Below are 46,266 nucleotides of genomic sequence, written 5' to 3' on the forward strand. Positions count from 1 at the left end.
AGGGCGGCGGCGGGCCGCGACGGCGACCGACGACCCGCGACTCAGACCGAAAGCACGGGCTGGCTGGCGTACAGGAGGACGTACTCGGCGGCCTTGGCGAGCACTTCGCCGGGGTCGCCCGAGACCGGCTCTCGGGGCACGACGATGAAGTCCGCGTCGAGTTCTTCTGCGGTGTCGAGGACGACGCTCCCCGGGTGGCGGAGCTTGCTCGTCCGCGAGAAGCCGTAGGCGACCGAGGTGGTGACGGGAACGTCGGCGGTCTCGGCGAGGGCCGACACCGTGTCGGTGACGGCCTTGCTGTCCTCGGCGACGGCGTCCTCGTCGACGACGCCCTGCTCTATGGCGCGGACGACGTCCTCGCCGAGGACGTGGACGGCGTGGACCGCGGCGTCGTACTCGGCCGCGACGGCGGCGGCGTACTCCGCCGCGCGCGTCGCCTCCTCGCTTTGGTCGACCGGCACGAGAACGAGGTCGATAGAGAGCGGGCGCGGTGACATGTCCCCACCTGCGTCGGGGGACGACAAAAAACTCACCCCACGGTCCCGCCGGCCGGCCGCCCCAGACTGGTTTTATGCCGCCGCGCCGTGAACCCGGAGGCATGTTCGACACCATCGTCATCGCCACCGACGGTTCGGCGAGCGTTCGCCGGGCGGTCCGCGTCGCCGTCGACCTCGCAGAGCGGTTCGACGCGTCGGTTCACGCGCTGTACGTCATCGACGCCGGCGACGTGGAGACCGCGCCGGAGCGACTGCGCGAGGAGATGCGCGACGCGCTCACCGAGCGCGGCGAGGAGGCGCTCGCCGAGGTGGAGGCCGCGACCGACCGCGAGGTGACCGTCGCGGTACGAGAGGGCCGCCCCGCGGCCGAGATTTCGAGCTACGCCCGCGAGGTGGACGCCGACGCCGTCGCCATGGGCACCCGCGGCCGACACGGCGAGAACCGCTTTCTCATCGGGAGCGTCGCCGAGCGCGTCGTCCGGACCTGCCCGGTGCCGGTGTTGACGGTCCGCCAGTTGGAAGCGGGGACGACGGACTCCTTACTGAGCGACGAAGCGGCCTGAGCGGAGCAACGGGTCGGTCGCCGGCCCGGGCGTCCGACGCGGTCGCCGCCGACGGAATCGGGAGGAGTTTTCCCCGTCGCGTCCGAGTTCGGCGTATGGAAGACGAGCTTATCGACAGTTCTCGGCTCTCGCTCCCCCGCAAGTCCGTGCTCCCCGGAGCCGGATTCTTCTACCCCGACGAGTTCGACGAGGAACGCGCCGAAGAGCGCGCGAAAGAGAAACTCGAAGACGCGTCGGTCGCGGTCGTCACCGACACCGACGCCGACGGCCTCGGCTGCGTCGCCCTCCTCCGAGAGGCGTACGACGCCGCCCTCGACGTGGCCGACTTCGAAGAACGCATCGAGGAGCGACTCACAGACGACGAGGACGACGAAGAAGACGAAGACGACGAAGACGACCGTCCGAAATCGCCGGTCGCGCTGATGGGGTCGAGCCCGTACTCGCTGGAAGACGACCTCCAGCGCGTCGCCGACTACGCCCCCGAGGGCGTCGAGGTGTACGTCTGCGACCTCTGTCCGGACAAGTTCGAGTACGTCGAAGATGAACTCGCCGCGCTCGTCGAGACGGCGGGCGAGATTCACTGGTACGACCACCACCAGTGGAAGCCGGAGGTCGTCGAGGCGGTCCGCGAGGTCGGCGTCGACCTCGTCGTGGGCGAGTCCGACGAGGAGTGTTCGACCGACGTGACGCTCCGCGAACTCGACTACGAGTTCGACGAGCGGTTTTCGGACCTCGCGGACGTCACCCGCGACCACGACCTCTGGCTGAACGAAGACGAGCGGAGTCAGGACCTCGCGGACTACGCCTACTGGACCTCGAAAGAGGAGTACGTCGCCGTCGTCGGCGCGTACGGCGCTGACCTCCCGCCGGTCGTCGAGGAGTACATCGCCCGCCGCCGCGTCGAAAAGGAGAACCTCATCCAGGCCGCCGTCGACCGCGCCGAACTGAAGACCGTCGGCGACTGGACGGTCGGCGTCACCTACGGCCGGTGTTCGCAAAACGAGGTCGCAGACGCCCTCCGCGAGGCGGGCGCGGACGCGGCGGTCGTCGTCAAGCCCGCAGGGAGCGCCTCCATCCGCGGCTCCGACGACTTCGAGCGGTGTCACGAGGTCGCCGACCTCGTCAACGGCGGCGGCCACCCGAAGGCCGCCGGCTGTAAGCCGGACATCTACGACGACATGCTCGACTACGCCCACCACTGGACGACGCAGGGCGCGACGACGAAGCGCGTCATCCTCCGGGCGTTCGAGCAGGTCGCCGCCGCGGTCGAGAAGGAAGAAGCGGAAGCAGAAGCCGCGGCCGACGCGGACGACGACGAAGGCGTCGAGACCGAGCGCTAACGGCGGAAGCGAACTCGAAACGCAGCGTCGAAAAACGGGAGCCGATTACGCGTCGCCGACGACCCAGCGGTCGGAGTACGTCGTGCCGCAGGTACACTTGGCGTAGGCGTGGACCACGTCGCCGTCCTCGTAGATGCCGCCGACCTCCTCGTTTTGCGCCTCGGCGAACGAGAAGATGAACTTCACCTCGTGGTTCTCCTCGGCGGCCGCGTCGGGGCAGGTGCCGCCGCTGAGGTCGTCGTCGATGTCGCCGTCGTTGCCCATGGCGGTCTGGGCGAACTCCATGGCGTCCATGCCCGTGCCGGCCGCGAAGGCCCGGCGGCCGTCGTCCCCGGGGACGACGAGCACGTAGCCGTTGTCGACTTCGACGCCCATGTTCGGGAGTTTGCCCTGGCTGTCGAGGTACTCGTGGGTGAGATAGAGCGCCACGTCGTCGAGGCGCTCGCCTGCGAGGTACTCCGTTACCTTGCTCATACCCCGCCTAGTGCGGTCGGCGCGTAAAAGCGGCGTGTCTCGGAGCGCGACCGGTCACTCGTCGGACAGGCCGAACTGCTCGGCGATGTTCGAAAGCGAGTCGTTCGGGCGCTCGGTGATGCGGTACACCTGTCGGACCCCCGGAACCCGGAGGCCGTACTGGTAGCCGTCGTCCAGTTCGTCGAGTTCGACGGCGTCGCCGTCGGACCGGTCGTGTTCGCGGCACCACTCGACGAACCGATTCTCGCCGTTGTTCGGGGTGCGCGCGAGGCGCTTGTTGTCGTACGCGCCGCGAATCACGAGCCCCGAGGCGTCGGCCGAGAGGCGGGCGTGATAGGCGGTGCCGTCGAGGTGGAGACGGACGAAATCGCCGTCTTCGGCGAGCACGTCGTCGGGGACGCGCAGACAGGGGCGGCGGGTCCCGCCGCTGCGGGCGACGTTCGCGCGGAACGTCTGGACCGACGAGTGATCGGAGGGCAGTTGCTCTGGCACGGGAGAGAGAGGAGTGAGACGGCGTTATTCGTCCGCTTCTTCGTCGTCGCCCTCGCCGAAGGCGGCGGCGACGTCGCCCTCGCCGGCGACGACTTTCGCGTTGATCTGGACGGTCTCGCCGGAGACCTCGCGGCCGCGGACGGTGACGCGCTTGCGCTCGCCGTCGCGGGACGGCTTGTAGCCGATGCCGTCTTCGGCGAGGATTTCCTTGAGCGCGCCGCCGGGCACGTCGGGGTGCATCGGTCGGCCGGCCTTGTCCGAACCGCCCGTCAGTTCGATGGTGAAGCCGTCGAGACCGACGGCCGCGCCGTCGACCTCGTCACCGAGGTCGCGGCCGAGGAATCGGTTTGCGTCCTGTCCTTCGACGTCGACTTGGTAGGTCGCACCGGTGTCGGGGTCGGCGACGACGACCATGAATTCTGCCATGCGCGGATGAAAACGGTCGCGGATAAAAAGTACGTCGAAAGCGCGTCTCGGGACCGAACCCGCCGAATCGGAGCGAAACCGCCGAATTCGGCGGTGTCAGCGAGAACGGAGTGTGCTGGCAAGAGTTAACATCCGACACGACGTACACCGTAGCATGAGCAAGGATATCGCCACGCGTGAGCCTGCAGACCTCGTCAGAGCCGAATCGAGGGCGCTGGTCGGCCCCGAGCCGACAGAGCTCGTCGAACGACGCCCGACGGAGTTGGTCGAACGCCGGACCGACGCGCTCGTCGAGCGCCGGACGGAGACGTTAGTCGAGGCCGAACCGACGACGCTCGTCGAGCGCTCGTGGTACGAGTGTACCACCTGCGGCTACCGCTCGGGACACGGCGTCTACGAGCGTGTCTGCCCGCAGTGCGGCGGGTCGCTGAAGAACATCGGCGTGGCTCAGGAGTGAGCCTCAGGCGACGAACGCGGTCTCGCCTCCGTCGTCGGCTTCGGCCTCGGCCTCCTCGATAGACTCCCAGAGCGAACACCAGTCTTCGGGGTCGATGTAGCCCTCGACTTTCGCGCAGGCACCGAAACCGTCGCCGTTCTTGTCGGGGACGTACTCCGCGCAGTTGCCGCAGTTCCGCCCCGCTTCCGTGAGTCCCGCCTCGACGGCGTCGTCGGCCTCTTGGAACCTGACGTCCTCCTTGGCGAACAGGTCGTCGGGGTTCCGCCGCTCGTTCGCCTGCGAGAGCGCGGTCCGGTACGGTTCGGGAACCGGGCCGTGTTCGAACTCCTCCTCGGAGACGCCCTCCGGGCGCTCCTCGTCGTGGTCGTCGTCGGCCGCTTCGGTCGTCGTTGTCGCCTCCGCCTCGGTCTCTGTCTCCCGTTCGCCGCCGCCACCGCCGAGACACCCGGCGATTCCCACCGCTGCACCACTCCCCGCCAGTTCGAGGAACCGTCGCCTCGTTCGGCCGAATCGCGCCATAGCCGGAGCTACGTCACCACGCGGTTTTAGTAAGCGTAGAGTTACCACGTGTCGTGGTATCTTAATCGTCTCAACTCCCGCGCAGACCGCATCAGAAAACGGCGCAGAGAGGGCTCAGAACCCGTCTTCCCACCGGAACGTCCCGTTCCGCTGGACGACCTCGCCGTCGATTTCGATGCGCGAGTCCTCGCTCATGTCGGTTATCATGTCCGTGTGGACCGCGGACTGGTTGCCGTCTTCGCCCTCGGGGAGGCACGCGCCGTAGGCCCGGCCGACCGCGAGGTGGACGGTGTCGCCCATCTTCTCGTCGAAGAGGATGCTGTCGGTAAAGCGGTCGATGCCGCGGTTCATGCCGATGCCGAGTTCGCCGAGTCGGCGCGCGCCCTCGTCGGTGTCGAGGATGCCGGCGAGCGCGTCCTCGCCCGCGCCCGCGGAGAAGTCCACGACCTCGCCGTCCTCGAACGTCAGGTGGACGTTCTCGACGCGCTGGCCCTCCAGCGTCATCGGCACGTCGAAGAACACCTCGCCCTCGACGGCGTCCTCGACGGGCGCGGTGAACACCTCGCCCGACGGGAGGTTGTGGGAGTCGTAGGCGACGGAGGCCGCGGAGTTGACGGCGGTCCGTCCCTCGATTGACATCGTGAGGTCAGTGTCGGCCTTGACGATGCGGACCTCCGACCCGGCGTCGAGCACGTCTTTCATGTTCGCCATCTCGTGGGCGAGTTCCGACCAGTCGCGGAGAATCGCGTCGTAGACGAAGTCGGCGTACTCCGCGAACGACATGCCCGCCTGCTGGGCCGCCGCGCGGGTGGGGTGGACCGTCGAGACCCAGTCGGTGTCCATGCGCGCCTCTTTGACCTCGCTCGTGGCGCGGCCGTAGGCCTGTCGCGTCTCGGTCGGCACGTCGGCGGTCGCCGCCGTGTTGCGGGTGCCGCCGAGGAAGAGCACCGAGTCGGCGGCCTCGTAGAGGGCGAGTTCGTGTTCGGGGAGTTCGAAGTCGCCGTCGTGCGCGCGGAGGTACGCCCGCTGGACCTCCTCGGAGGCGTACGTCGTGACGACGTTCGCGCCGCGCTCGCCGAGGGCGTCGGCGACGGCGACCGCGAGGTCGTGAGCCCCCTCGCCGACGGAGACGATCACGTCGTCGCCGGCGTCGATTCGCGCGCTCCAGTCGACGAGCACCGCGGCGTGCTCGTGGATGCGTTCGTCCATACGCGACCCTCGCGCGGGGCGGTAAAAACGTCGGCGTCTGCGGGCGTGAGGCCGCCCGACCGCGACTCCGACGCGGGCGATTGCAGCGAGCGAACCGAGCGTTACAGAACCCTTATCGTCCGATATCTGCCAACCTCACCCGTGACTTCCATCGCACTCGCCACCTCCGAGGACCTCCCCGGACTCGTCGACGACGACGCCCCGTTCCTCGCGGCGCTCCGGGAGCGCGGCGTGACCGCCGAGCCGGTCGTCTGGTCCGACGAGTCGGTCGACTGGAGCGACTTCGACGCCGTGGTCGTCCGGTCGATTTGGGATTACTACCGCCACCCGAAGGCGTACGCCGCGTGGGTCGACCGCCTGTCAGACGCCGACTGCGCGGTGTGGAACCCGACGGCGACGCTCGACTGGAACAGCCACAAGTTCTACCTGCGTGACCTCGCCGACGCCGGCGTCTCGACGCTCCCGACCGAGTACGTCGAACGCGGCGGCGACGTGTCGCTCGAAGCCGTCTTCGAGACGCGGGGGTGGGATGAACTCGTCGTCAAGCCCGCCGTGAGCGCGGGCGCGTTCGAGACGAGGCAGTTGCGTCGCGCGGCGGCCGTCGACGCCCAGCCGTGGGTGGACGGCCTCGTCGCGGAGAAAGACGTGCTGGTGCAGGAGTTCGCGCCGGACATCGAAGACGGCGAGTGGTCGCTCGTCTTCTTCGGCGACGAGTTCAGCCACGCGGTGGTCAAGCGCCCCGAGCCCGGCGACTACCGCGTCCAAGAGAAACACGGCGGGAGCGTCCACGTCGAGGAGCCGAGCGAGGCGCTGCTCGACAACGCCCGGCGCGTCGTCGACGCCGTCTCGGCCCGCCTCGGTGGCGACCCGCCGCTGTACGCCCGCGTCGACGGCATCGAGCGCGGCGACGACTTCCTCCTCCTCGAAGTCGAACTCATCGAGCCCGAGCTGTTCTTCCGCACCGACGACGCCGCCGGCGACCGATTGGCCGAGGCGCTGTTGGCGCGGCTCTGAGCGGGCGGTCCCGACGGCGGAGGTTCGGTCTCGGCAGGGGGCCGCGCACGCGCCAAACCACAACCACTACCACCCCCCGCGGACGATGCCGACGCATGCAACTAGGCGTCATCGGCCTCGGACGGATGGGGCGCATCGTGGTCGACCGAGTGCTCGATGCCGGGCACGAGGTCGTGGCCTTCGACCTCTCGGCGGAAGCCGTCGCGGCGGCCGCCGACGCGGGTGCCGAACCCGCGGACAGCGTCGCCGACCTCGCCGACCGACTCGGCGACGACAAGCGAATCTGGCTCATGGTCCCCGCGGGCGACGCGGTGGACGCGACGCTCGACGACCTCGACCCGCATCTCGACGGGGACGACGTGGTCGTCGACGGCGGCAACTCCCACTTCGAGGAGTCAGTGCGGCGCGCCGAGGCGTGCTCGGCGGCCTACCTCGACTGCGGGACCTCCGGCGGTCCGGCCGGTGCCGAACTCGGCTTCTCGCTCATGGTCGGCGGCCCCGAGTGGGCCTACGACGAGCTAACCCCCGTCTTCGACGCCGTGGCGACCGGCCCCGCCGGCCACGGTCACATGGGCGAGTCGGGGTCCGGCCACTACGTGAAGATGGTCCACAACGGCGTCGAGTACGCGCTGATGCAGGCGTACGGCGAGGGATTCGAACTGCTCGCCGAGGGCCGCTACGACCTCGACCTCGAATCGGTCGCCAAGACGTGGAACAACGGCGCGGTCATCCGCTCGTGGCTCCTCGAACTCTGCGAGGAGGCGTTCCGCGAGGAGGGAAGCGACCTCGGCGACGTGGACGACCACGTCGCGGGCGGCTCGACCGGTACGTGGACGGTCCAAGAGGCGCTCGAACAGGAGGTTCCGGTCCCGCTCATCTACCAGTCGCTCGCCGAGCGGTTCGGCTCCCGCGCCGACGACCGCTTCTCCCGCCGCCTCGCCAACCGGCTCCGCTACGGCTTCGGCCGCCACGAGGTCGCGCGGAAAGACGACTGAGGGAACGACGCGTCGGCTTCGGCACAGCGGCCGGGTCCCCTCGATACTGTGGGAACCCCCGCGAGACCCGCGTGTCGTCGGCGAAATCGACCGCCCGCGGGTGCCGCCACAATCACAATTTCCTTAACCCCTCCCTCCATATCCGCCGGTATGGCAGTCATCAGTCTGGTGGGTGTCGGGGCCGGTATGGTCCTGGTACTCCTCGTCGTCGCCCTGCACTACTCGAAGGGCACCGGCTGGGAGCCGACCGCCGACATCACACAGGAGGTCCTCGAACGCCGCGCGGCGACCGTCGCAGAGACCGACTTCCCCGAGCCGATGAACCGCTCTATCGGCGGCGGCGGCGTCGCCGCTGTCGGGGCCGGTGAAGAGGGGGCCGAACTCGAAGGCGAGGAGGCGGAAGAAGAACAGAGCCCCGCCGATATGCCCGAAGACGAAGTCGAGTACTTCGAAGTCGAGTTCGTCAAGCAGGGCGAGACCATCGAACTGGCGAGCAACGAGACGGTGCTCGACCAGGGCGAAGACGCCGGGATGGACCTCCCGTACGCGTGCCGACAGGGCCAGTGTGTCTCCTGTTCCGCGAAGATTACCGACGGCCCCGCCGACGAGTACGTGACGCACTTCAAACAGGAAACCCTCTCCGACGAGGAGATGGACAACGGCTACACGCTCACCTGCGTCGCCTACCCGAAAGCCGACTTCACCATCGAGACCGGCGAAGCGCCGTAACGCGCCGAATCGCAACCACCCACCGTTTCTCGCGACGCCGTCCACCCTCCGAGCCGCGCCCGTCCCGTTCGTGCCCGCCTGTCGGCTCCCGGGTTGGGGGTGTCACTCCCCCTCACCGCCCGCTCGACCGACGACGCTAATCGACGGTTTCAAACGGTCTCCGCGAGTCTCACCTGTTCAGTGTCCCTCCCCGAAGGCGGTTCCCTCACCGAAGGCGACCTCAAACGCCCGATGTTCGAACTGGCGTGGCCGATTATCGTCACCGAACTCCTCCAGGTGGCGTACAACCTCGCCGACACCGTCTGGCTCGGCCGACTCTCGACCGACGCCGTCGCCGCAATCAGCCTCGCGTTTCCGCTCATCTTCCTGCTTATCTCCGTCGGCGGCGGCTTCACCGTCGCCGGCAGCACGCTCGTCGCCCAGTACACCGGCGCGAAAAGCGAGGGCTCCGCCGGGACCGTCGCCGGACAGACGCTCACGTTCATCACCGTCATCGCCGTCGTCGTCGGCGTCATCGGCTTTTTCGCCACCGACGCGATGCTCGGCGTCCTCCCGAGCTCCGCGGCGACCGCCGGGCAGGTCATCCCCCTCGCCGGCGACTACATGCGCGTGTTCTTCCTCGGCCTGCCGTTCCTCTTCGGCTTCTTCGTCTTCTCCGCGCTCATGCGCGGCTACGGCAACACCCGCGCCCCGATGGTCGTGATGTTCATCAGCGTCCTCATCAACGTCGTCATCGACCCCGTGTTCATCTTCGGCTTCGACGCCAACCCGCTGTTTTCGATGCTCGGGCTGGAAGGCCTGCAGGCGAGCCTGTTCGCCGCCACGGGCTTTCGTGGCTTCGACGTCGCCGGCGCGGCCTACGCGACGGTCCTCTCGCGCGCCGTCGCCACCGTCATCGGCATCTACGTCATCTTCGGGACGAGCGCCGGCCCCGACGTGCAACTGGCCGACTTCCGCCCGCAGTTCGAGTACATCAAACAGATCGTCGATATCGGCGTCCCGAGCGCCATCGAGCAGTCCGCCACCGCCCTCGGCTTCATCACGCTCACCGCGATGGTCGTCACGTTCACCCCCGAAGTCGTCGCGGCGTTCGGCCTCGGCAACCGCCTCACGTCGCTGGTGTTCCTCCCGGCGCTCGGCCTCGGACGGGCGACGAACACCATCGTCGGCCAGAACCTCGGCGCGAAGAAACCGGAGCGCGCCGAGAGCGCCGTCTGGCTCGCCGCCAAGGTCGGCGCGAGCGTCATGCTCGTCACCGGTGTCCTCGCGTACGTCTTCGCCGAACCCGTCGTCGCGTTCTTCCTCCAGACCGGGACGGCCTCGGCCGCCCAAACCATCGACCTCGGCGTCGAGTACATCCGCATCCGCGCGTTCGAATTCGGCTTCATCGGCGTCCTCCAGGTCGTCCTCGGCGCGTACCGCGGCGCGGGAAACACGAAGACTGCTCTCGGATTCTCGCTGTTCGCGCTCTGGTTAGGCCGCGTGCCCATCGTGTTCCTGCTTTCGTTCCAGTTCGGCTTCGCCGAGACGGGCATCTGGCTCGGGATGGCCGTCGGGCAGATTCTCGGCGCGATTGCGGCCACGGCGTGGTTCACCCGAGGCACGTGGAAACACAGCGTCGTCGACGCCGACGCAGCCGGCACGTAATCGGCCGCCGGCGCGGGTTCCACAACGGTTTTACGTCGGTGCCGTGTAGCTCTCTCCGCTGAGGGCCCGTAGCTCAGTGGACAGAGTGCTTGGTTCCGGACCAAGATGTCGCGGGTTCAAATCCCGTCGGGTCCGTACAGTTCTGGAACGCTTTAGAACCAAAGAGCAAGCGCTGTAGCCGCTGATTTGGTATATTTCTCCGCCAGTCGATTTCGTCACGTACCGTGACGGACTCGCACTTGAGAGGCCTAGTCCACCAGCATGAATCTAAAATACATAAATTTCGTACTTCACGTATGCCCACCCTCTCCGACCGTGGTGACGCCCCATCAATCGACGACGACGCTCCACAGTCGTTCGACGATTTCGACGGGTTGCTGGCAGCCACGACCCTGCTCCAGAATCCCCGTCTCGCCCGTGAACACGTGTATCTCTGCTACTACGGGCCAGCAACCATCCAGGACCTCATCGACGAACTGGACCTCGCTCGGGCAACGGCCTACGACGACGTCGAACGACTCGAACGACTCGGCGTCGTCGACCGCGACGAGAGCACGCGACCCCACCAACTCACCGCGGACCCGTTCGCCTTCGTCGACGGCCGCGAAGTCGCAATCACACCGACGCTGCTCCACGCAGTCGCTCTCACAGAGTTCGACGACGACGCCGAGTATTTCCAAATCGGTACGGCGTCGGGCGACTCGTGAGAGCAGTCCGAGCAGCAGCCGAGTACTACGCCGGGAAGCTCACTCAGCGAATGGCGGCCAAAGAGATGGACGTCAAACCAGTCGAGGGAATGGCCATCATCTATGCAGTCCGGCCCGTCTTGGAGGCTGGCCGAGAACACGACCCGTACTTCGAACAGCTAATCTCGTCTGACCCTGACGAATTGGAGTTCGATGGGGAATAGCGACCTCCACTCAGACGACTTCGTCCTCGCCGACACGAATCTCTTCGTCGCCGTGGGTGGACCAGAGAATTCGAAGTTCCAGAAACTTCGGAAGTTCGTCGCGCGACATCAGATAACGTTGCAGGTTCCCCAGCGTGTCGTCGAAGAACTGAGCACGATGCACGTCGGTGACCGGGTAGAAACAGCCATCGAGGAAGGGTGGGCGACCAAAATTAACCCACCATCGCCGACCGATTCTGATGCAGTCGCGGCGATGGATTACGTCCGAAGAGAGATTGCCCGAAAGTCCAGCAAGAACGAACACGAATAGAGAAAGCAGATACTGTATTCGCTGGGTTAGCAATCGAATTTCTTCGAAGTGGCCATCCACGAATCGTCGTTCTCACTGACGACAAGATTGCAGCGGCAGCAATAGAAGCTGCAGTCGAACAACAAGGGAACGGCGAATCGATTCTCGTGCTTCGTCGAAGCGACATCATAGACGACGGTGGCGGCGTCCGAGTTATTTGAGATTGGTTTGAACCAAATCGCAAGACAACGCGTCGAACGGTCGCTCACACACCGGAGGTGTCGCCTCGCTCGTCCGCCGACCGAAAGCCCGATTGGGGTCGTCCGCGCCACACGCGCCCCCGACGAGCCCCGCCAGCCCCACGGAAATCTGTCGACCACCAAGTATGTAAACGGAGAGCAAATCGCTGAGAAAACCCACGATATTGAGGTTTTGAGTGCGGTATTCCCCCGAGAGAGAATCAACGTTGATAAACGAGCGGCAATTCATTTCACCCCGAAGTCGAAGTGGAGGGGTATGGGAACGCCGACAGCGGACAGGCAGCGTCGTCGCGGCGGTGTGGGACGGTGGCGACGGGGGCTTCGAGACGCACTGAGATACGTCCCGCAGGGGGACTCGATTCCGAACGAGTCGTGGCGGGCGCGGCACCGAAACATCCTCGTCTTCCTCGTGGCGCACGCGCCGCTTTTGTACGTCCTCGGGAACTTCACCGGGTCGGAGCCGTACGTCACGGGTGCGAGGTTCACCGCCGCGCCCGCCGAGCACGTCTTGGTCGGCGTCGGAGCGGTCGCGGTGCTGGCGCTTTTCGCGTGGCTTCCGTGGCTCCCGCGGCGGTTACGAAGCGGGTTCGCGTCGACCGGGTTGCTGACGTGTTCGGCCCTGCTCGTCTACTTTTCGGGCGGCTACATCGAAGCGCACTTCCACTTTTTCGTCATCGTGGCCGTCCTCGCGGTGTACGAGGACTGGGTCCCGTTCGTCGTCGGCATCCTGTACGTCGCCATCCAGCACGGCGTCTTCGGCATGGCCCACCCGGAAGCGGTGTACAACCACCCGGACGCCATCGCGAACCCGATGGGGTGGGGACTCGTCCACGCGGTGTTCCTCCTCGCGCTCGCGGCGGCGTTGGTCACGAACTGGTTCTCCGTCGAGCGCTCTCGGGAGGAGACCAGACAGAAGATGCGGAGCCTCGAAAACAGCGAGGAGGCGAAGGCCGAAGTCGAGCGCCTCAACGAGCAGTTGGTGGTGCAGGCCGACGAACTCGCCGCGGCTATGGACGCCGTCTCGGAGGGGGACTTCACCGCGAATCCGCCCGAGGGCTCGGATATCGAGGCCATCGAGGCCATCAGCGACGCCTTCGTGGCGATGAAGCGCGACCTGTCGTCGACCATCGTCGACCTCCGGTCGTTCGCGGCGACCGTCGAGCGGACGACGCGGTCGGTCCACGACGACGCCGAGACGCTCGAACGGGCGCAACGACAGCTCGCGGCCGACGTACGGGCGTTCGCCACGGACGTGCGCGAGCAGGCCGGCGACCTCGAATCCACGACCGACGAACTGAGCAGCCTCTCGGCGACGATCGAGGAAATCGCCGCGAACGCCGATCAGGTCGCGGACGAGGCCAGCGACGCGGCGGCGGCCGCCGACGAGGGCACGGGCACCGCGGCGGGAGCCATCGAGGCGATAGAGAACGTCGAACGGAGCGTCGGCGAACTCGCGTCGCTGGTCGAGTCGCTCGACGACCGGATGGACGACGTCTCGAAGAGCACCGACCTCATCGAGTCCATCGCCGAGCAGACGAACACGCTCGCGCTCAACGCGAACATCGAGGCCGCCCGCGCCTCGGACGGCAGCGAGGGGTTCGCCGTCGTCGCCGAGGAGGTGAAGTCCCTCGCCGACGAGACGCAGAACCACTCGTCGGCCATCGAACGGACGATATCCGAGACGGTCGACGACGTGGCGCGCGTGCAGGCGGAGATGAAACAGACGAAGGCCCAACTCGAAACGGGGCGGGCGACGACGAGCGACGCCGCCGAGGCGTTCGCGGCGGTCTCGGACATCGTCGAGAGCGTCGATATGTCGGTCGACGAGGTCGCCACGGCGACCGACGACGGCGCGCGGACGACCGAGGAGGTCGTCGATGCGATTATCGGCATCGCCGACCACTCGCGGGACATCGCGGAACAGAGCGACGCGCTGGCGAGCCAAGCCGAGTCCCGGGCGGCGACGATCTCGGAGATTCGGGCGCAACTCGACGAACTCAGGGGCCAGACCGGCGGCCTGCAGGAACGGCTCGACACGTTCGACTGCGACGTTCCCGCCGACGACTGAATCGGGTCGGGTCGAGCCGGGGAGCGTCGAACCCGGCCGAACACTCAGGGGAGCGGTCGCTCGGGGAGCGAGAGAACGCGGGCGAAAAAGTCGGCCGCAGCGGCGAACGCGACCGCCGAGGCAACGATTCCGCGCGCCTCAACCGCGACCGCGACCGAACGCGGCGGACGGCGCGGTTATTCGAGGTCGAAGCGGTCGTGGCTCATGACCTTGTGCCACGTCTCGACGAAGTCCTCGACGAACTCTTCTTCGCCGTCGTCGCCGCCGTACACTTCCGCGATGGCGCGAAGCCGGGAGTTCGAGCCGAAGACGAGGTCGAAGCGAGTGGCCTCCCACTCGACGTCGCCCGTCTCGCGGTCGCGCACCTCGTACAGGTGCTCGTCGTCCGAGACCGGCTCCCACTCGTAGTCCATGTCGAGCAGGTTCACGAAGAAGTCGTTCGTGAGCGTCTCGGGCTCGTCGGTGAGGACGCCGAGGTCGGAGTCCTGATAGTTCGCGCCCAGCGCGCGCATCCCGCCGACGAGCACGGTCATCTCTGACGGCGACAGGTCGAGCAGGTCGGCCTTGTCGACGAGGAGGTCCTCGGGGCGCTCCTCGACGTCGTCCGCGATGTAGTTCCGGAAGCCGTCGGCGTCCGGCTTGAGCATCTCGAACGACTCGACGTCGGTCTGTTCCTGCGACGCGTCGGTCCGACCGGGCTCGAACGGGACCTCCACGTCGTAGCCGGCGTCGGCCGCCGCCTGCTCGACGGCCGCAGCGCCGCCCAGCACGATGAGGTCCGCGAGCGAGACGCGGGTATCGTCGGACTGTGCGGCGTTGAACGACTCCTGAATCGCTTCGAGGGTGCCGAGCACGTCATCGAGCTGGTCGGGCTCGTTGACCTCCCAGCTACGCTGGGGTTCGAGCCGGATGCGCGCGCCGTTCGCGCCGCCGCGCTTGTCGCTGTCGCGGTACGTCGACGCCGCGGCCCACGCCGTCTTGACCAGCTGAGAGACAGAAAGGTCCGAGTCGAGAAGCTCGGCTTTGAGCTCCGCGACGTCCTCGTCGTCGATGCGGTCGTAGTCGGCGTCCGGGATGGGGTCCTGCCACAGCATCGCCTCGTCCGGGACCTCGGGACCGACGAGCCGGGACGGCGGGCCCATGTCGCGGTGGAGGAGTTTGTACCACGCCTTGGCGAACGACTCCTGGAACTCCGCGGGGTCCTCGCGGAACTCTTCGAGCACCGCGCGGAAGTCGGGGTCCTTCTTCAGCGCGATGTCGGTCGTGAGCATCATCGGGTCGACGAACTGGTCGGGGAGGTGCGCGTCCGGAGCCGCGTCCGGAATCTTGTCCGCGGGCGACTCGTCGGCCGGCCGCCACTGCCACGCGCCGCCGGGGCCCTTGTGGGCCTCCCACTCGTAGTCGAGCAGGTTGGCGACGTAGCCCATGTCCCACTGGGTCGGCGCGCTGGTCCACGGCCCCTCGATGCCGCTGGTGATGGTGTCGGGACCCTTCCCGGAGCCGTGGTTGTTCTTCCAGCCGAGACCCTGTTCCTCGATGGGAGCCGCCTCGGGCTCCGCTTCGAGGTTGTCGCCGGAGTCCGCGCCGTGGACCTTCCCGAACGTGTGGCCGCCGGCGATGAGCGCGACGGTCTCCTTGTCGTTCATCGCCATGCCGCTGAACGTCTCGCGGATGTTCTTGGCGGAACCTTCGAGGTCGGGTTCGCCGTTGGGACCCTCGGGGTTCACGTAGATGAGGCCCATCACGGTGTTCCCGAGCGGCTCCTTGAGGTTGCCGTCCTCGTCGAAGCGGTCGGGGGAGGTCGTCTCCCACTCCTCTTCCGGACCCCAACTGGGGGCCTTGTCGCCCGCGTAGTCGTCGGCGCGGCCGCCGGCGAAGCCGAACGTCTCGAAGCCCATCGATTCGAGGGCGACGTTGCCGGCGAGGACGATGAGGTCGCCCCACGAGAGCTGGTTACCGTACTTCTGCTTGACGGGCCAGAGGAGTCGGCGCGCCTTGTCGAGGTTCACGTTGTCCGGCCAACTGCTGATCGGCGGGAGGCGCTGGTGACCGCCCGACGCGCCGCCGCGGCCGTCGTGGGCGCGGTACGTCCCGGCGCTGTGCCACGCCATCCGGATGAAAAGCGGTCCGTAGTGACCGTAGTCGGCCGGCCACCAGTCCTTCGAGTCGGTCAAGACCTCCTCGATGTCCGCTTTCAGTTGCTCGTAGTCGAGGTTCTGGAACGCCTCGGCGTAGTCGAACTCCTCTCCCATCGGGTCGATCTGTTGTGCGTTCTGGTCGAGGATTTCGAGGTCTAACTGGTCTGGCCACCAGTCATGGTCGGCACCATTCATACGCAAACGCTTGTCGCTTTTGGGTGATAAAATTGACTGATTTTGAATTAAGTCTTGGTTATAGCCAAAGCAATCTTTTTACTTTATGAATAATACTCGTTGAGGGCGCACACGAGGGGGAGTGCGACGTCGAGTTCGAGTATCTGACCGGGACGGCGACGCTCCCGGCCGCTCGTTGGAGTCGCGGCTTGCGGCGGGCCGGCACCGAGCGACGCGACTGTATCTCACGGGTCTCAGGTCGACCTCCGAAAACGTCGCGTTCGACCGCCACGCCGCCGTAGTGTGCCATCGGCGACCAGCGAGGCGGGCTACCGGCCGACGCGCTGTCGGCATCGCCGAGCGAACCTGTCGGTCGGCGGCGACGCCGTCAGCGCCTCAGTCGGAGTCTTGGGTGGGGAGCAACCCTTGAGACAGCAACCGGCGCGAGATGACGATGAGGCCGTTTTGGAACCCGCTCCCGAAAATCGCGTGCTCTTCGCCGGTGTCGGGGACGAGCGTGCTGACGAGAATCGACGAGCGGTCGACGAGCAAGAGCCGCCCGATGACGAGGTTCTCGCCGTCGTCGCCGCGGAGCCATTCGAGACCGGAGACGAACGTCGTCGCGTTCGGGACGGCCGCCCGCATCCGCTGTTGTAGCGGTTCGGTCGCCGCCCCGATGAGCACGTCCACGTCCTCGTCGGTGGTGTTGAGATCCTCGACGAACCGGTCGGTCAGAAGCGAGTCGTCACCGAGCACGAGCACGATCTCGTCATCCGCGTCGTCGATGAGCTTGTGCGTCCGGTTTGCGATGGCGTCGGCCCCGGTCATCGCCCAGACGTTCTGAACCGAACTCTGTTCGTCCGAGTCGATTCGCTCGGTCCGCTCCAGCGCGTTCGTGAGCCGGTCGATGCGGCTCTGATACTGCGCGCGGAGCGTCTCGGTCGCCTCCGCGAGCGGCACGGCACGGAACCGTTGCGGGCTTGAGTGCTGAATCTCGACGAGTCCCTGCGCCTCAAGCACCCGAATCGCGTCGTAGACGCGGGTCCGCGGTACGTCGGTGATCTCGCGGAGCTTCTTCGCCGTGCCCGTCGAGACGCGAGTGAGACCGACGAAACACTTTGCCTCGTACTCCTTGAGCCCGAGCTGCTGAAGCACGTCGATAGCGTCTTCTTGTGAATCTTCCGTACTCATAGTCCCAACCTGCACGCCGAGTCGTCCCGACTCCTCACGAAAAGTTGTCTCGGCGAACGGATAACAATTGTTACTCTTCGAGTGAATCAGATATGGGGTGGGCACGTTTACTATCCTGATCCGGTCTAGAAACGCAGATTTGGCGCATTTTACGAACCCGAGCCTGTGAGTTTCAGAGTGACAGTTTGGAATATCTATGTATTCCTATGGGACGAACCGTCAATGCGTCTTTCACTAATTCACTCAGTTAATCACAAACTACTATATTGTACCGAGACGAACACCGGTTGCGGCACACAGCGAAGTACTGTGTCCCAACCACAATCGACACGTGCCGCCTCAGCCACTCACAGTGGCTGGGTTTCGGAGAGAACGAGGCACCCACTATGAGTACTGATTCGGCCGACAACTCCCGTTCTGTCGCAATCGAACAACTGGAACAGTTCGGCCTCAGCGCGTACGCCGCGCGAACGTTTGTCGCGCTCACCGGGCTCGGTATCGGCACGGCAGCGGACATAAGCGAGGTCTCCGAGGTCCCTCGGACGCGGGTGTACGACGCGGTCGACGAACTGCGCGAACGGGGGCTCGTCGACGTCCAGCAGTCTTCGCCGAAGAAGTTCTGGGCGGTGTCGGCGGAGACGACGTGCCAGAAGTTCGAACGGGAGATGAGACAGCGGACGTCCCTGCTGATGGCGTCGCTCCAAGAGCTCGGGACGGCACAGCGCAAACAGGAACAACGCGGCGTCTGGACGGTCGACGGACAGTCAGCCGTGACGGACCGCGTCCTCGAATTCATCGGCGGCGCGGACGACGAACTCGTCTACATGACCGTCGAGGAACTGCTCACCGAGGACATCGTGGAGGCGCTGAGCGAGGCGGCACGCCGGGGAGTTACGATTCGGCTCGCGGGCGTCTCGCCGGACGTTCAGGACACGCTTCACGAAGAGATTCCCGACGCGGAGCTGTTCGACACGCTCTGGGTGTGGTCGGACACGCCCGCGGGCCGCCTCATGATGGTCGACGGAACGCAAACGCTCGTGAGCGTGCTCGTCAACGGCAGAGACGCGGTCCCGTCTGACTCCCGTTCGGAGACGGCGATCTGGGGCGCTGGCGAGACGAACAGCCTCGTCGCGGTGCTCCGAGCGATATTCACGTGGCGACTCGAAAACGACGACCTCGACGACTGAGACGGGTACCGGCCGACTCGTCGAGCGGTTCGAAACGCGGAGCAGAAGCGTTCGAAGTCGGAACCTCGTTACTGCGGCTCGGTACAATCGACCGACGACCGTCGAGAAAATCGCTCGCGCGTGTGACCCCGAGCGCGGCGCGAGCGGCGCGGAATGCCATCGGGGCGGGTCCGGCAACCTACTGCCGTGGTGGACGCGGCGGCGCGATCGCGGTCGTCGCCACCGCGCCCATCGCCACGACAGGGTCGACGACGGGTATCGGAACGTCGGCCCGCACGTCGGGTATCGCGCCCGACGAGGAGATGCCGGTACAGCTCGGCGCGACGACGTCGCAGCCGGCGTCGACGAGGCGGTCGACCGCGGCGCGAATCGCCGCCCGCCCGTCGTCGGTCGTGAGGTGGTTCGTCGTCGCCGCGCCCTCGACGACTTCCTCGGCCGCGAGCCGGTCGCCGAGCAGGTCGCGGATGCTCGACCCGGCCCCGTTTTCGAGGCCGAGCGTCCCGACCCGCTCGCCGCGGGCGGACGCGACGGCGGCCACGCTCGCGCCCGCGCCGACGACCGGGACGTCGAGCGCCTCGCCGAGCGCCTCCACGCCGGGGTCGAGCGCGCAACTGACGCAGAGCGCGTCGACCTCGGTCGCCATCTCGCGGCCGAGCGCCTCGATGTACGGGAGGGCGTCGACCTCGGCGGCCGCGTTCGGAATCCCGTCGGGGTGGTCGGGAATGCACCGCGACAGGGTCGAGACGTGCGGGTAGTGTCGCTCGACGAGTCGCCCGTGGCGGGCGACCTCCTCGGGGTCGTCCAGCGTGAGCACGCGGAGGACGCCGAGTTCGACCATCAGGCGGCACCCCCGCTGTTCCGGTCGGCGTCCGGGTCCGGCGCGTCCGAATCCGCGTCCAACTCGTCCGCGTCAGCCGGTTCGTCGATGCCGCGGGCCGCGAAGAAGCCCTGCTGTCGGAGCGCGTCGAGCAGTTCGCCCTCGCGGCGGTTCATGAAGCCGTTCGGCCCCCAGTAGCGTTCGAGCGTCTCCTGCCACTCGCGGCGGTCGTCGCCGTAGACGCTGTCGCCGTACATCTCGTTCATCGCGTCGTAGCAGGCGTCGAGTTGCGCCGCGGTGGGGTCGCGGTAGCCGCCCTCGTGGAGCACCGTATCGAGCGGGACCCGCGGGGCGTTCTCGGCCGCCTCGCCGTGGCGCGGAGCGCCGAGACAGAGCCCGAAAATCGGCAGGACGCCCGCGGGGAGGTCGGCCGTCGCGGCGACGTCGGTGAGGTTGTTCAGGATGTTGCCGATGGGACAGACGCCGTAGCCGCGGCTCTCGGCGGCCAGCATCACGCCCATCGCGGCCAGCGAGGCGTCTATCGACCCCTCCAACAGCCCCATCGCGGGCGTCGTCCGGAACTCGCGGTCGCGGTGCGCCAACAGCAGTCGAATCCGGCGGACGTCGACGCAGACCAGAAGGAAGTGACTCGCCTCCTCGACCTGCACGGTGCCGCGGCTACACAGCTCGTGAATCCGCTCGCGGCGGTCGGGGTCGCGTATCCAGACGAAACTGTACATCTGGGTCGTCCCGCTCGTCGGGGCTTTCCGACCCGCGTCGACCATCGCGCGGACCTCGTCGTCGGGAATCTCGGCGTCGGTGTCGAACTGGCGGACCGTCGCGCGGCGCGCCAGCCACGGCGCGAGGTCCGGCACCTCGGCGGCCGCCGCGGCGAGCGCGGGGCGGTCCGTGTGGTCCGTGTCTGTGCGGTCCGTGTAGCCTGTATCCGCGCGGTCACCGGCCGGGGGCGTGCGGTCGCTCACACGAGCACCTCGCCGTCGGCGACGACGACCTCGCCGTCGAGCGAGACCGTCGGTTCGAGGATGACGCCGTCGAGGTGCGAGTCGCAGTCGATGGTGCCGCCGAAGCCGAGGTTGTCGCCGAAGGCGACGTGGCAGGTCCCGTACACCTTCTCGTCTTCGAGGACGGTGCCGATGATGCTCGCCGCCGGGTTCGTCCCGAGGCCGAGTTCGCACACCCGGCGGGCGCAGTCGTCGCCGCTCGTCGCGTCGAGGAACTCGTCGGCGGCCGCGCCCTCGACGGACGCGATGCGCCCCGCGTCGAGTTCGACCGTCAGCGGCTCGTCGAGGACGCCGACGCCCGCGAGGCCGCCGTCGAAGACGAGCGTGCCGGTGGCCGTCCCCTCGACCGGCGCGACGTAGCTCTCGCCGGACGGGAGGTTCCCGGAGTCGCCGGGGTCGGCGATGATGCCGTCGCTCGGGATGCCGTCGCGCCCCGAAAGCGACATCGTCGCCGACGCGCCGTCGACCTCGATGCGGGCCTCGTCGGCCGCGGTGAGCTTTTCCGTGAGCGCGGCCGTCAGGCGCTCGACCTCCTCGTAGTCGGCCGTAATCGCGCCCTCGCTGAACATCTGGTCCGTGATGCCGGGCATCGTGGCGACGCGCGCGCCGGCCTCGGTCGCGGCCTCTCGGGCCCGCGTGTGGGTCAGCGACGCGCTGGTCGGACAGACCACGATGTCCGCCGACTCCATCGCTCGGGCGACCGACGCCGGCGGCTCCATCCCGTTTCGCTCCATCGGCGGAATCTCGAACAGGCCGGACTCCAAGCCGAGGTCGACGCCCGCCTCGAACAGCGGCCGCCCGATGTGGTTCGTGTCGGTGTCGGTCACGACGAGGAGCGTCTCGCCGGGACGGGCGTTCATGTTCTCGGCGAGGAGTCGCTTCGCCACGGCGCGGTAGTCGGCCACGTCAGAGCACCTCCTCTGCGGTCTTCGCCAGCACCGACCGCCCGAGCAGGACGCTCGTGTCCGTTATCTCGCGGACGGTCGCCTTCATCTCGGGCGTGTAGCCCATGCAGTCCATCACGATGAGGTCGGCGTCGGTGCCGATGTCGGCGGCGGCGGCGGACACCTCGTCTTCGTCGGCGTACGGCGACCCGGCGGCGGTGACGAGGTCGTAGTCGGCCCACTTCTCGAACGTCATGGCCTCCTGTTCCTCCTTGGGCATGATGACGCCGAGGGTGCCCCCGTCGAGGATGGTCGAGACCCACGCCGAAAGCAGGTCGCTCGGCTCGAAGACGGGGACGCCGACGTCGAACGGCGGGAAGTGACCCGTACAGAGGACGCCGATGGCCGTCACCTCGGATTCGAGGTCGCGGATGCGCGCTCCGAGGAGGTCGACGACCGATTCGCGGTCGACGGTGACGGCCGTGCCGTCGGCGAGTCGGGAGACATACACCGGTTTTCCCTCGCGCGGGCCGACCGCGGCCTCGACCTCGGCCGCCGAGTCGAACCGGTCGAGCGCGCCGACCTCGACGAGTTCCACCTCGGGCGGGAGCGCCGCCGCGATGTCGGGCGTCACGTCGCTCCGGGGGGCCTGCCCGATGGTCACGAGTCCGAGCGTCGACATCTCAGACGCCCTCTCCCTCGCCCTCGCCGAGCGTCTGGAGGCGGCCCATCGAACCGTACAGCGACGTGAGGCGGTCGTACTCGGCGTCGTCGTAGAACGACGCGCGGCCGCGGGTGAAGTCCTTGGCCGTCTCGACGACGAACCCGGTCGCGTCGAGCAGGTCGGTGAGGTAGTTCGCGCCGGTCCCGCAACCGGGGACCGCAGAGACGCTCGTCGTCGCCACGCCCACGACGGGCGCGTCGGTCGCCGTCGCCGGCTGGAGGATGCTGTTGATGTGGTGGACGTCGTTGCCGTAGGGAGTGATGTCCTGCATCGTGAGCGTGAGCGTGCTCGGCGGGCGGCCCGTCGCCCGCTCTTGGATGTCGAGGAGGCTGTCGCTCACCTTCAGCACCCACCCCTCCTTGACCGTGGGCGTGATGGCGAAGCCGCGCTCGCAGTGGACGCGGTTGCCCTTCGTGGCGTCGACGGAGACGACGGCGTCCATCTCCTCGTCCACCTCGTGTTCGTTCATGGTGCTCGTATCGACCGGACTGCCCATGAAGGGCACCGGGTCGTGGGGGGAGGTCGGCGCGTCGGGACAGACGTGCGTGGCGATGCGAACGTCGCCGGCGAGGAGGTCGCCGCGGGCGCGCATCTCGCCGAGGTGGAGCGCGACCGCGAGGGCGACGATGGCCCCGTCGGCGTCGGAGACCGGGCCGAGTTCGGCCGGCCGCGCGGCGACGCCGCCGAGTCGACCGACGACGCCGAGCGTCGGCGCGTCCGGGTCGGTCCCGGGGACGACCGTCTTGACGAAGTCGGTCGAGCCCTCGTCGGTCGAGATGGTCGTGACCTCGGTGTCGAGACCGTACGTTTCGAGCGCGTCGCGTACCAGTTCGCCGTCCGCGTCGGGACGGCTGAGGATGTCGTAGGCTTGTTGAATCTTGTCGAACATGAGTGTCGTTAGTTGAATACGTGTGATTTGACCGCTTTTCCGACCGCCTGTTCCACCGGGTCGAAGAGCGCCGGGTCGGCCATCCCCGCGCCCAGAGAGAGGTTCGCCGCGGGCGCGACGACGACCGCGACCGACCGCCCCTCCGCGAGTTCCGCCGTCGAGACGGGCATCCCCGTCTCGGCGTCGAGCGTCGTGATGAGGTCCGGGAACGTCGCGAGGCGCTCGCCGTCGAGGTCGAGCGTCATGTACTCGTTCCAGAAGGTGAGTTCGCGCCCCTCGATTTCGACCTCGCCCACGTCGAAGCCGCCGGTCGTTTCGAGCGCGAACGACTCGACGGGACCGACGAGCGAGACCTCGCCGCCGAGCACGTCGGCGACGCGGTCCGCGGCGTCGCGGCCGTCGTCCGCGAGTCTGACCGCGCGACCGACCGCCTCGGCCCGGTCGTACGTGTCGAGCGCCGCGTGCGCCTCGGCGTAGCTCGCGGGAACGGGATTTCGAGCGACGGCGACGAGGCCGCCGGCGTCTTCGGCCGCGTGTCGCACGAGCGACGCGGCCGTGCCGAGTTCCGCCTCGACGACCGTCTCCAATCGGGCCGCGGTGCCCGGCACGCCGCCGACCGCCGCCTGCACCGACTCGGCGTCCTGCGAGAGCCCGATAGAGCCCATCGGCCCGGTCGGGTGCGCCCGCCCGTTGCAGGCGGCATCGACGAGCGGGAGGCCGGTCACGGCCGACTGGAGCAGGCCGTTGACGGTGGCGAACCCGCCCATCTCGTTCGTCATCAGCGCGCCGACGGTCGTCCCGTCGGCCGCGAGTCTGTCCACCAGTAGTTCGACCGCGCGCACGTAGTCCGCGGGGTCGACGTGGCTCTCCGTCGCGGCGGGCGCGCCCACGCCGCTGACGGTCAGCACCACGTCCGTCGGGTCGAGGTCGGCGACCGAGACGATTGTCGGCCGGCCGTACTCGACGGCGAGTTCGCCGAACTCGATGCCCTTCGCCAGCGAGCCGCCGCCCCCGCCGCCGAGGACCGCGCCGCCGACCGCGATGTCTTCGACCCATTCCGCCGTTATCGTCCGCGTGTCGTCTGTCGTCATTGGGGTGCCTCGGGGGTGTCTGCGTCGTCGGCCGTCGCGCTGAGGAAGGCGTTCGGCCGCCGTCTGTCGGCGTTGCGAAGCGTCGCGGTCCCCCGCGCCCGAAGTCGCTTCATGCCCGCCGCGAGCAGGTGGTACGTCTGGTCGCGGCCCATCGATTCGAACAGCCCGTCCGATTTCGCCACCGCCGTGGCGCAGACCTCGTCGTCGCGGCACGGCCGGTCGCAGGCCGAACACGCCGGCTGGGCGGCCTTGAACGCCGCCGGGTCCGACGCGCACGACCGGAGCAGTTCGTCGGTCCACGGGCGGTTCCGTCGCGCCCGCCGGAGGGCGGCGAGACGGTCTGTGCGCTCCCCGGTCATTCCCACTCCGCGCCCTCCTCGAACCGGTCGTCGTGGAGGAAACACCGCGCGACCTGGTCCGGCCCGCGGTCGTACAGTTCGGGTTCCTCGACCGCGCAGGCGTCGAACTCGTGGGCGCAGCGCGACCGGAACGCACAGCCGCTGGGCTTTTCTCTCGGGTCCGGCACCTCGCCGTCGAGCGTGATTCGGTCGGGTTTCGCCAGTTCGTCCTCCTCGCTGATGGTCGAGATGGCGGAGAGGAGCGCCCGGCTGTAGGGGTGTTGGGGCGACCCGAACACCGAGTCCACGTCGCCGACCTCCACGAGCCGCCCGAGGTACATGACGCCGATGCGGTCGGCGACGTTCTTCAGGAGCGAGAGGTCGTGCGTGATAAACAGGTAGGTGATGCCGAACTCCGCCTGTATCTCTTCGAGGATGTTGATGATGCGGGCCTGCACGCTCACGTCGAGCGCGCTCGTCGGCTCGTCGAGGACGACGAACTTCGGGTTGAGCGCCACGGCGCGGGCGATGCCGACGCGCTGTTTCTGGCCGCCCGAGAGCTGGCCGGGGTAGCGGTACATGAACTCCCGCGGGAGGTCCACCATGTCCAGGAGTTCCTCGACCCGTTCGAGCCGGGCCTCGGAGTCGCCGTAGTCGTGAATCTTCAGGGGTGCCTCGATGATCGACTTGACGCGGTGGCGGGGGTTGAGGCTCGACGACGGGTCCTGGTGGACGATCTGCATGTTCCGGCGGAACCGCTTGAGCTCGCCGTCGGAGAGGTCGACGACGTTCCGGCCGTCGATTTCGACCCGCCCGCTCGTCGGCTCCGTCAGGCGGAGCATCGACCGGCCGGTCGTCGTCTTGCCGGAGCCGGACTCGCCGACGAGGCCGAACGTCTCGCCCTCCGCGATGGAGAAGCTCACGCCGTCGACGGCGCGGACCTCCCCCGCCTGCTTCTGGAGGATACCCTCGAACAGCGGGAAGTGTTTCTTGAGGTTCTCGACCGTGACCATCGGGTCGTCGAGGTCCCGGTCGCGCTGTGCCGCCGCCGTCGGTTCGGTCGTGTACGCTGAGTCGTTCATTGGTCCGTCCCTCCGTCGGCGGAGATGTCGCCGGAGGCGTCGCCGCCGCCGGCCAGCCACGGCGCGGTGCCGATGTCGACCGGGTCGGCGGCGAGCGGTTCGTGGCGCTCGCGGGCCGGCGGGCCGTCGAACAGGTGGCACGCGGTCGCGTGGTCGGAGCCGGTCTGTCGCGGGTACGGGTACGCGTCGTAACAGGCCGGCTCCGCGTGCGGACAGCGCTCGACGAACCGACAGCCGACCGGCGGGTCCGTGTAGTCGGGCAGGTGCCCTTCGATGCCGTCGCCGATGCCGGTCGACAGCGTCGGGATGCTCTCCAACAGCCCGCGGGTGTAGGGGTGCTGGGGGTTCGCAAACAGGTCGGCGGTCGGCGCTTGCTCGACGATTTCGCCCGCGTACATCACGTTGATGCGGTCGCTGACCTCGCGGGCGACGCCGAGGTCGTGGGTGATGTAGAGGACGCTCGTGTCGCGCTCCTCGACGAGTTCGTCGAGGAGGTCGAGCACCTTCGCCTCGGTCGTCACGTCGAGGGCCGTGCCCGGCTCGTCGGCGATGAGCAGGTCCGGCTCCGACAGGAGCGCGATGGCGATGAGGACGCGCTGGCGCATCCCCCCGGAGAGTTCGACCGGGTAGCTCTCGAAGACGCGCTCGGGGGCCGAGATTTCGACCTCGCCGAGCATCTCGATGGCCCGCTTCCGGTGTTCGGCCTTCGAACCGGTCGACAGCGCGTCGCGGACGAGCTTCGACAGCGACAGCCGCGGCCGCCCCTGCCACTTCAGCACGTCCATCATCTGCTCGCCGACCGTCAGGACGGGGTTGAGGCTCGTCATCGGGTCCTGCATTATCATGCTCATCTCCTTGCCGCGCCGCGAGTGGCGCTCGGCGTCGGAAAGCGAGAGCACGTCCTCGCCCTTGTAGCGAATCTCGCCCTCGGGGATGGTCGCCGAGGGGAGCAGCCCCATGATGGACTTCACGGTGACGCTCTTGCCACAGCCCGTCTCGCCGACGAGCGCCGCGGTCTCGCCGCGGTCGATGGCGAAGTCGATGCCGTTTATCACTTCGGCCGTCCCGTCGTGGGTCTCGAAGTGGACGTGGAGGTTCTTCACCTCCAAGATGGGCTCACCCATCTCAGTCCACCTCCACGTCGAGCACGTCGCGCAGGCCGTCGCCGATGAAGTTGAACCCGAGGACGGCGAAGGAAATCGCCAGTCCGGGGAACACGGCGATCCACCAGAAGCTCGTGACGTAGTTGCGGCCCTGCGCGATCATCGCGCCCCACGTCGGCGTCGGCGGTTGCGCGCCGAGGCCGAGGAACGACAGGCCCGCGCCGACGAGGATGACGAAGCCCATGTCGAGGGTCGCCTTGACCGTGATGGGGCTGACGACGTTCGGGAGAATCTCCTTGAACGTCGTCCGCACCCACCCCGACCCGAGCGCCCGGCTCGACTCGATGAACTCGTCTTCCTTTATCGAGAGCACTTCGCCCTGCACGAGGCGGGCGTACCACGACCACCACGAGAAGGCGATGGCGACCATGACGTTGAACAGCGACGCGCCGGTCGCGGCGACCACCGCCATGGCGAGGAGCGTGGGCGGGATGGCGAGGAAGATGTCCGTCACCCGCATGATGACGGTGTTCGTCGTGCCGCCGAGGTAGCCCGCGATGAGGCCGAGGGTCACGCCGATGGAGATGGCGATAGAGAGGACGATACCGCTCATCAGGAGCGACAGGCGCGCCCCGAACAGGACGCGGCTGAAGATGTCGCGGCCGGTCGTGTCGGTTCCCATCAGGTGGGTCGCGCTCGGCGGCTCGCTCGCCTGGTCGAAGTAGACGCCCGCGCCGGCGTGTTCGGGGAACGGCGCGAGGTACGGCGCGAGGAGCGCCGCGGCGACGAGCGTCAGAATCATCGCCAGTCCGACGAGCGAGAGCTTGTTGCCCGCGAAGGTCCGAAAGCCGCGTTTGAGCTGTCGAATCCGCTCTTTCCGGGCGGCGCTCTCGGTGTCGAGAAACGGGATTGAGGTCTTCGTGGACACGGCTATCCCTCCTCCAGCCGCACCCGCGGGTCGAGGTAGCCGTACAGCAGGTCGACCACGAAGTTGGCGGTCACGAAGCCGATACCGACCACGATGGTGACGCCGACGATGGCGTTGAAGTCCTGATAGAGGATGGCCTGGACGCCGTAGCGCGCCATCCCCGGCCACGCGAAGACGATCTCCACGAGGAACGCGTTCCCGAGGAGGAAGCCGAACGCGAGACCGACCACCGTGAGTGAACTCGTAAAGGCGTTTTGGAGCATGTACTTGTATTCGATGAGCGTGTTCGGAAGGCCGTAGGCCCGGGCAGCGAGGACGTAGTCCTTGCGCTGTTCGTCGATCATGTCCGAGCGGATGAGCCGCATCACCTGCGCCAGCGTGGCGAGGCCGAGCGCGACCGTCGGCAACAGGAGGTGCGTGGCCGCGTCGAGGAACGTCCCGAACTGGCCGGCGATGAGGCTGTCGACCAGATACAGGCGCGTGACCGCCGGCGGGGGAGCGACGCCGTCGCTGAGTCGCCCCGAGAGGGGCAACAGTCCGAGGCTGACGACGAAGACGATTTGGAGGACGATAGCGACCCAAAACCGCGGCATCGACACGCCGAACAGGGCGGTAATCCGCGAGAGGTGGTCCTGCCAGCGGTCCTTGTTCGTGCCGGCGACGACGCCGAACGGTATCGCCAACAGGACGGCGCAAAACAGCGTGACGACGGTCAGTTCGAGCGTCGCGGGCAGGCGAGCGACGATGTCCGAAAAGACGTTGTTGTTCGTCCGCAGCGACATCCCCCAGTCGCCCTGCACGACGCCGACGAGCCAGTCGACGTACTGCATCGGCAGCGGCTGGTCGAGGCCCATCTCGGCGCGGAGCGTCGCGACTTGCTGGTCAGTTGCTTCCGGTCCGAGCGCCAACCGAACGGGGTCGCCCGGAATCACGCGGGATATCAGGAAGATGAGCACTGACAGCCCGAAGATGACGGGGACCGAGTGGATTGCGCGCCGAACGAGGTAATCTACGTATGACATTGGTGAGTTGGAAAGACGGCCCGAATCGGGGCGTCAGGAACCGCCCGTGACGGTTACTCCGCGCGACCCTCGCCGCTCCGAGTCATCGAGTGGACGTCCCAGTCGAACGACATCACGCCGCGGTACTGCCAGCCCTCGACGTTCTCGTTGATGCCGATGCGGTACGGCGGGTTGGCGATGTAGACGCTGGGCATGCCCTCGACGATGAGCGCCTGCGCCTCCTCGTACTTCTCCAGCCGGCTCTGGAGGTCGGAGGTCTGGCGCGCCTCTTCGAGGGTGGCCGCGATTTCGTCGGTGGAGTACCACGACTGGGAGATGTACGACCCGAACGAGGAGGGGTGGTACATCAGGTAGGTGTGGCTGTCCGGCGACGGCATCTTCGCCGTGTGGAAGATGTTCGTCATGTGAGCGGTCGACTCGGCGCTCGTCGCGCGGTCGGTGAGGCGGGCCCACTGCAGGGGGTTGATTTCGAGGTCGATGCCGAGTTCGTTCAGCCCGGCCTGGTTGAGAAGCCCCATCTGGCGCTGGAGTTCGGTGCCGGCGACGACGACGTGTTCGAGGCCGATTTCGTTGATTTCCTCGACGGAGTAGTCCGCCTTGTCGAGGAACTCCTTGGCCTTGTCGAGGTCCTGTTCCATCGGGACGAGGTCGTCATTGTGGCCCGCCATCTCGCGGGGGACCGGCCCGGCCGCGACGCCGCCGCCGCCGATGATGTCGTTGACGGCGCTGTCGTAGTCGAAGGCGTAGGCGATGGCCTTCCGGACGTTGATGTCGTCGGTCGGTGCCTTCCGGCAGTTCAGCGGGAAGTGGAACAACTGCAGTTGCGGCACCTCGGGGACGCGGACGTTGGAGTACGAGTCCATCTCGGCGTACGCCTGCGTGCCCATGTACTGGTCGGTCATGTCGCCTTCGCCCTGTTGCATCGTCGTCTTGATGGTGGACTCCTCGGTGATGACCGTCGAGCGGAACGTATCGAAGCTGTCCTCGCCCCAGCCCTTCCAGTAGTCCTCGTAGGCCGACGCCTCGATGGAGTTCCCCTGCTCCCAGTCGTCGAGGACGTACGCGCCCGACCCGGCGGAGTTGCTCTGGAGGTAGGCGTTACCGTAGTCGCCGTCCTGTTCGTTCTCCTGGACGACGGCGCTGTTGACGATGTAGAACTGGACGAACGTCGCCAGCGCCGGCCCGTACGCCTGATTGAACTCGAAGGCGACGGTCCGCTCGTCGCGGACGGAGATGTTCGAGGGGTCGAGGTAGTCGAGCCAGAACGACGAGTAACCGCGCTGGAGTTCCAGCATCCGCGTGAGCGAGTAGGCCACGTCGTCGGCGGTCAGCGGCGTGCCGTCGGAGAACGTCACGTCGTCGCGAATCGTGAACACCCAGGTCTGACCCTCGTCTTCGGTGTCCCAGCTCTCGGCGATGTGGGCCGTCGGCTGGAGCGTCTCGGCGTCGACCGTGATGAGTTCGTCGTAGAGGTTCTGCGCCGCGAGCCCCTGCGTGTAGTCGACCTGCTCTGCGGGGTCGAGCGTTCCGAACACCTGTCCGGCGATGAAGTGGAAGTCGTTGCCGCCGCCACCGCTTCCGCCGTCGCTCGTCTGTTCGGTCGGGGTCGAGTCGCTCCCGGAACTCCCGTCGCTCGTCTCGGTCTGCTGGGTCCCCTGACAGCCCGCGAGCGCGACGCTCGTCGCGCCCGCACCGATGAGTTTCAGCAGTTTTCTGCGCTCTATGTTGCCGGTTGGCATGGAGGTTTGTGGATACCCCATTCGTATAAAGCTTTCCTAGTGATTAAACATATTGTCTATAAAAGAAGTTGATTCATCTAATTTTGTACTTGCAATAATTATAGAGAGAACCGAGAACCCACGGATATGGGCGAATCTATCACTTAGGCAGATATAGAAGCCTATTCTGTCTTGTTTCTCCCGATAGATGTTAGATATACACAGCTAATCGTGAGAGTAGTGGACAAAGTCGGCGCGTCAATCACGAGAACGTCGCGGGCGAGTGCGGTCGAGGACGAGACGGAATCAGCGACCCCGCGGGCAGTTACTGGGAGAGAAACAGGTCGGGTTCGGTGTGTCGGAACGAACAGCGGCGACTGTTTCCGAGGTCGCTCACCGTCGTGTGAATCTCGGATTCGGTCCGGAGCGTTTCGACGAACGAGCGGTCGGTGTCCGAGTCGTAAAACACGGGGTAGAGGACCGCTTCCATCGTTTCCTCGGATTTCACGACGACGACGAAGATGCGAACGTTCGTGTCGCGGGCGCGGTAGACCTCGAACCGGTCGAACGACGCATCAGCCTCCGAAACGGTCGATTCGAGCGCTTCGAGTTCGGAATCCGGAACGAGAAGCCGGAATCCGGAGTCGGCGGCCGCCGCCGCGTCCGTCGTGGAAACGTCTCCGGGGTGAAGGACGAGCGTCTCCCAGCCGGAATCTTCGAGTTCCGCCGAGACCTCGTCGATTTCAGTGAGGATGTCGGCCCAATCCGCGAGGGCCTTGTTCGTTCGATTGATTTTTCCGCGAACCATGTCGTCACCCTCCGTGAACGCGGAGTAAAAGTGTTTGGGGGCCGGAACGCGCGTTCCACCGACGGCCTGCGATTTCGGTCGTCCGCCGCCGCGACGCGAGTAAACGATTCGTTCACATTCTGTATCCAATTCGGAGATTCCGAGGAAACATTCATATATATGAAGCTAAGCGGTATAACCGTGAGACTAGCAATGCCCGATTCGCAGGAGTGGATGGAGGACCCGCGCGTTGTCGAGCTTCTCGAAGACCGGATGGACAAAAAGGACGTCCGCATCTTCCGCGAGCTGAACAAAGACGGGCGTATCTCGGACACGGAGTTGGCCGACCGCGTCGGGCTCTCTCGGACGGCCGCGCGGCGGCGACGGAAGATGCTCCAAGAAGACGGCATTCTCGAAATCTTCGCGCTGTTGGTCTTTCGGGCGGCCAACTACCCCTACGCCGAGGTCCATATCTCCTACGACAGCCACTCCACGAACGACGAGATAACGGCGTTCATCGAGCGGCTCCTCGACGAGGGGCTGGTGTACGAAGTCGCCGAGTGCATCGGCGAGTACGACCTGCTGATTCGCGTCTGGCAGTCCTCCCTGAGCAGCATCAACAGCTACGTCCGCGAACTCCTCCAAGACAGCGACGTGGTCGACACCTACACCATCGTCCCCATCACCGACTCCTACAAGATGTTCCACCGGACGTTCTACAGGCCGGGCGAAGACGCCGACGACGCGTCGTGACCGAGTCGCGGGTCGCCGCGAGCGAGAATTGGGTGTAATCCGAACGGAGTTCGGCCGGAGTTCGGTCGGTGTTGTCCCGAAGTTCGGAAAAGCGCTATTTCACCGGTAGCTCATTTGAAGACGGGGAACAGAACTCCCCTCTCTGTGACGGACCCCGTCGGCGGCGCGCCGCGTCCACCGAGCACCGCCCCTCGGTCGCTCGGTCGGTCGTCGGCCGCCGCGTTCCCCGTCTCCCCGTCGACCCGGACTTGCGCGCCGCCTCGGACCCGGCTGCCCTGCCACTTCGGGCCGAAACCCCACCAACATTCTTTTGCGACGCCGTCAGTCAAGCGCCTTCGCGACTCAGTCGGCGGGCTCGACGTACCACGAGGTGCTGCGGGCGTACCCCCACCGCGAGATATGGAGCGTCTCCGCCTCGCGCTGGAGCAACTCGACGAGCGACCCGATTTCCTTCGAAGACAGTCCGACCTCGTCGGTGATGTGTCTGCTCTTGAAGTAGAACGCGCCCTCCGAGGCGCGCGTCGAGAGGTACTGTTCGAGTCGGTCCCGCTTGGAGGGTGCACTATCGGAACTCATAGTTCGGGGTGCGGGCCGCGAGGTGAAATTCGATTTCCGAACTTACGGCCAATTCGGGGCCAGATGAGGCACAACTCTCACCGAGTTCGCGCCGCGGGCGGGAAAGGAGTTCGAGGCGAAGTGAGGCCGGAGATACCGCGCGGCGTCGCCTCAGTCGCCATCGTCGAACGCGGTTCGCTCTGCGATGTCGTCTAAGAGGTCGAGGTTGTCGTCCATCTTGGGCGTCAGGAAGAACAGTTTGCCGTACTCCTCACCGCTCGTGGTGAGGACGCCGTTGTCCGTGAGCATCTCCAGGTGGTGCTGGACGGTCTTGTAGTTCAGGTCGAGTTCGTTCGAGAGCTGATTCGTGTTCAGCGGCCGCTCGTGCAGTGCGCGAATGATTCTGAGGCGGTTTTTCCCGCCGCGGGTCCCGCCGACGAGCCACCACAACAGCTGCCGCATCTGGGTTCCGGGGCCGCCGTGTCGGTGTTCGTGACGTGTATCTGTCGCCGTCTGCCGCAGCGCCTGCTTGCCCCCGCTGTAGTTCGTCATGGTCGCTCGACCGCCTCGGTCGTCTTCCGGTCGGCCGCGAGCGTGTTCGTCCCACAGTCCGTGAGTTGCATCGTCTACCTAATCTAGTCGCGTTCCCGCGGATAACGATTCGCCGAACTCGACGCAGAGTTGCCCCCGAGAGGGGCACAAATTAGACCCAAATTCGAACCGAAAACGAACGACTCGGGCGCGTTAGCGCGGGCAGACGGCTGAGAGCGGTCGCGTCGCGGGCGGCCTCTCGAAACGGGGCGCGCCGGGTCGCGGTGCGGAACCGGACGCCGCGGCGAACGGCCCGAACCGTTCCCGACCGACCGCTCGAACCGATATATTTTAGGTGAGCCTAAACAATGTGTCGAGCGAGCGACGAACGGACCGCGGCGTCGGCGACGGCCCGCGAACCGACGCACTGACACATCATGGTCGGCACGACACTCACCCAGATTCGGACCCACATCGAATCGCTTGCGAGCGACGACGGGAGCTACGAACTCGTCTGCGGACGGACCGGCGAACGCCCCGTTCCGGTGGACGGCCTCCGGTTCGAGGACCGCACGACCGCGGAGGCCGCCGCGCGCGCGGCGAGGAGATATCGCTCCGCCCTCCGGCGGTACGACCCGAACGTCCCGTACTACGACCTGATCGTCTCGGAGCACGAGGAGCGTCCGGGGTTCGGCGGCGCGAGCGCGAGTGCGAACACGGGCGCGACCGCAGAGGGGTGGGCGACCGCCGGGGCGACGCCCGGACTCCCGAAACCGCCCCGCGACCTCGGACCCGACGCGGACGGCCGCGCGGAGTGCGCCGACGGCGGCGATCGCGCCGAGCGGGTCGAGTTCTGTCACCGGGTCGCGGCGGCGGTGTTCGAGGCGCTCGTGGACGCCGGCCACCGGGCGGTCGAGACCGCGGTGATGGACGCGTACTTCGACCTCGCGGAGACGATGGCCAGCGCGGACGACCTCTGTCTGCGCCTGTTGGAGAGCATGGCGACCGCGCTCCACGTCCATCTCGGGTCGGCCGAGCAGGCTGACGTGCTCGAACGCGCCGCCTCTCACCTCGCATCGCAACCCGACTCGACGACGGCGCTGGCGGCGACGCTGGCGGAGATGGAACGGCTCGACCTCGTGGAATCGTACACCTGCTCGCCGTGGCGACCCGGCCCGGACGCGACGACGAGGGCCACGGAACTGACCCTCGAAGGCTACGCCCTCTCGGCGCGCGAGGGCCGGCTCCCGGTGCTGCCGGTCGTCGTCGAACTCTACCGCCGGGCGTCGTCGTGGAAGCCCGTCTCCCTGCACGTCACGCCGACCGAGGGGGGCTGGCACGCGACGCTTTCGGTCTCCGCGACGTCGAACGCGGTCGGACTGGCGAGCGTCCCCATCCACGAGCGCACCGCCGACTGACTCGCGTTCGTCCCGCGCTCGCGCCGAGGCGACCGGCGCTGCCGCGGCTCGCGGCCGCGGTCGGCCGGCGTGGTCGCACCACGGTTCGAGGAGTAAACCACGACGAGACGGCCGGTGGCCGTGGATTTATGCTCGCGAGTTCCTACTAGCCCCGATGTGGACTCCCCGTTCGAGACGCTCGACATCGACCCGGACGCAGACGAGGACGAACTCGTCGACGCGTACCGTCGACGGGTGAAGTCGGCCCACCCGGACCACGGCGGGTCGGCGGAGGAATTTCAGGCGGTTCGGACGGCCTACGAGGCGATTCGGGGCGGCTACGAGCCCGGCGACGAACTCGAACCCGTCGAGACGGACGGCCGACGCCCGACCGACGAGGGTGCGACCCGAAACGGACGGCACGACGCCGGTGCCGCCCGGAACGGCCACGCCGAAAACGGGACCGGCGGCGAGGGCGCTGGCGTCGACGCCGACTCGGAGCCCGAACCCGACCGGCGCGAGGCGCGGGTCGAGTTCCTCGATTACGACGTGCTCACCGACCGCGGCTGGTCGCTCACCGACGACGACCTGTTCGAGAAGGCCGCCGAGAGCGGCCTCGACGGCGACGCCTACGGCGAGGTGTTCGTCGAGCCGCGGACCAACCTCCTGAAAGCGGCCGAGGACGCCGGCCACAGCTGGCCCTTCGCCTGCCGCGGCGGGGCCTGCGCGAACTGCGCGGTGGCGGTCGTCGACGGCGAGGTGAAGATGCCCTCGAACCACATCCTCTCCGAGGAGATGCTGGAGCAGGGCGTCCGGCTGTCGTGTATCAGCCTCCCGGTGACCGACGACCTGCGGGTCGTCTACAACATCGAACACCTCCCCGGACTCGACGAGCTCCGACTCCCCCCGCAACACGCCCGGAAGATGAGTCCGGGGGACTGACGCGAACCCCCGGTTGGATGCCTCGATGACGACTTTTATGCGCGTCCTCCGCCGACCCCCGCTATGGCAATCGAGTCGGGAGACCGCGTCGCGCTCGCGTACGTCGGACGCTTCGAAGACGGGACCGTCTTCAACACCTCGCGGTACGAGGTGGCGGTCGAACACGGCCTGTTCGAGGCCCAGGAGAAGGACCGCGACGACTACGCCCCCCAGACGTTCGTCGTCGGCGCGGGCCAGATTATTCCGGGGCTCGACGAGGCCGTCGTCGGGATGTCGGCCGGCGAGGAGGCGACCGTGACCGTCCCGCCGGAAGACGCCTACGGCGAGTTCGACCCCGACCGAATCCGAACCTACGACCCCGAGACGTTCGCGGGGATGGTCGGCGACGAGCCCGAGGTCGGCCTGCACGTCCACGCGGAAAACGGCCTGCACGGCGACGTTACCGCCGTCCGCGACGACGCGGTCGAAGTCGACTTCAACCACGAACTCGCGGGGAAGACGCTCGTCTTCGACATCGAAATCGTCGCCGTCCAGTAGGGGTTCGGACGGAATGGCACGGCGAGGTGGAGACGGATCTTCGACCCGCTACAGCGAGTGCTTCGGGACGATTTCGGGGTCGGGCGTGTAGTTGACCGCGGCCTCGACGCGGAACACGTCGGCGAGGAGCTCCTCGGTGACGACCTCTCGCGGCGGGCCCCAGTCGTACAGTTCGCCGTCCTGCATGGCGACGAGGTAGTCGGCGAACCGCGCGGCCTGCGCGATGTCGTGGAGGACGACCGCGACCGTCACGCCGCGTTCCTCGTTGAGTTGGCGGACGGTCTCCAGCACGCGGAGCTGGTGGTGCAAGTCGAGATAGGTCGTCGGCTCGTCGAGGAGGAGGACATCGGTGTCCTGTGCGAGCACCATGGCGATCCACGCGAGCTGGCTCTGTCCGCCCGAGAGGTTACCGATCTGCTTGTCGCGGATGTGCTCGACGCCCGCGAGGTCGATGGCGCGCTCGACCGCCTCGTGGTCGGCGTCGCTGACCTGCTCGAAGAAGCTCCGGTGGGGGTACCGGCCGTGGTAGACGAGGTCCTCGACGGTGAGCGACGTGGGCGAGTCGTGCTGCTGGGAGAGCATCCCCAACTCGCGGGCGAACGCCTTGTCGTCGTACTCGCTGATGGACTTCCCGTCGAGGTAGACGCTCCCGCTGTCGGGAGTGAGCTGTTTGGCGAGCGACTTCAGGAGCGTGCTCTTGCCGGAGCCGTTCGGCCCGACGAGCGCCGTGATTTCGCCGCGCGGGATGTCGATGCGGTCGCACTCGACGACCGGGCCCTCGCTCGTCGGGTACGAGAGTTCGAGCGCGTCGCCGGTGACCGCGCTCTCGCGGTCGGTCTCGCCTTCGACGCTCGCGTTTCCGCTGTCGTCAGCGGCCGTTTCGCCGTGTTGTGCCATCTGTCGGGGGTTCTCTGATTGCTGGTTCGACATCACACTTCACCGATGTTCTGCTGTTTGCGCATGAGATAGAGGAAGTACGGCCCGCCGACGAGGCCCGTGACGACCCCGACCGGAAGCTGAACCGGGTTGAGCGCGAGGCGCGCGCCCACGTCGGCGGCGACCATCAGCGCCGGGCCGGCGAACAGACAGCCGACGACGAGACGCTTGTAATCGCTGCCGACCACGTTCCGAACGAGGTGCGGGACGACGAGACCGACGAAGCCGACGATGCCGGCGACGGCGATGCTCGCCGCGGCCGCGAGGACCGCGACGCCCGAGAGGGCGAACCGCACCTTCTCGATGGACATCCCGAGCGAGCGGGCGGTCTGCTCGCCGAGGAGCAGGACGTTGAGCTGCCGAGAGCTCGCGAGCGCGAGGGTGACGGCGATAATCGACCACGGGAGGGCCATGCGGACCTGCTCCCAGTCGGTGCCGGTGAGCGAGCCGGTCGTCCACGCGATGGCCGACTGGACGACGCCGATGTCGTCGACGAAGAAGAAAAGCCCCGTCTGGAGGCTCTGGAAGACGGTGCCGACGATGACGCCCGCGAGGACGAGCCTGACCGGCGAGGTGCCGTTCTTCCACGCGATGAGGTAGACGAGGACGAACGCGAACATCCCGCCGAGCGCCGCCAGAAGCGGGAGGTACGCCGCGAGCCCCGAGAAGACGACGAGCGTGAGGAGGATGAGCAGTCCGGCCCCCGACGAGACGCCGAGGATGAAGGGACTGGCCAGTTCGTTCCGGGTGACCGCCTGAAAGATAGCGCCGGAGATAGCGAGGTTCGCGCCGACGAGGACGGCGACGAACACCCGCGGCAGTCGGATGTTCCAGACGATGAGCGTCTGTCGGCCGAGTTCGGGGAGTTCGCCACCGAGGAGGAACACCCGCCAGACCTGCGGGTCGAAGATGACCGCGGGGTCGAAGACGGCGCGCCACGCCTCGCCGATGGTCATCGAGAACGCGCCGAAACTGACCTGCACGAGGCCGCCGGCCACGACGACGACGAGGCTGGCGAGACAAAGCGATAGGAGCGAGCCGTCGATCCAGCCGAACAGCCGGGTCAGCGCCGACTCGGACGAGCGCTCTGTCGGCGTCGTCCCGCTCACTGCTCGACACCTCCGAGTTCGCGCCCGTCGAGGTAGTCAGCGAGCGCCTCGTCGGGGAGCGCGTCGAGGACGCGTTCGGTGCCGATTGTCTCGACGAGCCGCCGGATACCGCGGGACTCCGCGGCCTCGACTTCGCGGTCGGTCCGACGGGTGTCGAACGCCCGGTCGATGTAGGATTCGCGGAGGTCGGCGAGGCGCTCGTCGTCGACATCGGCGTCGTCGGGAACCTCGCTTTCGAACCACTCGCGCCAGCGGTCGCGGTCGCCCCACTCGCCGTGGAACTCGGTGTCGGCGCGGAGCCAGTCGTAGTGGCGCGCGAGGTCGCCCGGGAAGCCCCGCTCGCGACGGCGGTCCTCGATGAGACACCGGGCGACGTGACCGCCCTGTCCGGCGGCGATGCCGACCTGCGCGTTCCGGTCGCCCGAGGGCGCGGCGACGTACAGTCCCTCGACGGGGGTCCGCCCGTCGCCGTCGGCGTAATCGGAATCGAAGTGCTCGTGGACCTCGCCGTGGTGGTCGTGTTCCTCGAACATCGCGTCGTCGTCGTCGAGGCCGCGGAGGTAGTCGCCGTCGTACCACGCGGCGGCGACGACGTAGTCGGCCTCGACCCGGCGACCCTCCTGCGTGCGGACGACGAAGCGGGGGGCGTCGGCGTCGTCCGCGTCCGACTCGGTCTCGCTCGCGTCCGTGACCTCACTCTCGTCGCCCGGTCGCTCGACCGAGACGACCATGTCCGCGACGTAGTCAGCGCCGACCTCGGCGAGGTGTTCGTGCACGAGCGCGGTGAAGGTGTCCACGCCGATACCGGCGGGGAAGCCGAGGTAGTTTTCGAGGTAGGCACACCGACGCAAGGCCGCGTTGCCCCGGTCGAAAACGACGGTGTCGAGGCCGTACCGCGCGGTGAAGACGGCCGCGGCGCATCCGGTGGGACCCCCGCCGACGACGACCACGTCCGCCGAGTCGAGGTCGGAGTCGGAGTCGGTGCCTCGGGCGGTCACGGCTCAGACCGCCCCCGTGAGAACGGCCCGTCGAAACGCGTGGTCGAAGTCGACTCCGTCTTCGTTCATACGTTTTAGGCGTCCCTAATACAATAAACCACTTTCGGATTTTAGGGACTCCTAAACGTACCGACACGCTTCGAAATACCCCGGAGAGAGGCTCACGAACGCGAATATTCGACGATACCGGCCGAGAGAAACGGCGGCGAACGGGGCCGGGGCGTCCCCCTCAGCCGAGGAGGTACTTGAGCGCGGGCCGACGGCGGACGAACTCCATCTCTTCGAGGTACGCGTCGAGGCCGAGGACGCGGCCCGCGGCGAGCGCGCCGACGACGAGGAACATCACGAGTCCCAGCAGGTCGCCGTTGACCAGCCCGTGACCCCACTCGGCGTTGCCGAGGTAGAAGAACGTCATGAGGAACGTCCCCCCGGCGGCGGCGAGGCGGACCGCGGCCCCGGTGACGAGCGCGAACCCGATGAGCGTCTCACCCAGCGGGACCACGAAGTTCGTGAATTCGAGCATCACCGGCGTCTGGCCGACCCACGCGAGGAACGCGTGGACCGGACCGGGCGCGCCGGTGGTGCCGTTGACGAGCCAGCCGCCCGCGTTAAACGGCTCGGCGGCGAGGTACTTCGTCACCCCCGCGTGGAGGAACCAGTACCCCGTGACGAGCCGGGCGAACACGAGCACGTAGCCGGTGACGCCCTCGGCGTAGTCGAACTCCATCCGGTTCCCCAGCATCTCGATTTCGCCGGTTGCGGCCATCGTCCGTCACCTCACATGTGAAGCGTGGGGCGCCGGGAGGGTATAAACCCGGACCGATTTTCGAGTCCTCGGAATCTGGGAATCGGCGGCGCGGTCACTCGGGCGTGATGACGACCCCGTCGTCGTCCGCGTGGTCCATCGACACCTCGTGTCGCGTGTGGCGGGCGTGCGTGCGGGCCCACCGGCGGGCGCTGGCCTCGGAGAGGAACTGCTCGCCGTCGGGACACCGCCGACAGCTGACGACCCACGGCGAAACGTCGTCCGGGAAGTGGCCGGTGTGCCGGCGGTGGTCGAGCGCGAACTGCTCGACCGACTGGTTCCCTAACTGTAGCTCGTCGAGTTCGTAGGAGAGGTCCCACTCCTCGCCGCAGCGCGAACACGAGACGGTCGGCGTGTCGTCTATCGGAGCGGTGGGGGAGTGCGTGCGAAAGTCGTCGTCGCTCGGGGGAGACACAGACTGGATTCGGGCCGCGGCCTCTTGTAACCGCCTACAGCCGAAGTGAAAGACAGCCGAATGACAGGTCGCCGCGGAAACCGGCACAACTCCGCCTCGCCAACCGCCGTCTCACTCCGCGGTCGACTCCCAGTCTCTGACCAGCGCGACGGCGAAAACGGTTAGTAGGGCGGCGATACCGGCGTTTCGCGCGAAGTCCCCGATATCGCCGGCGGCGAGTCGAACGACGCCGAGCGCGAGGAGGAGCCCGATGGCGAGCGCGAACAGGACGGTCGCCCACGACCGCGCGTGCATGGTCGAGCGTAGCGGGTCGCCGGCTAAAACCGTTCAGGTCGGCGCGTCGAACCGACTTATCGGTCGCGCCGTCCGATGCTTCGAGTCTTCATCCTTCGAGCCTGCTCGCGGGGCCCGGCCCGTCGTCGCCTCGGGGTCAGGCGCTCGCGTCGTAGCCCGCGTCTTCGACGGCCGCGACGAGGGCGTCGGCGTCGGCGTCGCCTTCGACGGTCGCGCGCTCCGCCTCGCGGTCGGCGGTCGCGTCCTCGACGCCGTCGACGCCGGCGAGGGCGTCGGCGACGCGCTGTTCGCAGTGTTCGCAGGTCATCCCGGTGACGGTGAGGGTTGTCGGCATGCGGTTCGAGGTAGGGGCTTCTCGATTTAGTGGATTTCCCTTTCGTCGGTTCGCCGAACCACCGGTGTCGGCTTTCGAATCAAAAGCCGAACGCGGGGAACACCTATGACATCGCAGTGCCAAACGTGACCATGCGCGCGCTCGACGAAACCGACCTCCACATCCTCGAACTCCTCGCCGAAGACGCCCGCCGACCGTTCAGCGACATCTCCGCCGAAGTCGGGCTCTCCGCGCCGGCGGTCTCCGACCGCATCGACCGCCTCAGCGAGGAGGGCATCATCCGCCGCTTCACCGTCGACCTCGACCAGTCGACGCTCTCGGGCGGGACGCCCGTCCTCGTCAGACTCACCGTCCGCCCGGAGTTCGTCGACGAGGTCCGCGACGCCCTCCGCGAGGCCGACCCGGTCCAACACCTGTTCGTCGCGGCCGACGGGGAAGTGACCGCCCACGCCCGACTCGACGGAGGATCCGTCCGCGCCCAGTTGGACGACCTCGTGGACCTCTCACGGGTCCGCGACTACGAAGTGAGCCTCGTGGAGTCCGCCGAGTGGACGCCGACGGTCAACGGGACCGGATTCGCCCTCGAATGCGCCGAGTGCGGCAACACGGTGACGAGCGAGGGCGAGAGCGCCCGCATCGGCGGGACGCTCTACCACTTCTGCTGTTCGTCCTGCCTCGGCCGGTTCGAAGACCGATACGACCGCCTCGAAGCCGGCGCGAACGACGACTGACCGGGGTGACGGCGGGTGGGTGCCGCGGTCGGTGGCTGAGCGTCGGAATCGGCGGTTTCGAATCCAAAGTTCCGCCCCTCACGGGCGCTCGGTTCTGAAGGGGAAACCGAGGTAAGAGAGGGGTGCGTACGTACAGACGACATGAGTAGCCGAACGGCCCACTTAGACATCCGCGGGATGAGTTGCGCGAACTGCTCGCGCACCGTCGGCGAGGCGTTGGAGGCGCTCGACGGCGTGACGAGCGCCAACGTCAACTTCGCCACCGACGAGGGTTCCGTGGAGTACGACCCCGAGGAGGTACCGCTCGGCGAGCTATACGACGCCATCGAGGACGCCGGCTACGAGGCGCTCTCGGAGAGCCGGACCATCGGCATCACCGGGATGAGCTGTGCGAACTGCGCCGACGCCAACCGGAAGTCCTTGGAGTCGGTACCGGGCGTCGTCGACGCCGAGGTCAACTTCGCCACCGACGAGGCGCACGTCACCTACAACCCCGCCGACGCGAGCCTCGACGACATGTATCGGGCGGTCGAGGACGCCGGCTACACGCCCGTCCGCGAGGACGGCGACGACGAGGGAGACGCAGAGGACGCCCGCGACGCCGCCCGCAACGAGGAGATTCGCCGACAGAAGCGCCTGACGCTGTTCGGCGCGGCGCTGTCGCTCCCGCTTTTGGCGATGCTCGCGGTCGAACTGTTCGGCGGCGGCCTCCCCGAGACGATTCCCGGCACCGGCGTCCCGGTCGGCTGGGTCGGCTTCGCGTTCGCCACGCCGGTGCAGGTCTTCCTCGGCCGCGAGTTCTACGAGAACTCCTACACGGCGCTCGTCCGGAACCGCACCGCCAACATGGACGTGCTCATCGCCATGGGGTCGTCCACGGCGTACGTCTACTCGATTGCCGTCCTCGGCGGTCTCCTCGCCGGTAGTCTCTACTTCGACACCGCAGCGCTCATCTTGGTGTTCATCACCCTCGGGAACTACCTCGAAGCGCGCTCGAAGGGACAGGCCTCGGAGGCGCTCCGGACCCTCCTCGAACTCGAAGCCGACACCGCGACGCTCGTCGACGACGACGGGACCGAACGCGAGGTCCCCCGCGACGAGGTCGCGGTCGGCGACCGCATGAAGGTCCGTCCCGGCGAGAAGATTCCGACCGACGGCGTCGTCGTCGACGGCGACTCCGCGGTCGACGAGTCGATGGTCACCGGCGAGTCCGTCCCCGTCTCGAAGGCCGAAGGCGACGAGGTCGTCGGCTCGACGGTGAACCAAAACGGCGTCCTCGTGGTCGAAGCGACCAAGGTCGGCTCCGAGACGGCCATCCAGCAGATCGTCTCGCTCGTCAAGGAGGCGCAGGGCCGCCAGCCCGAGATTCAGAACCTCGCCGACCGCATCTCGGCGTACTTCGTGCCCGCGGTCATCGCCAACGCCCTCCTGTGGGGCGTCGTCTGGTTCCTCTTCCCCGAGGCGCTTTCCGGCTTCATCCGGTCGCTCCCGCTTTGGGGACTCGTCGCCGGCGGCCCCGTCGCCGCGGGCGGCGCGGTCTCGACGTTCGAGTTCGCCGTCGTCGTCTTCGCGTCGGCCGTGCTCATCGCCTGCCCCTGCGCGCTCGGCCTCGCGACCCCGGCCGCGACGATGGTCGGAACCGCAATCGGCGCGCAAAACGGCGTCCTGTTCAAGGGCGGTGACGTGCTCGAACGCGTCAAGGACGTCGAGACGGTCGTCTTCGACAAGACCGGCACGCTCACCAAAGGCGAGATGACGCTGACCGACGTGGTCGCCGTCGGCCCCGCCGCCGACGGCTCCGGCGTCGTCACCGCAGCCGACGAGACGCTCGACGAGGACGCCGTGCTCCGCTACGCCGCCTCGGCCGAGCGCAACAGCGAACACCCGCTGGCCCGCGCCATCGTTGCCGGCGCGGAAGACCGCGGCCTCGACCTCGCGGAGCCGGACGACTTCGAGAACGTCCCCGGCCACGGGATTCGCGCGACCGTCGACGGGAAGCCCGTCCTCGTCGGCAACCGCAAACTCCTCTCGGACGCGGGCGTCGACCCCGCGCCGGCCGAGGACGCGCTCCGCGACCTCGAACGCGAGGGCAAGACCGCGATGCTCGTCGCGGTCGACGGCGACCTCGCGGGCGTCGTCGCCGACGCGGACGAGATCAAGGAGTCTGCCGCCGACGCCGTCGCCGCGCTCCGCGACCGCGACGTGACCGTCCACATGATTACCGGCGACAACGAGCGCACCGCCCGCGCCGTCGCCGAGCAGGTCGGCATCGACCCCGACAACGTCAGCGCCGGCGTCCTCCCCGAGGACAAGGCCGACGCCGTCGAGTCCCTGCAGGCCGACGGGACGAGAGTCATGATGGTCGGCGACGGCGTCAACGACGCGCCCGCCCTCGCCGCCGCGTACGTCGGCACCGCGCTCGGCTCCGGCACCGACGTGGCTATCGAGGCCGCCGACGTGACGCTCATGCGCGACGACCCGCTCGACGTGGTGAAAGCCATCCGCATCTCCGCGGGGACGCTCGCCAAAATCAAACAGAACCTGTTCTGGGCGCTCGGCTACAACACCGCGATGATTCCGCTCGCGTCGCTCGGCCTCCTCCAGCCGGTGTTCGCCGCGGGCGCGATGGCGCTGTCGTCTGTGTCCGTCCTCACGAACAGCCTCCTGTTCCGGGCCTACACGCCGGACCACGACTACCACTTCCTCGACTTCCTCCGCCGGTAGTCGGTCCGCCGTCTTCGCTTTTCTCCTCGCGCCGCGATTCTTCCCGGTGATGACGCATCGACTGTCCGCGTGGACGGAGCCGTGGCTCATGGCCGCCGTCGGCGCGTTCCTCGTCCTCGTCGGGGTCGGAACGCTCGTGGGGGCCCCGTGGCGCTACGCCGCCAGCGATTCGGTCGTCGCGATCGCGGCGTTCCAGATACTCGGGTCGCTGTCAGCTATCGCCATCGGAATGGGAGTCGCGCGGCTCGACGCGGGCAGCGCGCGCAAAAAACGGTGACCGACGCGGCGTTCAGTACCGCGACGGGAGGAACGCCATGCCGATGAGGAGGACGATAGTGGTGAACGAGACGATGGTGACACCCCAGAGGCCGTTTTCCGTCTCGTGGAAGTGCTCGATTTCGGACAGCTGAGTCTGATAGCTGTCGTAGTTCTGCGTCAGGACGAGCGTCTCGCCGTCCGGGAAGTACGCGAGGTACTGCTGTCCGGAGAGAGTCAGGTTCGCCTCGTTGTCGACAGTGACGGTGTTCTCCTCGGGGGCGAACCACTCGACGGTCGCGCCGGAAGTCTCGACGGCGGCGACGGTGACAGACTGGTTGTTGTAGTCGAAGGAGTCGCCCTCGGCGACGGTTCGCGTCTCGTTTTCCGGGAAGTACTCGTCGACCGAGACGAGCGTCGAGTCGTTGATGACGACGTAGCGCTCGCCGTCACGGGTGACGGTCTGGTTGTCGGCGTTCGAGTCCGACTGCAGGATCGCCGTCTCGTTGTACAGTTCGACCAGCGTCGCCTCGCTGGGCTCGGAGACGTTGGCGATCTCGACACGGTAGTCCGTGTCGTCGAGCGTGACGGTGCTCTCGTTGTCCCACGTCTCCGTGTAACGGGCCGAATCGTTCACGTACGTGAGCTCGCCGGAACGGACCAGCGTGGTGCCGCCACCGTGGCCGCCCGATTCCTCTTCTTCGGTTATCGACGATACCGTGTACGCCTGGTCGCTACCGGGGACGGAGAACTCGTCTCCCTGTGCCAGCGAGTACTCGGGGTTCTCGAAACTGACCGACGGCGTCGATGCAGTCGCGATGAGCGAGTATGCACCGGCACCGATGACCAGGAAGAACACGACGGAGATGACCGCGGCGCGTCGTTGCATGGTTTCGGCATGGGCCACGCGGCGTATAACGATTACTTTTCCTCGGAGCGTGTCACCGCGTCGCGCGACCGCCGGCGACGACGCTCACCCTCAATACGGCGGGGCGGGCGAGCGGTCGCGGTCCCGGAGCGTCGAGACGGCTTGAATCTGTCGACCCAACGGACGTACTGCGAGTTACTGACCAGTCGCGCGACAGTACCGCATCGTGATGAGCGACGCGCGGGGGTGGCCGCGTCACGTAACAGTTGGAACTCGTCCCCGATCAATTCGGCTTCCTCGGCGCGCGCACGGTCGCAGAACGGACCCACGAACGAGCGGCGGCGCTCGGTGACGACCACGGCCGCCGGCAACGATGACTCTCGGGACGGTGAACGTGCGATCCGTGGAGACTACGGTTTCGCTCCCCGAAGCCGGTTCGAGCGCGGAAGACCGCGCCGGACGCACTCGAAGCACAGTCGTGCGATAGCGTCGCCACTCGCTGATTCGATTCCGGGACGCGCGCTCACGGGAGCAACATCCGAAACGAAAAGCCAAGGGCCGGATTTGAACCGGCGGGGGTTCCGCTCTGCAGGCGGATGCGTTGGGCCGAACTCTGCCACCTTGGCGCAGTTACTGGTATCCCTGTCTTGTGCTTAAGCCTGACGGTGTGCGACCTGAGTCGGGCGTTTTCGGTGTCTCGACTCGACGCGGTCGCTCTGAGTGTGTGCATGCGAGCGGCGCTCCGCTCGCTGTAAATGAAAAAAGCCCACTGGACCGAAGTCCAGTGGGCTCTGTATGAGTGGGGGGCGGCGAACTGGATTTCCCAGAGGATCGCTCACTCCAGTACTGACCAGAACGCAGGTGAGCTTAACTTCCGTGTTCGGGATGGGTACGGGTGGAACCTCACCGCTCTGGCCGCCTTAATGCCGATCAGCGGAATCGAACCGCTGTCATACCAATATCGGTCGGGTCGTCGTACCAATGTATACGTGCAATCCAGTTTGCGCCTGGACCCGTTCTCGGGTCTCAGTGCGTATGAATGTGGCTTGGACTGTTAGTGCTCGCGGGCTTAACAACTCGTTGCCTCGTTGCGTACAC

General features: G+C 67.2%; 50 protein-coding genes, 2 tRNA genes and 1 rRNA gene (1 of these 53 running past the window's edge). 20 read left to right on the plus strand and 33 right to left on the minus strand.

Translation table 11 applies throughout. The annotated features are described in order from the left end of the window. Position 1, plus strand: partial view of a GNAT family N-acetyltransferase gene (locus FY251_RS16900; RefSeq protein ID WP_148416232.1) — a 1-nt sliver only. 554 nt of this gene lie to the left of the window's left edge; only 1 of the gene's 555 nt is visible here; its start codon lies beyond the left edge, outside the window; its stop codon straddles the left edge of the window (only 1 of its three bases is visible, at position 1). 40 nt (positions 2-41) lie between these two features. Here the strand turns inward: FY251_RS16900 and FY251_RS16905 are convergent, their stop codons facing one another. Next, a complete protein-coding gene (locus FY251_RS16905) occupies positions 42-497 on the minus strand; it encodes a universal stress protein (RefSeq protein ID WP_004041708.1) in 456 nt (151 codons plus the stop codon). 101 nt (positions 498-598) lie between these two features. On the opposite strand from FY251_RS16905, the gene FY251_RS16910 reads away from it, so the two are divergent. Together FY251_RS16910 and FY251_RS16915 are read left to right on the plus strand one after the other, a co-directional pair. Next, the gene (locus FY251_RS16910; RefSeq protein ID WP_187367430.1) at positions 599-1,060 is read left to right on the plus strand and encodes a universal stress protein; all 462 of its coding nucleotides are present in this window, start codon (positions 599-601) and stop codon (positions 1,058-1,060) included. A 95-nt stretch (positions 1,061-1,155) separates the two neighbouring features. Continuing rightward, positions 1,156-2,400: a DHH family phosphoesterase gene (locus tag FY251_RS16915; protein ID WP_148416233.1), complete on the plus strand. Its 1,245-nt coding sequence runs from the start codon at positions 1,156-1,158 to the stop codon at positions 2,398-2,400. A gap of 45 nt (positions 2,401-2,445) precedes the next feature. Here FY251_RS16915 and FY251_RS16920 read toward each other — a convergent pair whose 3' ends face one another. From FY251_RS16920 to FY251_RS16930, 3 genes are read right to left on the minus strand one after another with little or no spacing between them, the layout of a single operon-like run. Next, positions 2,446-2,874, minus strand: a complete 429-nt coding sequence (locus FY251_RS16920; RefSeq protein ID WP_148416234.1) for a DUF5807 family protein — start codon at positions 2,872-2,874, stop codon at positions 2,446-2,448. Positions 2,875-2,928: 54 nt separating this feature from the next. Further along, positions 2,929-3,366, minus strand: coding sequence for a hypothetical protein (locus FY251_RS16925; RefSeq protein WP_148416235.1), 438 nt, complete (start codon positions 3,364-3,366; stop codon positions 2,929-2,931). A 24-nt stretch (positions 3,367-3,390) separates the two neighbouring features. Beyond that, the gene (locus FY251_RS16930) at positions 3,391-3,792 is read right to left on the minus strand and encodes a 30S ribosomal protein S6e (protein ID WP_089776985.1); all 402 of its coding nucleotides are present in this window, start codon (positions 3,790-3,792) and stop codon (positions 3,391-3,393) included. Between the two features lie 154 nt (positions 3,793-3,946). Here FY251_RS16930 and FY251_RS16935 point away from each other — a divergent pair, with 154 nt between their 5' ends. Then, positions 3,947-4,249, plus strand: a complete 303-nt coding sequence (locus FY251_RS16935; RefSeq protein WP_148416236.1) for a rubrerythrin-like domain-containing protein — start codon at positions 3,947-3,949, stop codon at positions 4,247-4,249. Between the two features lie 3 nt (positions 4,250-4,252). Here FY251_RS16935 and FY251_RS16940 read toward each other — a convergent pair whose 3' ends face one another. After that, entirely contained in the window at positions 4,253-4,768 is a 516-nt protein-coding gene (locus FY251_RS16940; protein WP_148416237.1) for a high-potential iron-sulfur protein, read from the minus strand. A 114-nt stretch (positions 4,769-4,882) separates the two neighbouring features. After that, positions 4,883-5,977 carry an aminopeptidase gene (locus FY251_RS16945; protein ID WP_148416238.1) on the minus strand — a complete coding sequence of 365 codons (1,095 nt, stop codon included), beginning with the start codon at positions 5,975-5,977 and terminating at the stop codon, positions 4,883-4,885. A gap of 141 nt (positions 5,978-6,118) precedes the next feature. Here FY251_RS16945 and FY251_RS16950 point away from each other — a divergent pair, with 141 nt between their 5' ends. The 8 genes from FY251_RS16950 to FY251_RS16985 all read left to right on the plus strand — a co-directional run bounded on the left by FY251_RS16950 (position 6,119) and on the right by FY251_RS16985 (position 13,889). Then, positions 6,119-6,991, plus strand: a complete 873-nt coding sequence (locus FY251_RS16950; protein ID WP_148416239.1) for a RimK family alpha-L-glutamate ligase — start codon at positions 6,119-6,121, stop codon at positions 6,989-6,991. Positions 6,992-7,086: 95 nt separating this feature from the next. Continuing rightward, a complete protein-coding gene (gene gnd / locus FY251_RS16955) occupies positions 7,087-7,986 on the plus strand; it encodes a phosphogluconate dehydrogenase (NAD(+)-dependent, decarboxylating) (RefSeq protein WP_089776990.1) in 900 nt (299 codons plus the stop codon). Positions 7,987-8,136: 150 nt separating this feature from the next. Beyond that, on the plus strand, positions 8,137-8,715 hold the full coding sequence (locus tag FY251_RS16960; RefSeq protein ID WP_089776991.1) for a 2Fe-2S iron-sulfur cluster-binding protein: 579 nt from the start codon (positions 8,137-8,139) through the stop codon (positions 8,713-8,715). 180 nt (positions 8,716-8,895) lie between these two features. Beyond that, positions 8,896-10,362: an MATE family efflux transporter gene (locus FY251_RS16965; RefSeq protein ID WP_305037589.1), complete on the plus strand. Its 1,467-nt coding sequence runs from the start codon at positions 8,896-8,898 to the stop codon at positions 10,360-10,362. A 62-nt stretch (positions 10,363-10,424) separates the two neighbouring features. Next, positions 10,425-10,497 (plus strand) — tRNA-Arg (locus FY251_RS16970). A 161-nt stretch (positions 10,498-10,658) separates the two neighbouring features. Next, positions 10,659-11,069, plus strand: coding sequence for a helix-turn-helix domain-containing protein (locus FY251_RS16975; RefSeq protein WP_255516730.1), 411 nt, complete (start codon positions 10,659-10,661; stop codon positions 11,067-11,069). Between the two features lie 192 nt (positions 11,070-11,261). Next, on the plus strand, positions 11,262-11,582 hold the full coding sequence (locus FY251_RS23160; protein ID WP_255516731.1) for a hypothetical protein: 321 nt from the start codon (positions 11,262-11,264) through the stop codon (positions 11,580-11,582). 570 nt (positions 11,583-12,152) lie between these two features. Then, positions 12,153-13,889, plus strand: coding sequence for a methyl-accepting chemotaxis protein (locus tag FY251_RS16985; protein ID WP_148416271.1), 1,737 nt, complete (start codon positions 12,153-12,155; stop codon positions 13,887-13,889). 176 nt (positions 13,890-14,065) lie between these two features. Here FY251_RS16985 and katG read toward each other — a convergent pair whose 3' ends face one another. Both katG and FY251_RS16995 read right to left on the minus strand, forming a co-directional pair. Next, on the minus strand, positions 14,066-16,222 hold the full coding sequence (gene katG / locus FY251_RS16990) for a catalase/peroxidase HPI (protein WP_148416240.1): 2,157 nt from the start codon (positions 16,220-16,222) through the stop codon (positions 14,066-14,068). A 375-nt stretch (positions 16,223-16,597) separates the two neighbouring features. Further along, the gene (locus FY251_RS16995; RefSeq protein ID WP_148416241.1) at positions 16,598-17,392 is read right to left on the minus strand and encodes a TrmB family transcriptional regulator; all 795 of its coding nucleotides are present in this window, start codon (positions 17,390-17,392) and stop codon (positions 16,598-16,600) included. Between the two features lie 386 nt (positions 17,393-17,778). Between FY251_RS16995 and FY251_RS17000 the strand changes: the two genes are divergently transcribed. Then, positions 17,779-18,579, plus strand: a complete 801-nt coding sequence (locus tag FY251_RS17000; RefSeq protein ID WP_148416242.1) for a TrmB family transcriptional regulator — start codon at positions 17,779-17,781, stop codon at positions 18,577-18,579. 178 nt (positions 18,580-18,757) lie between these two features. Here FY251_RS17000 and FY251_RS17005 read toward each other — a convergent pair whose 3' ends face one another. From FY251_RS17005 to FY251_RS17065, 13 genes are all read right to left on the minus strand, one after another. Further along, positions 18,758-19,417: an aspartate/glutamate racemase family protein gene (locus FY251_RS17005; RefSeq protein WP_148416243.1), complete on the minus strand. Its 660-nt coding sequence runs from the start codon at positions 19,415-19,417 to the stop codon at positions 18,758-18,760. Beyond that, the gene (locus FY251_RS17010) at positions 19,417-20,379 is read right to left on the minus strand and encodes a nitroreductase family protein (protein WP_148416244.1); all 963 of its coding nucleotides are present in this window, start codon (positions 20,377-20,379) and stop codon (positions 19,417-19,419) included. The genes FY251_RS17005 and FY251_RS17010 overlap by 1 nt, the downstream gene beginning before the upstream one ends. Further along, complete coding sequence (locus FY251_RS17015; protein WP_148416245.1) at positions 20,376-21,323, minus strand: aminopeptidase; 948 nt, start codon at positions 21,321-21,323, stop codon at positions 20,376-20,378. The genes FY251_RS17010 and FY251_RS17015 overlap by 4 nt, the downstream gene beginning before the upstream one ends. A 1-nt stretch (position 21,324) precedes the next feature. After that, positions 21,325-21,984: an AroM family protein gene (locus tag FY251_RS17020; protein WP_148416246.1), complete on the minus strand. Its 660-nt coding sequence runs from the start codon at positions 21,982-21,984 to the stop codon at positions 21,325-21,327. 1 nt (position 21,985) lies between these two features. Beyond that, the gene (locus tag FY251_RS17025; protein WP_148416247.1) at positions 21,986-22,915 is read right to left on the minus strand and encodes a DUF1177 domain-containing protein; all 930 of its coding nucleotides are present in this window, start codon (positions 22,913-22,915) and stop codon (positions 21,986-21,988) included. Positions 22,916-22,923: 8 nt separating this feature from the next. Next, a complete protein-coding gene (locus FY251_RS17030; protein WP_148416248.1) occupies positions 22,924-24,006 on the minus strand; it encodes a DUF917 family protein in 1,083 nt (360 codons plus the stop codon). Further along, positions 24,003-24,365, minus strand: coding sequence for a hypothetical protein (locus FY251_RS17035; protein ID WP_148416249.1), 363 nt, complete (start codon positions 24,363-24,365; stop codon positions 24,003-24,005). The genes FY251_RS17030 and FY251_RS17035 overlap by 4 nt, the downstream gene beginning before the upstream one ends. Next, entirely contained in the window at positions 24,362-25,426 is a 1,065-nt protein-coding gene (locus tag FY251_RS17040; RefSeq protein WP_148416250.1) for an ABC transporter ATP-binding protein, read from the minus strand. The genes FY251_RS17035 and FY251_RS17040 overlap by 4 nt, the downstream gene beginning before the upstream one ends. Then, positions 25,423-26,550 carry an ABC transporter ATP-binding protein gene (locus FY251_RS17045; RefSeq protein WP_148416251.1) on the minus strand — a complete coding sequence of 376 codons (1,128 nt, stop codon included), beginning with the start codon at positions 26,548-26,550 and terminating at the stop codon, positions 25,423-25,425. Before FY251_RS17045 ends, FY251_RS17040 begins: the two co-directional genes overlap by 4 nt. Before the next feature lies 1 nt (position 26,551). Then, positions 26,552-27,457, minus strand: coding sequence for an ABC transporter permease (locus tag FY251_RS17050; RefSeq protein ID WP_148416252.1), 906 nt, complete (start codon positions 27,455-27,457; stop codon positions 26,552-26,554). Positions 27,458-27,459: 2 nt separating this feature from the next. Further along, complete coding sequence (locus tag FY251_RS17055) at positions 27,460-28,479, minus strand: ABC transporter permease (RefSeq protein WP_148416253.1); 1,020 nt, start codon at positions 28,477-28,479, stop codon at positions 27,460-27,462. Positions 28,480-28,532: 53 nt separating this feature from the next. After that, entirely contained in the window at positions 28,533-30,218 is a 1,686-nt protein-coding gene (locus FY251_RS17060; protein WP_148416254.1) for an ABC transporter substrate-binding protein, read from the minus strand. Between the two features lie 304 nt (positions 30,219-30,522). Next, a complete protein-coding gene (locus tag FY251_RS17065; RefSeq protein WP_148416255.1) occupies positions 30,523-31,005 on the minus strand; it encodes a hypothetical protein in 483 nt (160 codons plus the stop codon). Between the two features lie 192 nt (positions 31,006-31,197). Between FY251_RS17065 and FY251_RS17070 the strand changes: the two genes are divergently transcribed. Further along, entirely contained in the window at positions 31,198-31,737 is a 540-nt protein-coding gene (locus tag FY251_RS17070) for an Lrp/AsnC family transcriptional regulator (RefSeq protein WP_089777031.1), read from the plus strand. Between the two features lie 342 nt (positions 31,738-32,079). Here FY251_RS17070 and FY251_RS17075 read toward each other — a convergent pair whose 3' ends face one another. Further along, positions 32,080-32,313, minus strand: a complete 234-nt coding sequence (locus FY251_RS17075) for a hypothetical protein (protein ID WP_148416256.1) — start codon at positions 32,311-32,313, stop codon at positions 32,080-32,082. A 150-nt stretch (positions 32,314-32,463) separates the two neighbouring features. Then, the gene (locus tag FY251_RS17080; RefSeq protein WP_148416272.1) at positions 32,464-32,754 is read right to left on the minus strand and encodes a winged helix-turn-helix domain-containing protein; all 291 of its coding nucleotides are present in this window, start codon (positions 32,752-32,754) and stop codon (positions 32,464-32,466) included. A gap of 506 nt (positions 32,755-33,260) precedes the next feature. On the opposite strand from FY251_RS17080, the gene FY251_RS17085 reads away from it, so the two are divergent. The 3 genes from FY251_RS17085 (at position 33,261) to FY251_RS17095 (ending at position 35,699) form a co-directional block, all read left to right on the plus strand. After that, positions 33,261-34,241 carry a hypothetical protein gene (locus tag FY251_RS17085; RefSeq protein WP_148416257.1) on the plus strand — a complete coding sequence of 327 codons (981 nt, stop codon included), beginning with the start codon at positions 33,261-33,263 and terminating at the stop codon, positions 34,239-34,241. A gap of 156 nt (positions 34,242-34,397) precedes the next feature. Beyond that, positions 34,398-35,162 (plus strand): ferredoxin Fer, encoded by a 765-nt coding sequence (fer, locus tag FY251_RS17090; protein ID WP_148416258.1) that lies wholly within the window; start codon positions 34,398-34,400, stop codon positions 35,160-35,162. A 63-nt stretch (positions 35,163-35,225) separates the two neighbouring features. Beyond that, positions 35,226-35,699 (plus strand): peptidylprolyl isomerase, encoded by a 474-nt coding sequence (locus tag FY251_RS17095; protein WP_148416259.1) that lies wholly within the window; start codon positions 35,226-35,228, stop codon positions 35,697-35,699. Between the two features lie 48 nt (positions 35,700-35,747). Here the strand turns inward: FY251_RS17095 and FY251_RS17100 are convergent, their stop codons facing one another. From FY251_RS17100 to FY251_RS17130, 7 genes are all read right to left on the minus strand, one after another. Beyond that, complete coding sequence (locus tag FY251_RS17100) at positions 35,748-36,629, minus strand: ABC transporter ATP-binding protein (protein ID WP_187367431.1); 882 nt, start codon at positions 36,627-36,629, stop codon at positions 35,748-35,750. Beyond that, positions 36,629-37,744, minus strand: a complete 1,116-nt coding sequence (locus FY251_RS17105; RefSeq protein WP_148416261.1) for an iron ABC transporter permease — start codon at positions 37,742-37,744, stop codon at positions 36,629-36,631. Before FY251_RS17105 ends, FY251_RS17100 begins: the two co-directional genes overlap by 1 nt. Continuing rightward, positions 37,741-38,742, minus strand: a complete 1,002-nt coding sequence (locus FY251_RS17110) for an FAD-dependent oxidoreductase (RefSeq protein ID WP_148416262.1) — start codon at positions 38,740-38,742, stop codon at positions 37,741-37,743. Before FY251_RS17110 ends, FY251_RS17105 begins: the two co-directional genes overlap by 4 nt. A gap of 229 nt (positions 38,743-38,971) precedes the next feature. Further along, positions 38,972-39,508, minus strand: a complete 537-nt coding sequence (locus tag FY251_RS17115) for a DoxX family membrane protein (protein ID WP_148416263.1) — start codon at positions 39,506-39,508, stop codon at positions 38,972-38,974. A 94-nt stretch (positions 39,509-39,602) separates the two neighbouring features. Beyond that, positions 39,603-39,962 carry a hypothetical protein gene (locus FY251_RS17120; protein WP_089777041.1) on the minus strand — a complete coding sequence of 120 codons (360 nt, stop codon included), beginning with the start codon at positions 39,960-39,962 and terminating at the stop codon, positions 39,603-39,605. Positions 39,963-40,073: 111 nt separating this feature from the next. Next, the gene (locus FY251_RS17125; protein ID WP_148416264.1) at positions 40,074-40,256 is read right to left on the minus strand and encodes a hypothetical protein; all 183 of its coding nucleotides are present in this window, start codon (positions 40,254-40,256) and stop codon (positions 40,074-40,076) included. Positions 40,257-40,392: 136 nt separating this feature from the next. Next, entirely contained in the window at positions 40,393-40,590 is a 198-nt protein-coding gene (locus FY251_RS17130) for a heavy-metal-associated domain-containing protein (protein ID WP_089777043.1), read from the minus strand. 131 nt (positions 40,591-40,721) lie between these two features. On the opposite strand from FY251_RS17130, the gene FY251_RS17135 reads away from it, so the two are divergent. The 3 genes from FY251_RS17135 to FY251_RS17145 all read left to right on the plus strand — a co-directional run bounded on the left by FY251_RS17135 (position 40,722) and on the right by FY251_RS17145 (position 44,322). Then, positions 40,722-41,321: an AsnC family transcriptional regulator gene (locus FY251_RS17135; RefSeq protein WP_148416265.1), complete on the plus strand. Its 600-nt coding sequence runs from the start codon at positions 40,722-40,724 to the stop codon at positions 41,319-41,321. 141 nt (positions 41,322-41,462) lie between these two features. Then, entirely contained in the window at positions 41,463-44,045 is a 2,583-nt protein-coding gene (locus tag FY251_RS17140) for a heavy metal translocating P-type ATPase (protein ID WP_148416266.1), read from the plus strand. A 49-nt stretch (positions 44,046-44,094) separates the two neighbouring features. Continuing rightward, the gene (locus FY251_RS17145; RefSeq protein WP_148416267.1) at positions 44,095-44,322 is read left to right on the plus strand and encodes a hypothetical protein; all 228 of its coding nucleotides are present in this window, start codon (positions 44,095-44,097) and stop codon (positions 44,320-44,322) included. A gap of 12 nt (positions 44,323-44,334) precedes the next feature. Here FY251_RS17145 and FY251_RS17150 read toward each other — a convergent pair whose 3' ends face one another. The 3 genes from FY251_RS17150 to rrf form a co-directional block, all read right to left on the minus strand. After that, positions 44,335-45,189 carry a hypothetical protein gene (locus FY251_RS17150; RefSeq protein ID WP_148416268.1) on the minus strand — a complete coding sequence of 285 codons (855 nt, stop codon included), beginning with the start codon at positions 45,187-45,189 and terminating at the stop codon, positions 44,335-44,337. Positions 45,190-45,717: 528 nt separating this feature from the next. After that, positions 45,718-45,794 (minus strand) — tRNA-Cys (locus tag FY251_RS17155). Positions 45,795-45,969: 175 nt separating this feature from the next. Beyond that, positions 45,970-46,091 (minus strand): 5S ribosomal RNA (gene rrf / locus FY251_RS17160). Positions 46,092-46,266 lie beyond the last annotated feature (175 nt).

Origin of the sequence: Haloferax sp. KTX1, from assembly GCF_902410085.1 — an archaeon.
GTDB lineage: Archaea > Halobacteriota > Halobacteria > Halobacteriales > Haloferacaceae > Haloferax > Haloferax massiliensis.

Excerpts from the sequence above, each read along its gene's own strand:
- FY251_RS16905 (WP_004041708.1), bottom strand. The coding sequence starts at position 497 with ATGTCACCGCGCCCGCTCTCTATCGACCTCGTTCTCGTGCCGGTCGAC.
- FY251_RS16910 (WP_187367430.1), top strand. The coding sequence starts at position 599 with ATGTTCGACACCATCGTCATCGCCACCGACGGTTCGGCGAGCGTTCGC.
- FY251_RS16915 (WP_148416233.1), top strand. The coding sequence starts at position 1,156 with ATGGAAGACGAGCTTATCGACAGTTCTCGGCTCTCGCTCCCCCGCAAG.
- FY251_RS16920 (WP_148416234.1), bottom strand. The coding sequence starts at position 2,874 with ATGAGCAAGGTAACGGAGTACCTCGCAGGCGAGCGCCTCGACGACGTG.
- FY251_RS16930 (WP_089776985.1), bottom strand. The coding sequence starts at position 3,792 with ATGGCAGAATTCATGGTCGTCGTCGCCGACCCCGACACCGGTGCGACC.
- FY251_RS16935 (WP_148416236.1), top strand. The coding sequence starts at position 3,947 with ATGAGCAAGGATATCGCCACGCGTGAGCCTGCAGACCTCGTCAGAGCC.
- FY251_RS16940 (WP_148416237.1), bottom strand. The coding sequence starts at position 4,768 with ATGGCGCGATTCGGCCGAACGAGGCGACGGTTCCTCGAACTGGCGGGG.
- FY251_RS16945 (WP_148416238.1), bottom strand. The coding sequence starts at position 5,977 with ATGGACGAACGCATCCACGAGCACGCCGCGGTGCTCGTCGACTGGAGC.
- gnd (WP_089776990.1), top strand. The coding sequence starts at position 7,087 with ATGCAACTAGGCGTCATCGGCCTCGGACGGATGGGGCGCATCGTGGTC.
- FY251_RS16960 (WP_089776991.1), top strand. The coding sequence starts at position 8,137 with ATGGCAGTCATCAGTCTGGTGGGTGTCGGGGCCGGTATGGTCCTGGTA.
- FY251_RS16975 (WP_255516730.1), top strand. The coding sequence starts at position 10,659 with ATGCCCACCCTCTCCGACCGTGGTGACGCCCCATCAATCGACGACGAC.
- FY251_RS23160 (WP_255516731.1), top strand. The coding sequence starts at position 11,262 with ATGGGGAATAGCGACCTCCACTCAGACGACTTCGTCCTCGCCGACACG.
- katG (WP_148416240.1), bottom strand. The coding sequence starts at position 16,222 with ATGAATGGTGCCGACCATGACTGGTGGCCAGACCAGTTAGACCTCGAA.
- FY251_RS16995 (WP_148416241.1), bottom strand. The coding sequence starts at position 17,392 with ATGAGTACGGAAGATTCACAAGAAGACGCTATCGACGTGCTTCAGCAG.
- FY251_RS17000 (WP_148416242.1), top strand. The coding sequence starts at position 17,779 with ATGAGTACTGATTCGGCCGACAACTCCCGTTCTGTCGCAATCGAACAA.
- FY251_RS17005 (WP_148416243.1), bottom strand. The coding sequence starts at position 19,417 with ATGGTCGAACTCGGCGTCCTCCGCGTGCTCACGCTGGACGACCCCGAG.
- FY251_RS17020 (WP_148416246.1), bottom strand. The coding sequence starts at position 21,984 with ATGTCGACGCTCGGACTCGTGACCATCGGGCAGGCCCCCCGGAGCGAC.
- FY251_RS17025 (WP_148416247.1), bottom strand. The coding sequence starts at position 22,915 with ATGTTCGACAAGATTCAACAAGCCTACGACATCCTCAGCCGTCCCGAC.
- FY251_RS17030 (WP_148416248.1), bottom strand. The coding sequence starts at position 24,006 with ATGACGACAGACGACACGCGGACGATAACGGCGGAATGGGTCGAAGAC.
- FY251_RS17035 (WP_148416249.1), bottom strand. The coding sequence starts at position 24,365 with ATGACCGGGGAGCGCACAGACCGTCTCGCCGCCCTCCGGCGGGCGCGA.
- FY251_RS17040 (WP_148416250.1), bottom strand. The coding sequence starts at position 25,426 with ATGAACGACTCAGCGTACACGACCGAACCGACGGCGGCGGCACAGCGC.
- FY251_RS17045 (WP_148416251.1), bottom strand. The coding sequence starts at position 26,550 with ATGGGTGAGCCCATCTTGGAGGTGAAGAACCTCCACGTCCACTTCGAG.
- FY251_RS17055 (WP_148416253.1), bottom strand. The coding sequence starts at position 28,479 with ATGTCATACGTAGATTACCTCGTTCGGCGCGCAATCCACTCGGTCCCC.
- FY251_RS17060 (WP_148416254.1), bottom strand. The coding sequence starts at position 30,218 with ATGCCAACCGGCAACATAGAGCGCAGAAAACTGCTGAAACTCATCGGT.
- FY251_RS17065 (WP_148416255.1), bottom strand. The coding sequence starts at position 31,005 with ATGGTTCGCGGAAAAATCAATCGAACGAACAAGGCCCTCGCGGATTGG.
- FY251_RS17070 (WP_089777031.1), top strand. The coding sequence starts at position 31,198 with ATGCCCGATTCGCAGGAGTGGATGGAGGACCCGCGCGTTGTCGAGCTT.
- FY251_RS17075 (WP_148416256.1), bottom strand. The coding sequence starts at position 32,313 with ATGAGTTCCGATAGTGCACCCTCCAAGCGGGACCGACTCGAACAGTAC.
- FY251_RS17080 (WP_148416272.1), bottom strand. The coding sequence starts at position 32,754 with ATGCGGCAGCTGTTGTGGTGGCTCGTCGGCGGGACCCGCGGCGGGAAA.
- FY251_RS17085 (WP_148416257.1), top strand. The coding sequence starts at position 33,261 with ATGGTCGGCACGACACTCACCCAGATTCGGACCCACATCGAATCGCTT.
- FY251_RS17095 (WP_148416259.1), top strand. The coding sequence starts at position 35,226 with ATGGCAATCGAGTCGGGAGACCGCGTCGCGCTCGCGTACGTCGGACGC.
- FY251_RS17100 (WP_187367431.1), bottom strand. The coding sequence starts at position 36,629 with ATGTCGAACCAGCAATCAGAGAACCCCCGACAGATGGCACAACACGGC.
- FY251_RS17115 (WP_148416263.1), bottom strand. The coding sequence starts at position 39,508 with ATGGCCGCAACCGGCGAAATCGAGATGCTGGGGAACCGGATGGAGTTC.
- FY251_RS17125 (WP_148416264.1), bottom strand. The coding sequence starts at position 40,256 with ATGCACGCGCGGTCGTGGGCGACCGTCCTGTTCGCGCTCGCCATCGGG.
- FY251_RS17130 (WP_089777043.1), bottom strand. The coding sequence starts at position 40,590 with ATGCCGACAACCCTCACCGTCACCGGGATGACCTGCGAACACTGCGAA.
- FY251_RS17135 (WP_148416265.1), top strand. The coding sequence starts at position 40,722 with ATGCGCGCGCTCGACGAAACCGACCTCCACATCCTCGAACTCCTCGCC.
- FY251_RS17140 (WP_148416266.1), top strand. The coding sequence starts at position 41,463 with ATGAGTAGCCGAACGGCCCACTTAGACATCCGCGGGATGAGTTGCGCG.
- FY251_RS17145 (WP_148416267.1), top strand. The coding sequence starts at position 44,095 with ATGACGCATCGACTGTCCGCGTGGACGGAGCCGTGGCTCATGGCCGCC.
- FY251_RS17150 (WP_148416268.1), bottom strand. The coding sequence starts at position 45,189 with ATGCAACGACGCGCCGCGGTCATCTCCGTCGTGTTCTTCCTGGTCATC.